This window comes from Actinosynnema pretiosum (assembly GCF_024171695.1).
Lineage (GTDB): Bacteria > Actinomycetota > Actinomycetes > Mycobacteriales > Pseudonocardiaceae > Actinosynnema > Actinosynnema pretiosum.
Genome location: NZ_JAMTCF010000014.1, coordinates 115,344 through 171,052, shown reverse-complemented (window position 1 = coordinate 171,052; position 55,709 = coordinate 115,344). Strand labels below are relative to the sequence as shown.

60 protein-coding genes and 1 pseudogene (2 of these 61 cut by a window edge) are annotated in these 55,709 nt (G+C 72.8%); 41 read left to right on the top strand and 20 right to left on the bottom strand.

Annotated features, from left to right (window positions below):
• The 3 genes from LV78_RS27340 to LV78_RS27330 form a co-directional block, all read left to right on the top strand.
• Nucleotides 1-433, top strand: partial view of an ROK family transcriptional regulator gene (locus LV78_RS27340; protein ID WP_253848514.1) — the 3' portion only. Its footprint begins 743 nt before the window's first position; only the last 433 of its 1,176 coding nucleotides appear in the window; its start codon lies off the left edge, out of view; its stop codon occupies nt 431-433.
• Between the two features lie 77 nt (nt 434-510).
• Nucleotides 511-1,551: an HNH endonuclease gene (locus LV78_RS27335; protein WP_253848513.1), complete on the top strand. Its 1,041-nt coding sequence runs from the start codon at nt 511-513 to the stop codon at nt 1,549-1,551.
• Between the two features lie 372 nt (nt 1,552-1,923).
• Nucleotides 1,924-3,192 (top strand): UDP-N-acetylglucosamine--N-acetylmuramyl-(pentapeptide) pyrophosphoryl-undecaprenol N-acetylglucosamine transferase, encoded by a 1,269-nt coding sequence (locus LV78_RS27330; RefSeq protein ID WP_253848512.1) that lies wholly within the window; start codon nt 1,924-1,926, stop codon nt 3,190-3,192.
• A 9-nt stretch (nt 3,193-3,201) separates the two neighbouring features.
• Here LV78_RS27330 and LV78_RS27325 read toward each other — a convergent pair whose 3' ends face one another.
• From LV78_RS27325 to LV78_RS27305, 5 genes are read right to left on the bottom strand one after another with little or no spacing between them, the layout of a single operon-like run.
• Entirely contained in the window at nt 3,202-3,642 is a 441-nt protein-coding gene (locus LV78_RS27325) for an arsenate reductase/protein-tyrosine-phosphatase family protein (RefSeq protein ID WP_253848511.1), read from the bottom strand.
• A 29-nt stretch (nt 3,643-3,671) separates the two neighbouring features.
• Entirely contained in the window at nt 3,672-4,847 is a 1,176-nt protein-coding gene (locus LV78_RS27320; RefSeq protein ID WP_253848510.1) for a DegT/DnrJ/EryC1/StrS family aminotransferase, read from the bottom strand.
• A gap of 2 nt (nt 4,848-4,849) precedes the next feature.
• Complete coding sequence (locus tag LV78_RS27315; RefSeq protein ID WP_253848509.1) at nt 4,850-5,830, bottom strand: ATP-grasp domain-containing protein; 981 nt, start codon at nt 5,828-5,830, stop codon at nt 4,850-4,852.
• Nucleotides 5,827-6,843 (bottom strand): dTDP-glucose 4,6-dehydratase, encoded by a 1,017-nt coding sequence (gene rfbB, locus LV78_RS27310; protein ID WP_253848508.1) that lies wholly within the window; start codon nt 6,841-6,843, stop codon nt 5,827-5,829. The genes LV78_RS27315 and rfbB overlap by 4 nt, the downstream gene beginning before the upstream one ends.
• Before the next feature lie 26 nt (nt 6,844-6,869).
• Complete coding sequence (locus LV78_RS27305; RefSeq protein WP_253848507.1) at nt 6,870-7,484, bottom strand: dTDP-4-dehydrorhamnose 3,5-epimerase family protein; 615 nt, start codon at nt 7,482-7,484, stop codon at nt 6,870-6,872.
• A gap of 256 nt (nt 7,485-7,740) precedes the next feature.
• Here LV78_RS27305 and LV78_RS27300 point away from each other — a divergent pair, with 256 nt between their 5' ends.
• The 3 genes from LV78_RS27300 to LV78_RS27290 all read left to right on the top strand — a co-directional run bounded on the left by LV78_RS27300 (nt 7,741) and on the right by LV78_RS27290 (nt 11,497).
• Nucleotides 7,741-9,108 carry a tetratricopeptide repeat protein gene (locus tag LV78_RS27300; RefSeq protein WP_253848506.1) on the top strand — a complete coding sequence of 456 codons (1,368 nt, stop codon included), beginning with the start codon at nt 7,741-7,743 and terminating at the stop codon, nt 9,106-9,108.
• A gap of 642 nt (nt 9,109-9,750) precedes the next feature.
• Nucleotides 9,751-10,200, top strand: a complete 450-nt coding sequence (locus LV78_RS27295) for a hypothetical protein (protein WP_253848505.1) — start codon at nt 9,751-9,753, stop codon at nt 10,198-10,200.
• A 94-nt stretch (nt 10,201-10,294) separates the two neighbouring features.
• Nucleotides 10,295-11,497, top strand: a complete 1,203-nt coding sequence (locus LV78_RS27290; RefSeq protein WP_253848504.1) for a hypothetical protein — start codon at nt 10,295-10,297, stop codon at nt 11,495-11,497.
• 71 nt (nt 11,498-11,568) lie between these two features.
• On the opposite strand, the gene LV78_RS27285 is transcribed toward LV78_RS27290, so the two are convergent.
• Both LV78_RS27285 and LV78_RS27280 read right to left on the bottom strand, forming a co-directional pair.
• The gene (locus LV78_RS27285) at nt 11,569-12,498 is read right to left on the bottom strand and encodes an aminoglycoside phosphotransferase family protein (protein WP_253848626.1); all 930 of its coding nucleotides are present in this window, start codon (nt 12,496-12,498) and stop codon (nt 11,569-11,571) included.
• 20 nt (nt 12,499-12,518) lie between these two features.
• The gene (locus tag LV78_RS27280) at nt 12,519-13,823 is read right to left on the bottom strand and encodes a hypothetical protein (protein WP_253848503.1); all 1,305 of its coding nucleotides are present in this window, start codon (nt 13,821-13,823) and stop codon (nt 12,519-12,521) included.
• 582 nt (nt 13,824-14,405) lie between these two features.
• On the opposite strand from LV78_RS27280, the gene LV78_RS27275 reads away from it, so the two are divergent.
• The 8 genes from LV78_RS27275 (at nt 14,406) to LV78_RS27240 (ending at nt 22,084) form a co-directional block, all read left to right on the top strand.
• Nucleotides 14,406-14,675 carry a hypothetical protein gene (locus LV78_RS27275; RefSeq protein WP_253848502.1) on the top strand — a complete coding sequence of 90 codons (270 nt, stop codon included), beginning with the start codon at nt 14,406-14,408 and terminating at the stop codon, nt 14,673-14,675.
• A gap of 168 nt (nt 14,676-14,843) precedes the next feature.
• Nucleotides 14,844-15,506 carry a hypothetical protein gene (locus tag LV78_RS27270; RefSeq protein ID WP_253848501.1) on the top strand — a complete coding sequence of 221 codons (663 nt, stop codon included), beginning with the start codon at nt 14,844-14,846 and terminating at the stop codon, nt 15,504-15,506.
• 105 nt (nt 15,507-15,611) lie between these two features.
• Entirely contained in the window at nt 15,612-16,559 is a 948-nt protein-coding gene (locus LV78_RS27265) for a S1 family peptidase (protein ID WP_253848500.1), read from the top strand.
• Between the two features lie 118 nt (nt 16,560-16,677).
• Nucleotides 16,678-17,733 (top strand): alpha/beta fold hydrolase, encoded by a 1,056-nt coding sequence (locus LV78_RS27260; protein WP_301307433.1) that lies wholly within the window; start codon nt 16,678-16,680, stop codon nt 17,731-17,733.
• A gap of 150 nt (nt 17,734-17,883) precedes the next feature.
• Nucleotides 17,884-18,924: a hypothetical protein gene (locus tag LV78_RS27255; protein WP_253848499.1), complete on the top strand. Its 1,041-nt coding sequence runs from the start codon at nt 17,884-17,886 to the stop codon at nt 18,922-18,924.
• A complete protein-coding gene (locus LV78_RS27250) occupies nt 18,921-20,198 on the top strand; it encodes a hypothetical protein (protein ID WP_253848498.1) in 1,278 nt (425 codons plus the stop codon). The genes LV78_RS27255 and LV78_RS27250 overlap by 4 nt, the downstream gene beginning before the upstream one ends.
• Nucleotides 20,195-20,974, top strand: a complete 780-nt coding sequence (locus LV78_RS27245) for an AAA family ATPase (RefSeq protein WP_253848497.1) — start codon at nt 20,195-20,197, stop codon at nt 20,972-20,974. Before LV78_RS27250 ends, LV78_RS27245 begins: the two co-directional genes overlap by 4 nt.
• A 480-nt stretch (nt 20,975-21,454) precedes the next feature.
• Nucleotides 21,455-22,084 (top strand): helix-turn-helix domain-containing protein, encoded by a 630-nt coding sequence (locus LV78_RS27240; protein ID WP_253848496.1) that lies wholly within the window; start codon nt 21,455-21,457, stop codon nt 22,082-22,084.
• A 259-nt stretch (nt 22,085-22,343) separates the two neighbouring features.
• Here LV78_RS27240 and LV78_RS27235 read toward each other — a convergent pair whose 3' ends face one another.
• Nucleotides 22,344-22,988 carry a 2'-5' RNA ligase family protein gene (locus LV78_RS27235; protein ID WP_253848495.1) on the bottom strand — a complete coding sequence of 215 codons (645 nt, stop codon included), beginning with the start codon at nt 22,986-22,988 and terminating at the stop codon, nt 22,344-22,346.
• 17 nt (nt 22,989-23,005) lie between these two features.
• Nucleotides 23,006-24,655 (bottom strand): NsdA family TPR-like regulatory protein, encoded by a 1,650-nt coding sequence (locus tag LV78_RS27230; protein WP_253848494.1) that lies wholly within the window; start codon nt 24,653-24,655, stop codon nt 23,006-23,008.
• 669 nt (nt 24,656-25,324) lie between these two features.
• Here LV78_RS27230 and LV78_RS27225 point away from each other — a divergent pair.
• The 10 genes from LV78_RS27225 to LV78_RS41055 all read left to right on the top strand — a co-directional run bounded on the left by LV78_RS27225 (nt 25,325) and on the right by LV78_RS41055 (nt 36,277).
• A complete protein-coding gene (locus tag LV78_RS27225; RefSeq protein WP_253848493.1) occupies nt 25,325-25,978 on the top strand; it encodes a GPP34 family phosphoprotein in 654 nt (217 codons plus the stop codon).
• 141 nt (nt 25,979-26,119) lie between these two features.
• On the top strand, nt 26,120-28,237 hold the full coding sequence (locus LV78_RS41785) for a GNAT family N-acetyltransferase (protein WP_253848492.1): 2,118 nt from the start codon (nt 26,120-26,122) through the stop codon (nt 28,235-28,237).
• A gap of 160 nt (nt 28,238-28,397) precedes the next feature.
• On the top strand, nt 28,398-29,534 hold the full coding sequence (locus tag LV78_RS27215) for a DUF2332 family protein (RefSeq protein WP_253848491.1): 1,137 nt from the start codon (nt 28,398-28,400) through the stop codon (nt 29,532-29,534).
• Nucleotides 29,535-29,902: 368 nt separating this feature from the next.
• Nucleotides 29,903-30,511: a DUF3558 family protein gene (locus LV78_RS27210; protein ID WP_253848490.1), complete on the top strand. Its 609-nt coding sequence runs from the start codon at nt 29,903-29,905 to the stop codon at nt 30,509-30,511.
• A gap of 123 nt (nt 30,512-30,634) precedes the next feature.
• Nucleotides 30,635-31,231, top strand: coding sequence for a DUF3558 domain-containing protein (locus LV78_RS27205; protein ID WP_253848489.1), 597 nt, complete (start codon nt 30,635-30,637; stop codon nt 31,229-31,231).
• A gap of 42 nt (nt 31,232-31,273) precedes the next feature.
• Nucleotides 31,274-32,581, top strand: coding sequence for a hypothetical protein (locus tag LV78_RS41780; RefSeq protein ID WP_253848488.1), 1,308 nt, complete (start codon nt 31,274-31,276; stop codon nt 32,579-32,581).
• The gene (locus LV78_RS41775) at nt 32,578-33,438 is read left to right on the top strand and encodes a DUF5753 domain-containing protein (protein WP_253848487.1); all 861 of its coding nucleotides are present in this window, start codon (nt 32,578-32,580) and stop codon (nt 33,436-33,438) included. Before LV78_RS41780 ends, LV78_RS41775 begins: the two co-directional genes overlap by 4 nt.
• 165 nt (nt 33,439-33,603) lie before the next feature.
• Nucleotides 33,604-34,203 (top strand): DUF3558 domain-containing protein, encoded by a 600-nt coding sequence (locus tag LV78_RS27190; protein ID WP_253848486.1) that lies wholly within the window; start codon nt 33,604-33,606, stop codon nt 34,201-34,203.
• Nucleotides 34,204-34,392: 189 nt separating this feature from the next.
• Nucleotides 34,393-34,803: an NUDIX hydrolase gene (locus LV78_RS27185; protein ID WP_253848485.1), complete on the top strand. Its 411-nt coding sequence runs from the start codon at nt 34,393-34,395 to the stop codon at nt 34,801-34,803.
• A 235-nt stretch (nt 34,804-35,038) separates the two neighbouring features.
• Nucleotides 35,039-36,277 carry a pentapeptide repeat-containing protein gene (locus tag LV78_RS41055; protein WP_301307430.1) on the top strand — a complete coding sequence of 413 codons (1,239 nt, stop codon included), beginning with the start codon at nt 35,039-35,041 and terminating at the stop codon, nt 36,275-36,277.
• Nucleotides 36,278-36,647: 370 nt separating this feature from the next.
• Here the strand turns inward: LV78_RS41055 and LV78_RS27170 are convergent, their stop codons facing one another.
• Together LV78_RS27170 and LV78_RS27165 are read right to left on the bottom strand one after the other, a co-directional pair.
• A complete protein-coding gene (locus LV78_RS27170) occupies nt 36,648-36,875 on the bottom strand; it encodes a DUF397 domain-containing protein (RefSeq protein ID WP_253848484.1) in 228 nt (75 codons plus the stop codon).
• The gene (locus tag LV78_RS27165; protein ID WP_253848483.1) at nt 36,872-37,174 is read right to left on the bottom strand and encodes a Scr1 family TA system antitoxin-like transcriptional regulator; all 303 of its coding nucleotides are present in this window, start codon (nt 37,172-37,174) and stop codon (nt 36,872-36,874) included. The genes LV78_RS27170 and LV78_RS27165 overlap by 4 nt, the downstream gene beginning before the upstream one ends.
• Between LV78_RS27165 and LV78_RS27160 the strand changes: the two genes are divergently transcribed.
• Nucleotides 37,160-37,555: a hypothetical protein gene (locus LV78_RS27160; RefSeq protein ID WP_253848482.1), complete on the top strand. Its 396-nt coding sequence runs from the start codon at nt 37,160-37,162 to the stop codon at nt 37,553-37,555. The genes LV78_RS27165 and LV78_RS27160 overlap by 15 nt on opposite strands.
• A 271-nt stretch (nt 37,556-37,826) precedes the next feature.
• Here the strand turns inward: LV78_RS27160 and LV78_RS41050 are convergent, their stop codons facing one another.
• From LV78_RS41050 to LV78_RS27140, 5 genes are all read right to left on the bottom strand, one after another.
• A complete protein-coding gene (locus tag LV78_RS41050) occupies nt 37,827-37,952 on the bottom strand; it encodes a hypothetical protein (protein WP_301307429.1) in 126 nt (41 codons plus the stop codon).
• A 257-nt stretch (nt 37,953-38,209) separates the two neighbouring features.
• Complete coding sequence (locus LV78_RS27155; protein WP_253848481.1) at nt 38,210-40,297, bottom strand: M3 family metallopeptidase; 2,088 nt, start codon at nt 40,295-40,297, stop codon at nt 38,210-38,212.
• A complete protein-coding gene (locus tag LV78_RS27150; protein ID WP_253848480.1) occupies nt 40,294-41,613 on the bottom strand; it encodes a hypothetical protein in 1,320 nt (439 codons plus the stop codon). Before LV78_RS27150 ends, LV78_RS27155 begins: the two co-directional genes overlap by 4 nt.
• A gap of 213 nt (nt 41,614-41,826) precedes the next feature.
• A complete protein-coding gene (locus LV78_RS27145) occupies nt 41,827-42,219 on the bottom strand; it encodes a hypothetical protein (RefSeq protein WP_253848479.1) in 393 nt (130 codons plus the stop codon).
• Entirely contained in the window at nt 42,216-42,479 is a 264-nt protein-coding gene (locus tag LV78_RS27140) for a hypothetical protein (protein ID WP_253848478.1), read from the bottom strand. The genes LV78_RS27145 and LV78_RS27140 overlap by 4 nt, the downstream gene beginning before the upstream one ends.
• A gap of 440 nt (nt 42,480-42,919) precedes the next feature.
• Between LV78_RS27140 and LV78_RS27135 the strand changes: the two genes are divergently transcribed.
• The 9 genes from LV78_RS27135 to LV78_RS27090 all read left to right on the top strand — a co-directional run bounded on the left by LV78_RS27135 (nt 42,920) and on the right by LV78_RS27090 (nt 48,220).
• Nucleotides 42,920-43,780 carry a helix-turn-helix domain-containing protein gene (locus tag LV78_RS27135; RefSeq protein WP_253848477.1) on the top strand — a complete coding sequence of 287 codons (861 nt, stop codon included), beginning with the start codon at nt 42,920-42,922 and terminating at the stop codon, nt 43,778-43,780.
• Nucleotides 43,780-44,019 (top strand): DUF397 domain-containing protein, encoded by a 240-nt coding sequence (locus LV78_RS27130; RefSeq protein ID WP_253848476.1) that lies wholly within the window; start codon nt 43,780-43,782, stop codon nt 44,017-44,019. The genes LV78_RS27135 and LV78_RS27130 overlap by 1 nt, the downstream gene beginning before the upstream one ends.
• A 166-nt stretch (nt 44,020-44,185) precedes the next feature.
• Nucleotides 44,186-44,479 (top strand): hypothetical protein, encoded by a 294-nt coding sequence (locus LV78_RS27125; RefSeq protein WP_253848475.1) that lies wholly within the window; start codon nt 44,186-44,188, stop codon nt 44,477-44,479.
• Nucleotides 44,480-44,681: 202 nt separating this feature from the next.
• Nucleotides 44,682-44,903, top strand: coding sequence for a hypothetical protein (locus LV78_RS27120; protein WP_253848474.1), 222 nt, complete (start codon nt 44,682-44,684; stop codon nt 44,901-44,903).
• A 12-nt stretch (nt 44,904-44,915) separates the two neighbouring features.
• Entirely contained in the window at nt 44,916-45,056 is a 141-nt protein-coding gene (locus LV78_RS27115; protein ID WP_253848473.1) for a hypothetical protein, read from the top strand.
• Nucleotides 45,053-46,141, top strand: a complete 1,089-nt coding sequence (gene kilB / locus LV78_RS27110; RefSeq protein WP_253848472.1) for a plasmid transfer protein KilB — start codon at nt 45,053-45,055, stop codon at nt 46,139-46,141. The genes LV78_RS27115 and kilB overlap by 4 nt, the downstream gene beginning before the upstream one ends.
• Nucleotides 46,138-47,013 (top strand): hypothetical protein, encoded by an 876-nt coding sequence (locus LV78_RS41045; RefSeq protein WP_301307427.1) that lies wholly within the window; start codon nt 46,138-46,140, stop codon nt 47,011-47,013. Before kilB ends, LV78_RS41045 begins: the two co-directional genes overlap by 4 nt.
• Nucleotides 47,014-47,095: 82 nt before the next feature.
• Nucleotides 47,096-47,380 (top strand): hypothetical protein, encoded by a 285-nt coding sequence (locus LV78_RS27095; RefSeq protein ID WP_253848470.1) that lies wholly within the window; start codon nt 47,096-47,098, stop codon nt 47,378-47,380.
• Between the two features lie 648 nt (nt 47,381-48,028).
• Nucleotides 48,029-48,220: a hypothetical protein gene (locus LV78_RS27090; protein ID WP_253848469.1), complete on the top strand. Its 192-nt coding sequence runs from the start codon at nt 48,029-48,031 to the stop codon at nt 48,218-48,220.
• A gap of 246 nt (nt 48,221-48,466) precedes the next feature.
• Here the strand turns inward: LV78_RS27090 and LV78_RS27085 are convergent, their stop codons facing one another.
• The 3 genes from LV78_RS27085 to LV78_RS27075 all read right to left on the bottom strand — a co-directional run bounded on the left by LV78_RS27085 (nt 48,467) and on the right by LV78_RS27075 (nt 50,908).
• A complete protein-coding gene (locus tag LV78_RS27085) occupies nt 48,467-49,951 on the bottom strand; it encodes a hypothetical protein (RefSeq protein WP_253848468.1) in 1,485 nt (494 codons plus the stop codon).
• 177 nt (nt 49,952-50,128) lie between these two features.
• Nucleotides 50,129-50,350: a hypothetical protein gene (locus tag LV78_RS27080; RefSeq protein WP_253848467.1), complete on the bottom strand. Its 222-nt coding sequence runs from the start codon at nt 50,348-50,350 to the stop codon at nt 50,129-50,131.
• 135 nt (nt 50,351-50,485) lie between these two features.
• Complete coding sequence (locus LV78_RS27075; protein ID WP_253848466.1) at nt 50,486-50,908, bottom strand: hypothetical protein; 423 nt, start codon at nt 50,906-50,908, stop codon at nt 50,486-50,488.
• A 334-nt stretch (nt 50,909-51,242) separates the two neighbouring features.
• Between LV78_RS27075 and LV78_RS27070 the strand changes: the two genes are divergently transcribed.
• From LV78_RS27070 to LV78_RS27060, 3 genes are all read left to right on the top strand, one after another.
• A complete protein-coding gene (locus LV78_RS27070) occupies nt 51,243-51,872 on the top strand; it encodes a hypothetical protein (protein ID WP_253848465.1) in 630 nt (209 codons plus the stop codon).
• Nucleotides 51,865-52,737, top strand: a complete 873-nt coding sequence (locus LV78_RS27065; RefSeq protein WP_253848464.1) for a hypothetical protein — start codon at nt 51,865-51,867, stop codon at nt 52,735-52,737. The genes LV78_RS27070 and LV78_RS27065 overlap by 8 nt, the downstream gene beginning before the upstream one ends.
• A gap of 110 nt (nt 52,738-52,847) precedes the next feature.
• Nucleotides 52,848-53,123 (top strand): hypothetical protein, encoded by a 276-nt coding sequence (locus LV78_RS27060; protein WP_253848463.1) that lies wholly within the window; start codon nt 52,848-52,850, stop codon nt 53,121-53,123.
• Nucleotides 53,124-53,271: 148 nt separating this feature from the next.
• On the opposite strand, the gene LV78_RS27055 is transcribed toward LV78_RS27060, so the two are convergent.
• Nucleotides 53,272-53,859, bottom strand: coding sequence for a hypothetical protein (locus LV78_RS27055; RefSeq protein WP_253848462.1), 588 nt, complete (start codon nt 53,857-53,859; stop codon nt 53,272-53,274).
• Nucleotides 53,860-54,193: 334 nt separating this feature from the next.
• Here LV78_RS27055 and LV78_RS27050 point away from each other — a divergent pair.
• The 4 genes and pseudogenes from LV78_RS27050 to LV78_RS27035 form a co-directional block, all read left to right on the top strand.
• A pseudogene (locus LV78_RS27050) lies at nt 54,194-54,478 on the top strand (helix-turn-helix domain-containing protein); the annotation flags it as partial.
• A 76-nt stretch (nt 54,479-54,554) separates the two neighbouring features.
• Entirely contained in the window at nt 54,555-54,794 is a 240-nt protein-coding gene (locus tag LV78_RS27045) for a hypothetical protein (protein ID WP_253848631.1), read from the top strand.
• The gene (locus tag LV78_RS27040) at nt 54,791-55,156 is read left to right on the top strand and encodes a hypothetical protein (protein WP_253848630.1); all 366 of its coding nucleotides are present in this window, start codon (nt 54,791-54,793) and stop codon (nt 55,154-55,156) included. Before LV78_RS27045 ends, LV78_RS27040 begins: the two co-directional genes overlap by 4 nt.
• A 243-nt stretch (nt 55,157-55,399) precedes the next feature.
• Nucleotides 55,400-55,709, top strand: the 5' portion of a protein-coding gene (locus LV78_RS27035; protein WP_253848461.1) for a hypothetical protein. 35 nt of this gene lie beyond the right edge of the window; only the first 310 of its 345 coding nucleotides appear in the window; its start codon is at nt 55,400-55,402; the stop codon falls past the right edge of the window.

Below are 55,709 nucleotides of genomic sequence, written 5' to 3'. Positions count from 1 at the left end.
CCGCTGCGGCAACCGGGGATGCCTGGAGACCCTGATCTCAGGACCACATCTGATCGACCAGGTGCGCCAGGCCCACCTGGGGCGGCGTAGCGATCTTCCGACGATCCTCGATGACCTGGTGACGCGGGTACACGCGGGCGAGCGGGTGTACGCGCGCGTGATCCAGGACGCCGGGCACGCCCTGGGAAGGGTATTGGGCGAGGTGTTCCTCGTCGTCAACGTGGACACGGTCGTCCTAGGCGGAGACCTGGGCAGAGCAGGCGACGTGCTGGCCGAGGCCGTCAGACGAGGGTGGACATGCACTGTGCCCGCCAGCATGGAGACAGTCGACCCGCCCGTGAGGCTCCGCACTTCCCGCCTCGGCCGGGCGGCGGCCGCCAGTGGTGCGCTGGCGTTCGCCCTGGCCGATGCTCCCAGCGGGTGGTCTGCCTGAGGTAGACACTGCCGGACCGGAGCATCCTGTTGCCGCTCTCGGCCGCCGCGTCTGACGGCACGGGTAATGTGAAGAAAGTGGACGACGACGTTCGTTACCTCCCCGGCCAGGCAGACGAAAACTCCGTTCTGCGACTCGCACTGCTGGAATCATGGGGGAATCGATGCTACATGTGTTCGCGACCTACGGACTTCTCGAATATCCAAATCGACCACATCATCCCGCAGGACACAAAAAAGGATAAACTTGCCGAATTGCTGAGTCTCCACCTCTCGCCCGAAAGGCGGGAAGGCTTCGACATTCACGCCCTGGGAAACCTTGCCCCGGCATGTGCAGAATGCAACCGCAAGAAAAGTAATCGCGATCTACTGGGGGTCGGAATCACGGCCGTCAACCTGGACAAGGCGCACAAACTGGAGGCGAGTGTAGTAAAAAAGGTAAAAAGATTCAAAACCGCCCAGACGGTAGAGAAGGAACTGTTCCTGGCTTCGACGGCGGACATGAACGAGCCGGCATCCCGTCAGGCTTTCATGGATTTCGCTCCGCTCGTGATAAGTCGAATTAGCGTTCTGGACGTCGACATGCTGGAGGGCTATTCGACCACTAGGGAGGTGTCGATCGCGCAAGGGGATTCCGGCTCCTATGAGGAAGGAGGGTGCAGTGCCGTATTCATTCTGAACAACTCCGTGCGTCGCGCTCGCGTGATCGTGGAGGATTTTTACGGGATGGACTTCGACGACATGGCATCTCACGTCATGTCCGCCGTCCACGACGCAGTGGTGGAACGCGTCCGTGATGCCATTGCCTCGAACCTCGGAGAGCGCGGGCATCATTATCCGGACGTGGGCGATCCGTCCGGTCGGCTCTTCGTCGAGGCGGACAGTCTGACGTTCGACCCGTCCGGCGAATTCACGGCGGGCGGGACGTTCGCTGTCGACATGAGTGCGCACGCCGCCGTGGTCAACGACGACGGCTCCGGGACGGACTGGCTTCAGGAGGATGTTGCCGCCCACGGGCGCTTCTCGATCTCGTTCTTCCCGGTGGACGGCGATCCGACACGCGTGGACGTCGACAGTGCGGAGATCATCGAATGGAAAGCGGGAGTGGCACCGTGGTGAACCGAGGGAAGAATGTCGGGTGAATTTCGGGTAGACATTCCCGCGCCGATGCTCCTGGGCGCGCGTCCCGTGGGACCTGTGCGCCTTCGGTGAGCACCTCGTCGCCCCCGGCCCACCCCTCGACGGGCAGACCCGATACCTCGCCTCCGCTGCGGAGGCTGCGCGGATCACGCCACCGTGTCGGCCGGTGCGCGAGAGGGAGCATGAAGGCCCAGGGCGTTCTGGCGACCATAGAGGTGCTGCGTCATGCGGTCGTGTGAGGCAGACAGGACCTGGGGACTGGGTGCATCGGCCTCATCGGTAACGTCTCGCCATCCCGAGTCGTGGTGCGCCTACCGCACACCCGCTGTCGACAGCGGGAACCGGTCGGTCGTGTTCGCGGCAGCGGGCGGATTCTTGATCATTCCGGTGAAAATCCTCGAAGGTGTGGTCGCAGTGAAGCACGAGAGCGATACCGAGATCATCGCGGGCGTCTCCCCAAGGAGGGATTCCTTGCGCGTGGTGGTCACCGGCGGCGGTACCGGCGGGCACATCTCGCCGGGGTTGGCCGTGGTCCGTGCGCTGGGGGAACGCAGTGCCGCGATGTCCGCTCCAGCGCCGCAGGTGTTGTGGGTGGGGGAGCGGGAGGGCATGGAGCAGCGCTCGGCGCAGGCGGCGGGGATCGAGTTCAGGTCCGTGGCGGTGGGAAAGATCAGACGTTCGGCCAATCCGATCAAAATGCTCTCGCCCGCCAATATCGCGGACATGGCCCGCGTGCCCGTCGGCATGGCGCAGGCGCGGGCTGTGATCAAGCAGTTCCGGCCGCACGTGGTCCTGGCCACCGGCGGCTACGTGGCCGTGCCGGTGGGGATGGCCGCCAGTTCCTGCTCGGTGCCGCTGGTGGTCCACGAGCAGACCACGCGCCTGGGGTTGACCAACAGGGTCCTCGCCTCGCGCGCGACCCGTGTGGCCGTCTCGACGCAGTCCACGCTCGACTTCCTGCCTCAGCAGGCGCGCGAGCGGGCGGTGGTCACCGGCAACCCGGTGCGGCCTGAACTGCTGACCGGCCAAGCCGCGCGGGCCTGGACACTGCCCGCTACCTGCGGCTTCGACCGCAGGCTTCCCACGCTCTACGTCACCGGCGGATCCCAGGGGGCCCGGCAGATCAACACCCTGGTGCGGCAGATCCTGCCCTGGCTGTTGGAGCGGGCCAATGTGGTGCACCAGTGCGGACAGGCCAACCAGGACGAGGCTGTCCGGAACGCGGCGACGTTGCCGCCGGTGCTGGCCGGGAGGTACTGGCCTACCGGTTACCTGGGGCCGGAGCTGCCGGATGTGTTCGCGCTCGCCGACGTCGTGCTTTCCCGCAGCGGTGCGGGCACTATCGCCGAGTTGACTGCGCTGGGCAAGGCATCGGTGCTCGTTCCCCTGGCCAGCTCCGCCGGTGGTGAGCAGGCGTCCAACGCCGACTATCTGCACCGCTCGGGGGCCGCGATCGCTCTGCGGGATGAGGTGGACGGGCATGGCTTGGCACAGGCGGTGGGCGCGTTGCTGGGCGATGCGGACGCGCGGGGGCGGATGGCGCGGGCGGCGGGCGCGTTGGGCCGTCGTGACGCCGCGGCCAGCCTGGTGCAGGTGCTGCTGGCCGCGGCGTCACAGTGATCCGAGCGCTCAGGGCAGATGGTGGCTGGCGGCAGCGGCGATGATGGCCGCGCACTCGTCGAAGGCGGCCTGGTCGCGGCCGAAGGGGTCGGGGACGTCCTGGCCGTCGGGCAGGTAGAGGGTCATCTTGTTTCGCTGCTCGTCGGTGGCACTCTTCTGCAGGGTGGTGAGGATGGAGTGGTCCATCGCCAGGACCACGTCGGCCCAGTCCAGCATCTCGTCGGTGACCTGGGCGCCGCGGTGCGCGGTCAGGTCGTGGCCGCGGCGGGCCGCGGCCACGACCATGAGCCGGTGGGCGGGCTGGTCCTGCCAGCGGTCGCGGGTGCCAGCCGAACGCACCTGTACCGCCTGGCCGCCGAGGTCGGCGAGCACGACGGCGGCCAGGGGGGAGCGGCAGTGGTTGCCCAGGCAGACGGTGAGCAGGCGACGCGGCCTGTCCGTCGTCGGCATGCCGGTCACGGTCTGGGCCGGTTGCGGGCTCATCGCCGCGTCCTTTCGGTGTCCGTGCCGGTTGCCGCCAGGGCCGAGGCCAGGGCGTCGACGACGCTGTCCACGTCGTGCCGGTCCATCCGGGGGTGCAGCGGCAGGGTCAGCATCCGCTCGGCCAGTTCCTCGGTGACCGGTAACGGGCGGCGCCACCGGGCGAAGGCGGGCTGCAGGTGGTTGGGCGGGTAGTGCACCCCCACCCCGATGCCCGCGGCGCGCAGGTGGGCGAAGACGGTCTCGCGTGCCGGGGCGGGCAGCAGCACCACGGTGTTGAACGGCACGGTGCGTTCGATGTCCACATCGACCAGCCCGACCTGCTCCAGGTCGGTGAGCCGGTCGCGGTAGGCCTTCCACAGCAGCACTCGCCGGTGGGCGTGCTCGGCGAAGTGGGCGAGCTGGACCTGGCCGATCGCGGCGTTGATCGCCGGCAGGTGGGCGCGCAGGCCCGCCCCGTCGACCTGGTAGGTGGTGGTGGCGGCGCGGCGGGCGTGGTCCTGGACGATGCCCAGCGCGCGCAGCCGTCGGGCCCGGTGTGCCTGTTCCGGAGTGGCGGGCACCACGGCGCCGCCTTCGCCGCAGGTGAGGTTCTTGATCGGGTCGAAGCTGAAGCAGGTCAGCGCCTCGCCCGCGCCGACCGGGCGCCCGTCGCGGTGCCGGGAGCCGAAGGCGTGCGCGGCGTCCTCCACCACGACCACGTCTCGCCGGTGCAGCAGTTCCCGGATCGGTGACAGGTCCACCGCGCGGCCGCCGTAGAGCACCGGCATCACCGCGCGGGTGGTCTCGGTGAGCCCGTCCAGGACGTCTTCGGCGCGCACGCACAGGGTCCGCGGGTCGACCTCGACGAAGCGGGGGTGCGCGCCGGTGGCCAGGATGGCCTGCACGCTGGCGCAGAAGGTCAGCGAGGGCACGAGCACCTCGTCGCCCGCGTCGATCCCGGCGGACTGCAGGGCGATCTGCAGGGCCACGGTGCCGGAGGCCACCGTGACCACCTCGGGCACCTGCAGGTGGTCGGCCAGGGCGCGCTCGAATGCCTCGGTGGTCGGGCCGTGCCCGTAGTGGCCGCTGGCGAGCACCTCGGCGACAGCGGCGTACTCGGGTCCGTGCAGGACCGGGCGCGCGTTGCGCGCCACCTCGTCGTTCCCGATGGGGGTGGGGAGCAGGGTGGTCATCGTCAGCCTCCTGCGACGGTGAGGGTCTCGATGTACTTGGTCAAGGTCACGCCGACCCGGTAGGTCAGGCGCCGGTGGTCGACCTGGAGCCCGAACAGGCCGTTGAGCATCTGGCCCACAAGGTCGGCCCCGGCGGCCTCGGCCAGCGGGAAACCACCGGCCACCCTGGCGTTGACCTCGGTGAGCAGCAGCCCGCCCCGCGCGGTGCGGAACCCTTGCACGCAACAGGCCCCGGTCATGCCCAGCGCGGTCAGCGCGCGCACGACCAACCGGGTGGCCTCCGGGTCCTGCACGGTGCGCGAGACCATCGACAACCCGCCTTTGACCAGCAGCCGCTGGCGCAGTACCACGCTGGTGGTGCCGCCGCGGTCGGTCAGGCAGTCGGCGGTGAATTCCTCGCCGTGGACACGGCGCTGCACGATCGGGTCGGCCACCAGGTCGCACAACACCCGTGCCTGGAGGCGGGTGGAGCAGAACAGCACGTCACGGGCGCCTTGGCCGCAGCGTGGTTTGACCACCAGTTCGGCGTTCTCGGGTGCCAGGTGCAGCTGGTCGGGCAGCCACGTCTCGGGTACCGGCACGCTGCAGGCGCTCATCCTGTCGTGGAACAGGGCCTTGTCCAGGCTCGCTGCCACCGCGTCCTGCGGTGGCAGCCAGGTGCGCACCCCCAGCTCCCGCAACCGCGGGGCCAGTGCGCGCAGTCGGGGCAGTTCGGCCTCCACCGTGGACAGCAGGGCCTGCGGCCTGAGCCGGGCGCACAGCCGCAGCAGCTCCCGCTCGTAGTCCTGCGCCGTCGCGATGGGCAGCACCTGTGCCTGGACGTCGTCCAGGAACAGGCCGTTGGCCTGCGGGTCGGCGTCGGCGGCGATCACCGTGTGCCCCAGCTTGAGCGCCGCACGGGCCAGGTCGAAGCCGGGAGCGCCGCCGACGCCGGTGACCAGCAGCCGCCACGGCGGCGTAGGCGGGGACAGGTAGGCGGTCACCGCAGCCCCGCCGGGACGGTCAGGCTCACGCTCGGCACCGGGGCACCGGGGGTGCGCAGCATCGGTGCCCACCGGCTGGGGTTGGCCCGGTACCAGGCCACGGTCTCGGCCAACCCCGCCTCCAGGTCCTGCTCGGGCCGGTACCCCAACTCCTCGGTGATCTTGGTGAAGTCCATCGCGTAGCGGATGTCGTTGGCCTGCCGGTCGGGCACGCACCTCACCAGGGCGGGGTCGGCCCGGCACAGCCGCACCAGCATGTCGGCCAGGGTCCGGTTGTCCAGGTCGGTTCCGCCGCCGATGTTGTAGACCTCGCCCGGCTTGCCGGAGTGCAGCGCCAGGGCGATGCCGCGGCAGTTGTCGGCCACGTGCAGCCAGTTGCGCACGTGCTCGCCGTTGCCGTGCAGCCCGACCGGTTGGCCCGAGAGCAGCCGGGTGGCGAACAACGGGATGATCTTCTCCGGGTGCTGGCAGGGCCCGTAGTTGTTCGACGAGCGCGTCACGCACACCGGCAGCCCGTAGGTGCGGTGGTAGGACAGGGCGATCAGGTCGCTGGCCGCCTTGGAGGCGGCGTAGGGCACCGTGGGCAGCAGCGGCGACCCCTCGTGGGCGCACCCGGTCTCCAGCGGCCCGTACACCTCGTCCGTGGACACGTGCACGAACTTGGCCACCTGCCGGCGGCGGGCGGCCTCCAGCAGGGTCTGGGTTCCCAGCACGTTGGTGGTGACGAAGTTCCCGGCTTGCAGGAACGAGCGGTCCACGTGCGATTCGGCGGCCAGGTGCACGATCGCCTCGTGCTCGCCGACCAGTTCCCCGACCAGGTCGGCGTCCAGGATGTTGCCGTGTCGGAAGGCAAGCTTGGGGGACAGGAACGCCTCCCCCATGTTCTCCACGCTGCCGGCGTAGGTCAGCGCGTCGAGCACGGTGACGCGACTGACCCGCTCGTCCTGCAGCAGGTGTTTGACCAGGTGCGAGCCGATGAATCCGGCGCCGCCGGTGACCAGGACTGCGGTCATGTCCCTGCTCCTTGTCCGTGTGGGGTTCACTGGTGGTCGGTGCCCGTGCCCTGGGGCGCGGGCTGGAATCGGGGCAACAGGCCGAGCTCGCGCGCCGCGGCCAGGGACGGCGCGGCGGCGTCCCCGTCGGAGAGCACCGGCGACAGCTCCTGGGGCCAGGGGATTCCCAGGGCGGGGTCCAGGGGGTGGACGCTCGCCTCGGGGGGCGTCCCGGCGGGGCTCTCGTGCAGGTAGGCCACGACCGTCCCGTCGGTCAGTGCCAGGCAGGCGTGCCCCACCCCTGCGGGCAGGTGCAACGCCGTGCCCTCGCCTCCGCGCATCTGCAGCACGTGCGGGCGGCCGAAACCGGGCGAGCCTTCCCGCAGGTCCAGCACCACCTCCAGGACCCGCCCGGCCAGACAGGACACGTACTTCGCGCCATCGCAGTACTTGATCCCGCGCAGCGCGCCGCGCCGCGAGACGGTGACCGCGGCCCTGAGCGGGGTCAGGGCCGGGCGGAGCCGGTCGGTCTGCGACGACTGGAACCACGACCACACCTGTCCCCGCAGGTCCTCGTGCACGGGCATCGACAGCGACCAGGCGCCGGGGACACCGGGGATCGGCGACACCACGGGAGGGCCGGGGGAGTGTGCGGATGTCACAGGAACGGACATGTCACCCCTTTCGGGAGCAGCGCTTGAGGAGGAGGCCGGCTCGCTTGCGGTGCCGGGGCACCACAGTGGCGCTCCACGGCGTGCCCAGGCGAGAGAGACGACCTATCGGCCTTTGTGTTCCGGGGTTGATCGGAACGCCTGATAGGCCGTACCGATCAGGGTGCTGCCGCAACACCGCAGGGATGGCTACGGTGAACGGGAAAGTGTCGGGAAAGAGCTGAAAGGCGCCACGGAAGGCGGTCCGATGAACGATGAAATCCGGGACTTGTCGCCCCATTGGGAAATTCCCGAGGTGCGACGGCGACTGGCCACCCGTGACATCGGTTTCGTCTACCGCCACCTGGGCAGACACGGCGTGACGCAACGTGTGATCGCGGAGCTGACCCAACAGAACCAGTCCGAGGTGTGCGGCATCTCCACGGGGAAACACCCGGTCCGTTCCTACGAAGTGCTCGAACGCATCGCCGAGGGCCTGGGGATCCCGCGCGGCCTCATGGGACTCGCCTACTCCGACACCGACCATCAGCCCGCCGTCAGGCGGGCTCCGGAAACACAGGACGAGGAAACGATGCGACGACGTGCGATGTTGGGAATAGCGGGAAAGATGATGCTGGGGGCCCCGCTGCTCGGCTCGGAGAAAGCGTTGTTCGACCAGGCGTCCCGCGCCGTCCCGGCCCCGAACCTCGTGGGCGGCACCGACGTGGCCCAACTGCGGGCGGTGACGGCGAGCCTGCGCGCGCACGACCTCGTCCACGGCGGAGTGGCGATCCGCTCGGTGATCCTGGCCCACGCCGAGTGGGCGACCTCCCTGCTGTCGGCCCGCTGCTCCGAGGAGACCAGGCCGGAACTGCTCTCCGCGATCGCGGAGATCAAGACCCTGGCCGGATGGACAGCCCACGACCACGGCCTGTCCATGTCGGACGAGGCCCGACGGCTGCTGTTGCAGGCAGTGGGATTCACGCAGAGCGCGGACAATCCCGCGCACACCGCCATCGTCATGCACCACCTCGGCCGCGTCCCCTTGGACAACGGCCAACCCGACGAGGCCCTGAAATACTTCAAGCTCGGCCGGATCGCCGCGGAGAACGCCGAATCAGGGCTCGCCGTAGCGTTCCTGGCCGCCGACGAGGCCATCGCCCACGCCGACATGGGGAAACCACGCCTGGCCACGGACACACTGGCACGTGCGCTGGACGACTTCGCCGCCGCCGAAGCCGGGGAGCGGACCACCCCGTACACACGCTTCTTCGACCAGGTCGCCATGCGGACAGCGGCGGCCCGCGTCCACACCCGCCTGGGGATGACCGACCCTGGGCAACGCGCCATCGCCATCGATGGGCTCACCCGCACCCTGACCGGCATCCCGCCGGAACACGCCCGCCAACAGGCGTTCAACCAGGCACTGCTGGCCTCTTGTCATCTTGCCGACGGCGAGACCGCCACGGCGGTCGAGATGGGGCACACGGTGCTGCACCAGGTCCGCAGGGTCAAGTCGCAGCGTCTGCGCGGCCAACTGGGGCTGTTGAGGAGGCAGGCGCTCGCCCTCACCGGACATTCCGGCGCGCAGGACCTGGCACGTGAGATCGCGGACTTCTGCGCTACGCCAGCCTGAGTCCTCCCCGGCGGGACCGGCGTCTCCTCGAAGCAGACGTGCGCCTTCGGTTTTCCTGCGCCTGCAGCACCGGCATGGCCAGCTGGCTGGCGTCGACCGGATGGCCGGGGAACCGCGTGGCTTCCTCGCTGTCCTGCGAAGTGGTGCCCTGCAGCGCGGCCGGGCACCGCGGGCAGGCGCCGTCCTGGTCGAACTGCCAGGGCCGGTCGCAGTGGGCGCAGCGTCCCAGAGGCAGCAGGGCCGACTCGTCCTCGGACAGCGGCGGGATGCCGTGGGCCCAGCGCGTCCTGGCGGCCAGCGTGGCGTACGAGCGTGCCCCTTGGTCGGCGGCCGCGCGCCACAGAGGGGCGTCGGTGTGGCGCGTCAGCGCGGTGAGCAGGGGGAGCCTGGCGACTCGAAGTGCGGCGCGACGTACAGCAGCCGTGAGGCTGACGCCACCACGCCTGCGGGTCACCACTCCGTAAGACGTTCGGGTGGCCTGCGGTAGCGTCGCGCGGCCGCTGTCCCGGACCCACGCGGGCTGGGCGATCGTCAGCTGCCCTGGCCATCCCTCAGGGGGCGACGGGTTTGGCAACAGGAAACCTTTGACGGGCAACAGGAAACCCCTGCCGCACGCGCCTGCCGGACGGCAGATTCCAAGCCATGCGAGGACTGCGCGGGGCGACCGATCGACGCGGGTGGCGGCACTGCTACCTGGTGCTGCTGGAGCAGGCCGCCGACGCCCTCGTGCCCGACCGGCTCGACCTGCGGTGGGGGCTGACCGCGCTGGTGCTCCTGCTGGCCGAGAGCGCGCACGCCACCTCCTGCCGGGAGGTCCTGCTGCGGACCGGAGCAGCCGCCGCTGATGCGGCGTTGCTGTGCTCCGCGCCCAGGCTGCACGAACTGGTCGACACCATCGACCTCGCGTGGCGCACGGCCGGGTGCGCCCGCCGGGCGGCGCAGGCGGATCAGAAATCGACGTCCGCCCGGCTGTCCGAGGCCGTCAGGCAGTGCAGCGTCGCCCTGCGCAGATCGGTGACCGGCTGCCGCGCGGCGCTGCGGGTGCACACCTCATCGGAGGAGATGCGTTCATCTGCGGGCAGCATGGTGTAGACGAGGTCCGGTCTGCCCGAGTGGTAATGGACCACCACGACGACCGCCATCCGAGCCCCCGCTCGGCGCTGGGGAACAGCGGCAGGCTGCTGGAATGGGCGCCCGCCAGCAACGCCGTCACAGTCAGGCGGAGTCCGGCCGCCCGGCGGGGTTCTCGCGCTGGGCGCTGGACCGGATCGAGCAGGGCGGACCGGTGGACCTGGACACGCTGCGACACCTGGCCGCCTGCCACCGCATCCCACCCGAGACGCTCGGACTGGCTACCGTCCCCCCAAGGCAGCCGACGAGCGAGAGCGGGGACGACGTGGACCGCAGGGGTTTCCTGACCTTGATTGGGGGCGCGGTCTCCGCCGGGCTGCTCGACCGGGTGGGCGACGCGCTCATCGCCCTGCCGCCGCCGCCCGCGCGCAACTCCCCGGCGGCCGTGGCCGCCCTGCTCGACCGGGGCCGCGCCCTGTTCGACCGCGGCAGACACGGCCAGCTCGTCCAGGCCCTGCCCACCCTGCTCGCCGCCGCCCACGAACTGGCCGGAGGGGATCGGCGCGGCCATCGCGCGCTGGCCTCCTGCTACGAGCTGGCCACCCACACCCTGGACAAGGTCGGCGCCCTGGCCGACGCCGGGCGCGCGGCCGACCGGGCGGTGACCCACGCCCGCCTGTCGGGCTCGCCCGCGGCGCTGGCGCTGGCGGTGCGGGCGCAGAGCGTGGTGCTGCGCCACGACGGCCGCACCGCCCTGGCCGAGACGATCACCCTGACCGCCCTGGAGGGCCTGCAGGCGTGCGGGCCGGGCGACCGGACCGGGTGGACGGTCTACGTGCAGATGCTGTGCAGCAGCGCCTACACCGCCGCCCAGGCCGCGGACCGCGCCACCGCGATGGAACTGCTCGCCGAGGCCGACCGCGCCCACCGCGCCCTCCCCACAGGGGGCCCGCCGGTGGTGATCCTCGGGGGTGCCACGCCCACCGAGGCGCAGCTGCGCCTGTACCGGGTGGGCACGCACTGGGCACTGGGCGAGTCCGGCCAGGCGCTGCACGCCGCCCACGGCCTGCGCCCTGGCCAGTTCCCCACCCCCGAGCGCCGTGCCCGGCTGCACATCGACCTGGCCCGCGCCTGGGCGCAGCACGACCGGCCCGACCGCGCGGTCGACGCGCTCTCGGCCGCGCTCCGGCACTCCCCGGCCGAGGTGCTCGACCGCCCCAGGATCCGCCGACTCGCCCACACGGCGGTGGAGCGCCACGCGCGGGGCGAGCACTCCCGCCGCCTGCGCGCCGCCCTGCAGGCGCGCGGTCCGCTCTGAACTCGCGTGCCCACCGCGGGAGTGGACAGCGTCCGGCCTGGTTTCCCACACCGTCACGGACGCCTGCTTGGTCAGAACTGGTGCCAGCGTCGGCTGTCGCGTGCGCGGGTGCCGTCCAGGCGTTGTCGCAGCGCTCGGGCGTGGACGGGTGAGTGGGCGGCGTGCCTGAGGGGGCCGCTGATCTGGACGAGGTCGCGCATCTGCATCAGCAGCTCGAAGTCCGGGGTGCTCGCGGCCAGGTCGTGGCCGTAGGCGGCGGCGAAGCGGGTGGTCCAGTCGGGTTCGTCGCGGTAGCGGCGGGCGGCGTGCCAGGTGGGGACGAGGTCGACCTCGCGCGGCCCCCACGCCACGTCGTCCCAGTCGCCCAGCAGGACCCGCCCGCGCGCGCCGTGGAGCAGGTTGCCCGCCCAGGCGTCGCCGTGGATCAGCCCCCGGCCCAGGGGGAGGTGGGCGTGGTCGAGTCCGGCGCGCACGGCGGCGATGCGCCGCAGCACCCAGTCGCGGTCGTCGTCGGGTAGGGCCTCGTGCGACCAGGGTTCGGTCAGCGCCTGCTCCAGGCCGGTCAGGGGACGCCACGACGGCAGGTCGACCGGCGGGTCGGGCAGGTCGTGCAGGCGTCGCAACAGCGCGCCCAGCGCGGCGGAGTCCAGCCGGGACGTCGCCGCGCCGTGCTGGGGGTGGTGGTGCCAGAAGGTCACCGTGGAGCTGGCGACGTGCACGGCGCGCAGGCCGCCCAGCGGGGCCGGGACGGGGAAGCCCTCGTCGATCAGCCAGCGCACCAACGCCAGGCAGCGGTCCGCCGCCGCGGTCCGGTCCCCAGGGCCGATCCTGGCCACCGCGCCCGCGCGCGGCAGGTGCACGACCGCGCTGGCGTAGTGGTGCACGAGCTGCGCGTCGCGCGCGTCCAACCCCGCGGCCGCGCAGGCCGCGGCGGCCACCGCGAGCGGGGCCGGGGTGTGGTCGGTGGCGGGCGCGGCTGCCGGTCTCGAGTCGGAGGGCACACCGGGATTGTTCCCCTTTTCTAGGGGGTTCGACCCCCGTGGAGCGTGGCGATCTCCTGCCGCAGCTCGCGTGCGGTGCGCCCTTCCCCGGTGGGCGTGCCGAGGTGGTGGGCCAGCCGGTGCAGGGCCGGCAGCAGGGGGGCGAGCAGGTCCTGCTCGTCCAGGTCGAGCACCGGGCGCGCGGCGTGGGCGGCCGCGTCGTGGTCCCCGCGCGCGGCGTGGGCCGCGGCCAGGTCCAGGCGGGCGATCGCCAGGTCGCCCCACGAGCGCTCGTGGGCGGGCCCGTGGTCGTAGGCGGTGATCGCCTGGCGCGCGGCGTCGGCGGCGTCGGCGTGGTTTCCGGCGGCCAGCAGCGCCGAGGCCGCCAGCGCCTCGTGCTTGGCGTGGCCCAGGGTCAGGATGCCGCCGAGCACGTCCAGCTCGCCCGGCTCGTCCGGCAGGCGGTCGCGCGCGCGTAGGGCTGCGATCCGTGAGCGCAGCGCCAGGCCGGTGTCGCCCGTGCGCGCGGCGAACGCGGCGCGGTACAGGTGCAGGCGCACCGCGCCCGTGCCGGGTCTGCCGCCGAGGACGCTCTGGGCCTGCTCGATCAGCGTCAACGCGGACGGGGCGTGGGGTGGGCGGCGCGGCAGGCGGTCGGTGACCAGCGCGCGGGTGCCCAGCGCCCACGCGGCCAGCTCGCGGTGGCCGATCGCCTCGGCCAGGCTCTGGGCCATCCGCGCCATCACCAGCGCCTGCTCCGCCCTGCCCATCACGTGGCAGCCGTGGGCCAGGACGGCGCCGGTCAGGGCGCCCAGCAGGTGCACCTGCCCGCTCTGCCGGGGGTGGGCGCCCTCGTCCAGGTGCGCGCGGATCAGCTCCCACAGCTCCAGCAGGCGCGGGAACCACGCCGCGGGCCGCAGGTGCACGAACTCGGTGCACAGCAGGGACAGCCGGTCCCAGTACCACTCCAGACTCGTCTCTGGCACCTGTCGGGAGTGCAGTCGCTGCGTGAGCAGTCGCGCGCCGGTGACCAGGTCGACCGGGGGCGGGGTCGCGCCGTCCGGGGGGTGCCGTTCGGTGTGCTCGGGGGTCAGGTCGGCCAGTCTGTGCCTGCCCTCGACGATCCCGGCCAGCTGGGACGGGGACAGGGTCCGGCCGAGCTCGTCGCGGACGAGCTGCAGCAGTCGGCGGCGGTTGGCCGCGTCGGGTCGGCTGCCACCGCGCGCCCAGCGGCCCACGGACTCGGGGGAGACCTCCAGTCGCCGTCCGAGTTCCCGGCGGGTGCCGAGCTGGTCCAGCAGTTCGGCGAACGGGGTTGTGCCCTCGTCCCTGACAGGGGGCGTCATCGTGCTCTCCTCAGCCCCGCCGGGTGGTCCCGGCGCAGGCGCGCGTCCATCGAATGGGGTACCGATCTACGCCGGATCGATCGCACTGTCTCCGCCGATGTGCGGACTCGCGGCGGTTGTCGTGGATTGTCGTGGTCGTGCCGTCGGCGTGCGGGATTGTCGTTGATCGTCGCGGCCGTAGGGATGGCCACCGTCCACAAGATCGAGTTTGCTGTGGCGTGTCGACGACACCGCCCCCGTGGGGAGTCAGCCAGGCTCGGACGGGTCGGCGTCGACGACGGGTGGCCGCATCCGGGCCTGCCGCCTTCACAGGGGGCCTGGCCGCAGTCGCGGCAGCGGCGCACGTACCGCACGAGGGGCGGTGCTGCCGATCCGTTGCCAACGCGCTGTGGCCCGCAGCCCGCGGCACCCCCGTTCGGCCCCAGGCACTCGATCGGCATAAGCCTGGGGCCGAACGCGTTCCCCGCCCACGATCCCAAAGCCCCGCATTTGCGCTCTCCTGTTCCGGCACGGACGGGGGCGCCGAAACGCCCCGACCACCCGCCCACGAGATGCAGTCCGCACAGGACGAACAGGAAGATCGTGCGCAGAGTCAGACGATCACTGCACCCGGACACCCGCACCGTGCCGCCGCTGCTCGGGCCCGCCACCGCTTCGCCCGCGCGGCGGATCACCGACCCGCCGCGATCACACCACGACGGCACGGACGGGCCACCGCGCGCCGCCGTCGACCCGGCAGGCGAGCACGACCTCGATCCCACCCGCTGCCTGGACCCCGACTCCGGTGGGAAGCGTCTGGCCGCGCAGCGGGCGGCCATGCCCATGGACGCCGCGACGCGGCCGCCGGGGTAGCGGTCGACCGCCGCGCCCGTCGCCCTGCCCGCGTTCCGTCTCCCCACCTCTCACCCTCTCCCCGCCCCTGAGGCTTTCGTGTCCCCTGGCTCCCCCCTGTCCCCGATCCGCCGATCCGCCGCCGTCGCGGTCCCCGACCGCGAGCAGCACCGTCACCGGTGGCCGCCGATGGCCCTGCCGTTGTGCTGCGCGGCGACGCTGCTGGTGTGCCGCCGGCACGCCCAGCGGGCGCACGACGCCCGCGAACGCGGCGAACCGCTTGCCTGGTCCTGGGACGTCGGCGGCGCGCTGGCGTCCCTGACGCTGGTCACGCTCACCCTGGCCGTGGCGCTGGCGCTGCTGCGCGGGCAGGACCGCGCGCTGCGCCCGCCCTGGTGCCCCACCAGCCTGTGGAGCGCGGGATGGGCGGTGCTGGCCGTCTGGCCGGTCACCGCGATCACCACGCTCCTGACACCCCCCGTCCCGGCGGCGGCCCCGCCACCGTTGTGGCAGGCGGTGCCGGACGCGCTGGGCGCAGGATGGACGCAGATCGCGCCGCTCGCGCTCACCCTGCTGCTCACGCGCGGCCTGCGCACCGCCCTGGGCCTGCCCTGGACCGGTGACGTGCTCGCCGCCGAGACGGCCCTGGCGGTGGCGGTGCACCTGCTGGCCACCGGCCAGGACCCCACGACCGGCGCTCTGCCGGTGGTGGTGCCGATCGCCCTGACGGTCCTGGGCTGGTGGCGGTGGACCAGCCTGACCGGCCTCGTCCTGGGCCACCTGGGCGCCTGCGTCCTGCAGACCCTGCTGCACCAGCTCACCCCCCTCGGCACCACCGGCTCCCTCTGGTGACCGGCCGCGCCGCGTGGGCGACGGCACGAGCCTCGCCCGCGCGACGGCGGCGCCCTCGCACCCGTCTGACCGTCCCCTCTTCGCAGACGACCGGGAGAAACAGCTTTGCGATCGACCCGCAACACCCCCACCGGGCGCGCCGCGGCCCTCGTGCTGGCCATGGCGACGCTGGTCGCCTCCGGCGCGCCCGCGGCACTGGCCGAACCGGTGCGGCCTTTCATCGTCGGCGGCCACGACGCGCCCGCCGCCCACCCGTGGATGGTCTCCCTGCAGGCCACGCCGGGCGAGCACACCTGCGGCGGAACCCTGATCGACTCCGGGGTGGACCGGGCGGTCACCGGCGGCGAAGCCTCGCCCGCGGTGGTGCTCACCGCCGGGCACTGCGCCCCGCTGCTGACCCCCGGCGCCTCGATCGCCCGCGTGGGCTCGCTGCACCGCACCGCGGGCGGCACCGCGGCCACGATCGCCGCCGTGCGCGCCCACCCCGCCTACGACCCGGACCGGCCCGGCGACGACCTCGCGGTGGTGGTGCTGGAGCGGGCCGTGCCGCAGCGGGCCGCGCTGCTGTCCCCGACCACCCCGACCACCGGCACCGCCACCCTGATCGCCGGGTGGGGTCGGTGGTGCGAGGACGCCGACGGCGCCGCCCCGCACTGCCGCACCCAGCTGCCCGAGCGCCTGCAGCAGCTGGAGACCGTGGTGCAGGACACCGGGCTGTGCGACTGGATCGCCCCCACCGGCGAGCTGTGCACCCGCGCGGCCGCCGACCTGCCCGCGATGGCCTGCAACAAGGACTCCGGCGGCCCCCAGGTGCTGCCGCTGCGACTGGGCTGGCGACGGGTGGACGTGCTGGTCGGCGTCACCTCCCGCGACGGCGACCCGAACTACGCCGGCCCCCGCCCCTGCTCCACCCGCGACGAACAGGGCCGGCCCGGCTACGGCGTCTGGACCGACGTCGCCACCCACAGGCGGTGGCTGCTCGAGACCGCCGGGCGGATGGCGCCCGGCAGCGCCGCCAGGCTCAACGCCGGAACGGACCCCGGCGGGAACTGACCACCGTCACCGCCGGTGGGTGGCGACGACGGATCTCGCCCCCGCCGGCGGCGGTGCCCGACCCCACCACCGGCGGCGTGAGCGCCGCAGACCGACACCAGAAGGAGTTGGCCAGGGCATGGCCGGAAACAAGGACGCCGGGACGACCTCGACGTCGACCTCGACGTCGACGTCGACGTCGAGGAAGTGGGCGACGCTGCGACGCGGCATCGCCGGGGGCAAGGCACCGGGCCGGATGGTCCCGGTGGGGCGCGGGCGGCGGCTGCACGTGATCGACGCCCGCCCGCCGCAGGCGCGAGCGGGGGTGCGCGTGGTGGCGGTGGCCTCGGCGGGCACGGTGGCCCTGGATTGGGCGGGGGTACTGAGCGCGCTGGCCGCGCTGTCCGACGAGGACGGGCGGGCCGGGCGGGTGCACGCGCTGGCCTACGACCGCGCCGGCCTGGGCTGGAGCCCGGCCGCGCCCGGCTGGCTGCGACCGCGCACCCCGCAGGAGCTGGCCCGGGAGCTGGTGGAGCTGGTGGAGGCGCTGGACCGGGAAGACGGCGAGCTGCCGGTGGTGCTGGTGGGGCACTCGCTGGGCGGGCTGATCGCGCGGGCGGCGGCGGGCCTGCGTCCGGTGGCCGGGCTGGTGCTCCTCGAGCCCACCCACGCACAACGCCTGTACCGGCCGGGAACGCGGGAACCCGACCGGTGGGTGCGCGCGGCGATCCGTACCCGCATGGCGGGCGCGGTGGGCGTGCGACGACTCCAGGCCATCACCGGCGGCCTGCCGGTGCACGAGGCGCCCGCGGCCTGGCTGCCGCCGGACCTGCAGGCCGCGACCGCGTGGCGGTTGTGCGGCCCCACGCATCAAGCAGCGGGGTTGCGGGAGCTGGCCGGACTGGTCACCGGCGGCCAATCGGTGCGCGCGCTCCCCCTGGGGGACCTGCCGCTGCGCGTCTTCGCCGCCGAACCGCAGACACGCGCGGAACTGGAAGGAGCCGAGCTGGACAGACAACTCCTGGCACTGTCCACGGACTCCGCGCTGATCCCGCTGCCGAAAGCGGTGGGCACCCGCCCGCACTACAACCCGCATGGCGCCAAGCTCCTGGCGCAGCGCCTCGACCGCCTCGCGGGCCTGATCCTGGACGCGGCGGGAACCTCCGACCCGAAGGACACGGCAGGACCGGCATAGCGCGCGCCGGTTCCCGGCGCCCGCGTACCCGCCACGTCGTCGGGGTGGCAGCAGCACCTCCCACCACGACGCCCGCGATCGCGACCACGTGACCTGCACGCACATCACCGCCCCGGGCAGGGGAGAGCCCGCCTGCCCGGTCCAGGAGCCGTGAGCGAACCGATGCCCGACCGGCACACCCCGGTGCCCCGCACCCCCGCCGCGCTGCTGACGCTGCTCGATTCCCAGGTGCGCGCCACCGTCGCCCTCGACGGCGAGCACGCTCCCAGCCCCACCGCCGTGTTCCAGGCCCTGGTCCACGGGACCGACCCGGACCAGGTCACGCTGCGCCCCAGGGTCGCCGCCACGCGCCGATGGCTGCACCGCCACCAGGAGACACTGCTGGAGCTGGTCGAACGCGCCCCGCGCACCGACCGGGTCGGCGTGCGCGCGGCCGCACGGATGCTGCTGCTGGCCGCCCCCGAGCCGGGACCGTGGACCCGCCGGCTGGAGGCCGCCGCCAGGGCGCACCCGCGCACCGGGTGCGACGACGCGCTGGTGCTGGCGGAACTGGCCGCCCGCCGCACCGCCCGGGACCCGAGCCCGGATCTGCAGCCGTGGCGGCGCGCCGCCCGGGTGTCGGCTCTGCACGCCGTGGTGCTGCAGGCGGCGCAGCGCGCCGACCAGGCCAGACCTCGCAGCACCACCGCCCGCACCTGGGCGGCGCTGTGCAGGCACCTGCGCTTCGCCTGCTGGCACGCCCCAGAGCAGGTCCCGACGACGCTGGAGCTGCTGCGCGCGCACCTGACCCCGACCGCCGTGAAGCGCCAGGCGCTGCTGGCCACCGCCGAGGGGGAGATCGCGCTGGCCGCAGGCGGTGCCGCCGAGGCGGTGGCGGCCCTGCGGCGGGCGCTGGAGCACACCCGCGCGCCGCTCTCCCCCGTCGGACTCGACCGCATGATCATGCTCGGCCACGCCCACCGGGCCGACGGCGCGCCCGAGCGCGCGCTCGGGGTCTGGACCGACGCCCGCACGCAGGCCGTGGCCCCGCCGGCCTGCGACGTGTGGTTGCGCGATGCGCTGCGTCGACGGGCCGACCACCTGGCCGAGCTGCTGGCCGCGGGCCCGGACGCCACCGCGGACCCGCGACTGTCGCTGCTGCGGCTGCCCGCCCCACGCCCTCTCGCCCCGACCGCCAGGGAGACCCGATGAGCACCGACCTGCGGACCCGCCGAGCGCTGTTGGAACTGCTGCCGGGAACGGACGCGGACACGGGCGGGGTGGGCGTGCCCGCCCTGGCCGCGCTCTGGGACTGCCCGCCGCACGACGCGGCCGCCACGGCGCGCACCCTGGCCCTGGAAGGCAGGCTGCGCAGGCTCGCGCCCTACCGGGCGCATCCGGAACAGCAGCGCTTCAAGCCCGCCCGGTCGCGCGGCGTCGAGCAGATCGCGGCGCAGGTCAAGCGCGCCGCCGCCGGCCGGGAGGACCGGGTGGCGCTGCAGCGGCTGCTGACCTACTACCGGCAGCACTCGCTGGCCGCCGAGCAGGCGCTGTCCGGCCTGCCCGCCCCCGAGCCCACCCCGGTCCTTTGGGACGCGGACACCGCCCACGCCTGGACGAGCGTCGAGATCGACCGGGTGATCCAGGCGCAGGAGCTGGCGTGGGCGGCGCGGATGCCGATCGCCGCGCTGATGCTCGGCTCGGGTCTGTGGAGCACGCTGTGGGCGAGCGAGGACCACGTGCGGGCCCGGCGGGTACAGCGCACCGCCGCGGCCGCGGCCCGGTGCCACGCGCTGCCCGCCGCGCAGCGCGCCCTGATCCACGCCCGCCTCGCCTGGGCGCTGTGGGCCGCGCCCGTGTGCCGCCTGGCCGAGCTGCAGGAGGCCGCCGGCGAGGCCGTGCGCTCGCTGCGATCACCCGCCCCGCCCGGTGATCGGCGGGCGGAGCGGGTCGTGGCCGACACGGCGGTGGCCATGCTGCACCACGCATGGGGCGAGCACTCGCGGGCAGCACAGGTGCTGCGCACGGCGCTCGACGGGGACCTGGCGGACGAGCAGGAGCGGTGCGTGGCCCGCACCCTGCTCTCCCGCGTGCTCGAGGAGCAGGCCCGGCGCACCGGCGACCAGGACCTGCTGCGCGAGGCCCAGGACCAGGCCCGCCTGGCCGTGCTCGCGATTGACCCCGGCCCGTCCGCCCCGCCGGTGCGGGTGCTGGCCTGGGCGCGGGCGGTCGGGCAGCACGCGGGACTGCTGGCCGCCGCCGACGCCCGCCGGGAGGCGGCGCAACTGCTGGACCGGGCCCTGGAAGTCCTGCGGGGGCGCGGGGTGTACCAGCACGACCGGCGGGCGCTGCGGGCGCAACGCGCGGAGATCGACCGCGTCCACGCCCCGACGCCGGTCGACACTCCTGCCGTCGGCCCGCCCACGCGCCGGACGGGGCGACGCCCACTGGCCACGACGGCCCCGGCCACGCGGGAGCGATCGTGAGCGGGCCGACCACGGGGCGGCCCGCGCCAGGCGAAGCGCCCGACTCCCGTCACGCGCCCTGGCGGCGCTCCCCGCGCCAGGTCCCCGCGCCCCCGGCGGGGTTCGTCGGCCGCCACCGGGAACTGGCCGCCCTCGACGACGCGCTCTCGTCCCCGCCCGACGGCCAGCGGCCGCGGTTGGTGGTGGTGACCGGCCCGCTCGGGGTCGGGAGAACGAGCCTGGTGCGCCGGTGGGTGGCCGACCGGGGGCACCGCTTCCCCGACGGCCAGCTGTACGTCGACCTCGCGTCCCTGCGCAGCGGCGGCCCTGGGACGCCGGTGAGCGACGCGCTGGGGGAGTGCCTGCTCGTTCTGGGCGTGGGCCTCGACTACATCCCCGCGAGCCTGTCCGGCCGGGTGGGCCTCTTCCGCTCCGTCACGGCGGGCACGGCCGTGCTGGTGGTGCTCGACGAGGCGACCGAACCGGCCCAGGCGGGCTACTTCATGCCGGGCTCCCGCACGAGCGCCCTGCTGGTCACCAGCCAGGACCACCTGACGGAGTTGACCCTGGACGGCGCCCGGCACCTGGCCGTGGACCCGATGGACCACGACGAGGGCGTCGCGCTGCTGCGGGCGCTCTGCGGCCCGGGAAGGCTGGAGCAGGAGCCGCAGGCCGTGGACCGGCTGGTGCAGCTCGGCCAGGGCCTGCCGCTGGACCTGCGGATCATCGCCGCACGGCTCGCGAAGGACCCCGGTCTGTCCGCATCCGAACTGGCAGACTCCCTCCCCCTTCCCTGACAAGCCCAGGGGACGAGCCCGACAGCACGATGTGAGCAGATCACGGGCCGTGGCGCTGACCCACGCCCGTCACAGCACCCCGCCCCCGTTGTCGGTCCGCCGCTGACGGGCCCTGGACGAGGCAGGGTTTCCCGGTGTCCCTGGGAGATCGCGGCGCTCCCGCCGGAACCGGGCCCGCAGCAGACCCGACCGGCCTCGCCGCTGCGGCCCGGTGAAGCTCCCCGCACGACCAGGCCCCGCACCCGGACCAGGCCGTGCCCGCATCGACCGGCGCCCCCACCCGGCGGCCACTCGGTCGCGCGCGTCAACCTGCAGCGCGAAAGCGCGACTCATCCCCACGGGAGGACCCGGTTAATTGACTGCGAGCGGTTTCGATATTTTCCGCAGACGTGGTGCGCGAGCGCCACCCTCCACGCGCTAAACGCAAACCGGCAAAACACATCAGTCCGCGAAATGAAATCCCCCGAACAGGTAAACACCATGACAGTCAACCGGGAACACACGACACCACTCACCACAGAACGGCTCGCGCCGATCGAAAAGCTAATCACTTATCGCAAAACCTTCGGCGAACATCTGGCCGGATTGCGTGAGAGGTGCGGGTATTCACTCGAGGAGGCCGCTCGGAGACTCAGCCTCCCGGCGAATACTCTGCAGTTTTACGAAAATTCCACGTGGCAACCCACGCTGCAGAGGTTGCTGCGCATCACCGCACTGTACGAGGTCGAACTTCTGGAGTTCCTGAAAGACGTCGCCCGCGTGGTGCAGCCCACCGAGGACCCGTCGCGCATCTACGAGGTCGATGCGCTCCTACTCTTCAACGGAGTTCTTCCAGAACAACTTTCCCCCGATTTCGACCGCGACGGGATCAATGTCGAAGTCGACCCCATTGACAAATCTTCACTGGCTGAAACATCTTTCTACCGCCGAGAAAGCGACCCCGAAAGAATCAAAGCAGCTCAACAACTCCGGGGTGATTACGAGAAAGGGGCGAGCATTCGCGATCTTGCCAAAAAATACAAACTCCCGTACGGGACGGTACGGGCCATGCTCGTCACAGCGGGCACCGCATTGCGCAAGTGCGGAGGATCCAAGCCGAGAAAAACGTAGCCCTCGTCGGGTTGTCGAAAGTTTTCGCGGAACCCGACGAGAATTTGTTCGACGACTTTCGTGCTCGTTTCCCCCGTGTCCGTTCGGTACTGCCGAGCAGTGCGCGCACCAGGGGCGACCGGATCGCGTGAGTTGGACCTAAGGAGGACCGGTTCTGCGATCGCAGGCCGCGGGTGGCCGTCATCTGCGGGCACGGCAGGGTCCCCAGCCGGCGGGGTGCCCGAGCCAGGCGGTCGGGCACCCCGCCGGCGTCGCCGGGTCAGGACTGTTCCGCGCCCGCGCCCAGCGCGATGTCGGCAACCGGGCTCCACCGGTAGAGGCGGTTGTCGCCGTCGCGGACCAGCTCGATCAGGGACACGGTCGACAGGGTGAGCGCGCGGCGGTGGCGATGCGCGGCCAACGCGGCGTCCACCCCGTCCGCGGGCATCGTGGTGTTGCAGTAGGCGAGGCTGACGTGGGGGCGGTACTGCTCGCTCTCGGGCACGTCCACCTGCGGGCGGGCCTGCGCCAGCGCGGTCCGCAGCGCGCCGCGGACCGCCATCAGCGGCTCGACCGGGGTGACCGGCAGCATCACGCCCTCGTCGCCGACCACCGCCGGACCCACCTCGACCCGCACCGGGGCCAGACGTCGGCAGTGCTCGCGGGCGGCGTCGACGACGACGGCAATCTCGTCGAGGGTGATCTCGTCGGTGAACCCCACGCCCTGGGTCGTCAGGTGCAGCCACTGCGGCGGCACCGGGTCCAGGCGCGGCTCCGCCTCCAGCAGCGGCGCGTAGGAGCGGGCCAGGTCGACGGCGCCCTCGTGCTCGCCCATCGTGTAGTGCCAGGTGTACATCGTGCGGCCGGGCCGTTCCCAGCCCGGCCGGGGCCACCAGTGCGCACGGATCTGCCGTTGATCACTCACGACATCGAGTCTGGCCCTCAGGCGGGTGCGCCGCCACCGACGAAGTGCTCCAGATCGCGGTGCAGCTCGATGGCGGCGGCCGACGGGCTCCCGGTGTTCGTGATCAGGGTCGTGAGCTCGCCGAGCACGAGCTGGGACCGCTTGCGCAGCGGCAGCGGCCGTTGCTCGGGTTCGGTGCCCAGCACCGGGTCCAGGGCCTGGCGGGCGGCGGGGATGTCCCCGTGCTGGACGTGGGCCAGCCCCTGCAGCAGGTGGGCCATCCTCAGCGTGCCGACGTTGCGTCGCTGCTGCGGCAGCACCGCATATGTCGCGATGGCCGCCTCGGCGGCGCTGAGCGCCGCGTCGGTGTCGCCGAGCGCGGTGTGCACGTCGGCCAGCAGCGTGTCCGCCCGCGCGGGCGTGCACAGCAGCGGCCCCTCCAGCTCCCCCGGAGCGGGGGTGAACAAGTCCAGCGCCCGTCGGGCGTCGTGCAACTGCGCGACCGCGCCGTCACGGTCCCCGGCGCGCGCCAGGTCCAACGCCAGCGCCCCGGACAGGAAGACCCGCGCGCTGCCGGTGCGGCCCAGAGCCAGTCCGGTGCGCGCGTGCTCGGCGGCCGCGACGTAGTCCCCGCGCCAGTACTCCAGCGTGTGCAGGGTCGAGTACACCCAGGCCAGCAGGACGGAATCCCCCGAGTGCCTGCCGTACTCCAACGCGGTCCCGGCGTGCGTGCGGGCGTCGTCGACGCGTCCCTGGTCGATGCTCATCCAGGCCAGCAGCACCGTGGACCACCCGACGACCGAGAGCGCGTCGGCGACGGTTCCGGGGGTTCCGGGGCGGGCGAGCAGATCCTTGGCCCGCTGCCGCACCACGGTCAACTCCGCGACCAGCTCGGGCAACGGGAACAGCAGGTAGTTTCGGGTCAGGGTGGTCAGGTCCGCGAGCAGTTGCGCAACGTCCGCTGTGGCTTCGAGGTTGGTCGAGCGGAGCAGGTCGCGCAGTTCCCGCGATTCCTCGGCAGCGGCCATGAGCACCTCCGGCATGGTGGTTGTGGTGACCAGTGTGCTCCGCGACCTGCGCACCGCGGGAAGGACGGACGACGGCGCGCCCACGACACCTCCCCTTGTACTCGGTGAGCGCGGCGGCGCGATGGCGGAGGTCGGGCGCTTGGTCGACCAGGTCTTGTGGAACCCCATGTCCTCGTCGCGCAGCGGCCGCCCTCGCCCCAGGACCGCGCGCAGCGCGTCGCGCACGGGGCGGCGCGGCCAGCGGTACTCGCCGCGTTCGTAATCCTCGATGGCGCGGGCGGTGACCTGTTCCGTCCTGTGCCCGTGCTCGTACAGCCAGGCGGTGGCGAGGTCGGCGAGCGCGGCCTGGGATAGCGACCGTGTCGGATCATCGGGTGCGGGATAGGAGCAGCGCAGCTCCCACAGCAGGAGGTTGGCCCTCCTGGTGGACAGGCCCAACTCGACGTCGGTCACCGTCCGTCCCAAGGCGGAGCCCAGCACCTCGCGCAACGCACGCGTGACACGCGGATCGCCGGGAGTGCGCCCGGACTCGTAGTGGCGGATGACCGCCGCGTCCACCGTCGGCAGCGGCTCGCCGCGGTGGCGCCCGCGAAGCCGTGCGATCACCGCCTCGGCGAGCTCTTCGGTGGACAACACCGCGCCGGGCACGCGCGTGGACATGGCCGATTCGCGGATCCGTCGTAACGGAGAACTCGCCGACGGACCTTTCCGTCGATTACCCACGGTCACCCCCGTGTTGCGTGGATGGGCACCGTAACCCGCGACCGACACGGATTCCAGTTCGTTGGGCTCAATGGGTGACGCGGGGGGCGAATTCCCGGGAATCCGTGCGCGAATTCCGTCTTTCCGCCCTCCCTGGATTCCGCAAAGATCGGATCACGACATCGGCGCAGCGCCGGGGGTGGCCGATGTTTCCGCTGCTCAACGACCGAGCGCGGTGGTCGGTCGGTGTCGTCGCCGTGACGCGTCCGCTGCTGCGGGCGCGGCCCCAGGGAACACCCCTGCGGTGACGGCACCGACACGGCCTTCGGGCATCGCCCACCACCGGCGAGGGTGGTCGCCCCGACCGGGGCCTGCCCACTTCCCCGCACGTCGACTACGAGGAGTGTTCCCCGATGAGTGCGCGATTGTCCGGCCTTCCTCGTCCCAGCACGGTGGACCGGTCCCTCGCACCTGTGCGGGGCGAGGACTTCCCCACCGCCGCCCGCAGCGCGCTCACGACGGCGGGACCGCACGAGGGTCCGCGCGGCCGTTCGCCGTTCCTGCGCCCGGCCAACGGCGACGACCTGGCCCTGTTCCGGCTCCCTGTGGTGACAGGCGGGACCTGTCGTGGTTGAGCGCCAGCAGGGAAATCTGCCGTTACCGGCGCAGGCGCTGTTCCTGCTCATGGCCGAGGACGGCACCGGCAGGCTGCGGCTGTCCCCGCAGTTGGCCGGTATCGCGCTGGCGGTGGCCCGGGTGGGCGAGCTGATGCTGGACACGACGGTGCTCTCACGGCGGACCGCCGAGCAGACGGTGTTGACGACCTCGACGCGGCCCGACGGTGATCTCCTGCGCGAGCGCACCCGCCGGGCGCTGTCGGCGGTGCGACCGCATCCGACGCCCCGGCAGGCGTTGGAGGTGCTCGCCGCCGACGCCTACACCCTGGTCGGCGACTACCTGGTCGCGGCCGGGCACGTGCAGCCGAAAAGGACGCTGTTCGGACTCGGGGCCACGGTCTACCGGCCGGTGGACGCCAACGCGGACGGGGTCGCGATGGCCGCTCTGCGCCGGGCCTTGGCCGCCCCGGAGGTGTCCGGACAGACGCTGGTGCTGGTGGCCGCGCTGGACGCGACCGGCAGGCCGCCCGACGGGCCCTTGGAGCCCGTCGCCCGACAGTTCCGCCTCCAGGCGCAGCGGCTCGGCTCCGTGCCCGGCCTGCCGGACCTGCACCAGGCCGGGCGCGACCTGGTCGCCCGGCTGGCCACGGCCCCGCCCCTGTGAGCTGCGCCCCCGCAAGCACGGGCGGCGATTCCCCTCCCGCGATCGCCGCTCGTCGCCAGGGGTGCCGGACCGCAGACCGCCGGTCCGGCACCCCGCCCTTTCCCACGCAGTCCCCTACCCCACTTTGAGGAGTCCCTTCCCGTGGCTCGGTCCCCTTCGCACGACGGATACGGCGCCGGTCTGCTCGCCATGCTGGCCATCTCGTCGGCCACACCGCTGACGGTGAGCACCGCCGTGGTGATCATCGGCATCGCCGTCACCGGCCTGATCTCCCTTCCCGTCGCCTTCCTGCTCATCGCGGCGGTCCTGGCGCTGTTCTCGCCGGGGTACATGCAGATGGCGCGCAGGCTGCCCAACGCCGGGGCGTTCTACGCCTACATCGCCACGATGTCCCGCCCGCTCGGACTGGGCGCCGCCCTGCTGGCGCAGGTCTCCTATTTCGCGCTGTACGTGGGCCTGTACGCCACGATGGGCGTGATGGGCTCGACGCTGCTGCCCGGCGAGCTGCCCTGGTGGCTGGTGGCCTTCCTGGCCTGGATCGTGGTGCTGCTGATGGGCAGGTCGCGATTGCAGGTCAGCGGCGTGGTGCTGCGGGTGCTGGTGTTCGCCGAGATCACGCTGATGCTCGTCTACGGCGTCGCCAACCTCGTGGCCGCCCCGCAGATCGAGTTCTCCGCGTTCAACCCCCTGCCGTTGGTCGCCGACTTCTCCGCGGCCGGTCCCGCGCTGGCCCTGGCCACCCTGGGTTTCGTCGGGTTCGAGCAGCCCGCGATCTACTCGGAGACCGTCAGGTCCCCCCGCACGCTGTCCACCGCCACGGTCGTCACGCTCGCCGCGCTGGCCGGGGTCTACTCCTTCTCCTCGTGGAGCACCGTCCAGGCCGTCGGGGCCGAGCAGGTCGTCGAGCGCTCGGCGGCCCTGGGGCCGGAGTTGCTGTTCACCCTGGCGGAGGCCAACCTCGGCGGCCCGGCCGCCGATTTGGGTCGGTTCCTGCTGTTCACCAGCGTGCTCGCGGCGCTGATCTCGTTCAACAACGCCAGCGCCCGCTACCTCTACGCGCTGGGCCGCGAGTTCGGCGCGGCCCGCCCCGACGGGATCTGGTCCCGGCTGGGCACCCAGAACGACAACGGGCAGCCGCAGGTCGCGGTCTACACGCTCGGCGCGCTGGCCCTGCTGGTGATCGCGGTGGTCGCCGTGCTGGGGGTCGACCCGCTGCAGTGGCTGTTCTACCTGGGCGGCACCACCGGCGGGGTCGGGGTCACGATGCTGATCGCGCTGTCCGCGCTGGCCATCCCCGCGTACCTGCGGCGCGAGGCGCCCGACCTGTCCCCGGCGGCGCGCACCGTCCTGCCGTGGGCCGCCGTGGTGGCCACCTGGGGTGTGCTGGCGTTGTCGGTGGTCTACTTCGACGTGCTGCTCGGGGTCGCGCCCGACTCGCCGCTGCGGCTCGCGCCGCTGGCGCTGGTGCTGGTGCTGCTGGCCGGTGTCTGCTGGGGGCTGTGCCTGCGCCGGGCGGGCTCCCCGGCCTACGAGCTCATCGGCACCGGGGAGAAGGCGCGGCAGCTGGCCGTCCTGCGGGAGCGGGCCGGTGTCCGCTCGGCCGAGGCCGACGAGGTCGACGAGGTCGGGGCCGTGATCGCCCAGGCGTTCCACGACCTGCCCCCCTCGGCGCGCCTGGTCCCCGACCCGTCCCGCAGGGACAGGGTCCTGGGGGCGTTCTTCGCCCACCAGGCGGGATTGGCCCTGGAGGGCGGGGCCGTGGACGTCGTCGCCGACGAGCGCGGTCGCATCGTGGCGGCGGCGGTGTGGCACCGGTTCCACCACGGGCAGGACATGGTCCCGACCGATGGGGAGGAACAGCAGTTGCGCACCGTGCTGGCCGCTGCCGGCGCGACCGAGGCCGACCAGGACCGGATCGTGGCACTCGGGCGGTTCTTCGGCAGGAATCACCCCACCCATGCGGAGCACGACTACCTGGAGTTCCTGGCGGTCGTCCCCGACCGGCAACGCCAGGGGCTCGGGCCGATGGTGCTCAAGGCCCACCACGACCGGCTGGACGGGGAAAATAGGGCCGCCTACCTGGAGGCCACCACGCCCGCGAACGAGCGCTACTACCGGCGGCTGGGCTACCTCACCCGGTCCGGCCGGAACCTGCCGTCCGCGCTCGGCGGCACCCAGGTGGCGCTGATGTGGCGCAAGGCCCGACAGCCCACCGAGCCCGAGGCGGCCCGAGCGCGCCGCAGCCCCGCCGGCCGCTAACCCCGTGCCCGACCGGACGAGCAGGCCCGTCACCGCAGGCGACCGGGTCGCCCGTCCGGTCGGGCGCCGTGCCGGGAGCCTGCCGCGCGGACCGGCACGCCACCTGTCCCCGGCGCCGGCACGGCGCCTGTTCGCATCCTCTGATCCAGGAGTCGTCGACGTGCACCACCCGCCCGCCCCCGCCGCACACCCCGCCGACCGCGACCCGGATGCCCTGGCCTGGGACTTCAGGCATCTGTCCGTCAGGGCCGAGGTCGAAGGCTCACCGCTGCACGCCGTGCTGGCCCGCACCGTCGCCGCAAGCCCGTCCCTGCTCCGGTTGGCCGCCACCGCCCCCGCGGGCCAGTGGGCGCCGCAGATGCTGTTGGCCGCGGTGCACCTGCTGCTGCGCGGCCCCTACCGCGACGACCCGCTCGCGCGCGTGCACGACGGCCGCACGCGCCCCGCCGACCGGCTGGGCGACGCGGCCGGGCACTTCGCCCGGTTCTGCGGCGAGCACGGCGAGGAGATCACCGCGACGATGACCGGCCGCAGGGCCCAGACCAACGACCCGCTGCGCGCGGCGGCGCTGCTGCCCGCGCTGGCCGAGATCGCCGCGCGCACCACCGGGCGCCTGCACCTGATCGATGTGGGCTCCGGGGCCGGACTGCACCTGCTGTGGCCGCACTACCACTACCGCTACCGGCGCGAGGGCCTCGTGCTCGGCGAGCACCTGCCCAGCGGGGCCGCCGACGGGCCGCTGCTGGTGTGCGACCTGCGGGGCGAGTTGCCGCCGCTGGAGGTCGACCTCGACCGGTTCGCCGCCCCGATCGGGATCGACCGGGACCCGGTGGACCTGACCGACCCCGACACCCTGGCCTGGACCCAGGCGTTGAGCTGGCCCGAACACGGGCGTCAGCGGGAACTGCTGGAGCAGGTGGTGCCGCTGGCGCGTCGACACCGATGCCTGCCCGACCGTGCCGACGCCGTCGCGGTGTTGCCCGACCTGATCGCGGACGTGCCCGAGGACGGGGTGCCGGTGCTGCTGATGTCCTGGTCGCTGCTGCAGGTGTACGGCGACCCCCGGGACACCAGCCCCGGCAGCTACGCGGCCGCGCGCACCCGTTTCGCCGAGGTGCTCCGGCACGCCGGGCGCCGGGTGCTGGTGATCGGGATCGACCACGTGCACGAGCCGGACGTGAGGATCCACGTCCACCACGGCGGCCTCGTCCGCGGTCGGAAAGCCGCTCTCACCAGCCTGCGCACCTCCCCGCTGCGCTGGGTCCCGGGCAGGGAGGGGCAGTCGCCGTGGAACTGACGCCGCGGGCCCCTGTGACGGCCGGGCGGCCCGCCCTTCGCCGAACTGTTCGGCAGGTGTCTCGCCTCGACGCTGCGCCCGAAGGCGCGGGAGGCGTACGAGTCCGCAGCCCCTGCTGCCTGGGATTGGCCCGACCTCGTCATCCGAGACCCTCCGGTCACGGATCGTCGACCACCGGCCAGCCGCGCGGAACGCGCCCAGGGCGAGGCGTCCCGAGCGCGTCGTCCCCGGTCCTGCCCCGCCCGGTCGGGGCCACGCCCGACTCCGGTGGCCGACCGGAGCTCTCCCGGAGGGCGACCGTGTCCGCCGCGAACCTCCCGCCCCCGCACGCCCTGCTCCCGTTTCCCAACCACACCACAGGAATCGCGATGACCTCCCGACGCTTCCCACTCGCCGTCCTGGCCTGCGCGGCGGTGCTCGCCACGGCGGCCTGCACCCCCGCCCCCACCTCCGCCGTGCCCACCACCGGTCCCGCCGGCAGCACGGCACCGTCGACGTCCTCCTCCGGCCCCGCCTCGGCGGCGAGCGCGTCGTCCGCTTCGCCCCGTGCCAGCGAGCCGCTCCTGCACGAGGGCCTCGACGCCTGCGCGCTGCTCACCCCGCAGCAGCGCGCCACGCTGAACCTCCCCGACGCGGGGAAGCCGATGCCGGTCGCCGTGTTCGCCTCCACGGGGTGCCGGTGGCGCAACGTCGCCGCGAGCACGGAGTCCTCCGTGCTCCCGATCCTGGGCCAGGACATCGGGAGCTGGCAGGACGGCAGCCGACCCGCCACGGCCACCGAAGGCGAGGACATCCGGGGTCTGCCCACGCTCACCCTCACCGTGGACACCGATCCCGGCCAGTGCAACGTCGCGGTCCGCACCGGCGAAGGGCAGCACCTGCTCACCACGTCCTCTGCGGCCGACCGCGTCCGGGAGGACGCGTGCGCCAGGGCCCGCGCCCTGGCCGAGGCCGCAGTGCGCACCCTGCTCGCCTGACACCGAAGCCCTCTGACCGGCATCGGTCGACGACCAGCGCCGGCCCGTCCCTTCCGAGACGAAAGCCCCCGGCACCGGGGGCGGCCGGCACGTCCCGCCGCCTCTCGCCCAGGCAGGAGCACCATGCTTTCCCGACGTGCACTGATCACCTCGCTCGCCTGCGCGGCGGCGCTCACCGCGGCAGCCTGCGATCCCGCTCCGACACCCCCCACGCCCCCGCCCTCCATGTCGACCTCGGCGGCGGCGTCGTCCTCGGGCACGCCCGGCCCCTCCCGCCCGCGGGAGCTGTCCCTGGACGGCGCCGACCCCTGTGAGCTGCTCACCCCCCGACAACGCGCCGAGCTGCACGTCACGGGCACCGGACGCCCACTGGAGATCAAGGCTTTCACCGCCACCGGCTGCACCTGGAACGACATCGGCGTGTCGCACCTGGTCATGCCGGTCCTGATCGAGGGGATCGAGACCTGGACAGGCGGGACGCGCCCAGGCAGACCCGCCCGGATCGAGGACGTCGAGGGGTTCCCCGCCTTCACCGTCACCCTGCCCGACGACCCCGATCGCTGCGACGTCGTGGTCGACACCGCCGACGGCCAGTACCTGAGCACCGGGTTCTCGGTGGTCAGCGACACCCCGCAGCGGCACCCGCAGCCGTGCCCGCGCGCCATCGAGCTGGCGCGCGCGGTGCTGCGGACCCTGCTCGCCCAGACCGGGCCCGCCTGACGCAGCGGAACCGCCCCCACACCCACCCGACAGGAGGAGATCGTGTCCGTCCCCGCCCTCGACCGCGTCCCCGAGCCGGCGGGCGCGCTGTCCCTGCTGCCCCACCCCCACCTGACCCTGCCGGGCCTCGCCGCGCTGCTGGGCACCGACAACGCGCACGCGGGCCCGCAGGTGCGCTCCTGGGTGCGGCAGGGCGTGCTGGCCGTCGACCAGACCGGGACCAGGCACCTGCCCGAGCGGTGGCTGCGCCACCCCCTGCCCCTGCTGGACGGGGAACCACCGCTGGTGCGCTACCGGCTGGCCACCCGCAGCCCCGACGACCGCGACGCACGCCGGGCGCACGGGCTGCTGGCGCGCCACGGCGACCGGCACGAGCGGGCGCTGCGCCGCCTGGTGCTGCTCCTGCACGATCAGGCCCTGCACGTCGCGCCCATGCTGGAGCGACCCGACCGGCTGTTCCTGCCCCGCCCGACACCGCCCGCCCCGGTGGAGCGGCGGATCGCGCACCTGTGGATGTGCCTGCACTGGCGGGAGCTGCTCTCGGCCCAGCAGATCGCCGCCGCGCTGGGGCTGCACGAGCAGGTGTGGCGACTGGGGGCGCTGCTGTCGGCGACGCTGACCAGGCTGGGCCTGCACGCGCAGCAGGCCCGCGCACAACAGCTGGCCGAACAGGCCGCCATTCGCCTGGGCGCGCCGTACGCGCCGGTGGCCGCCGCGCGCACGGTCATCGCCCTGGCCCACCAGGCCCGCCATGGCCCCACCGTGTGGGCGCAGATCCTGCCCGCCGTGCTGCGCCGGGCGCGTTGCGCCGTGGAACGCGCCAGCGAGGACGATGTGCGGGCGCTGGCCCACGAGGCGGCGGCCCGCGCGCACCTGGCCGCCGGGAACCCATCGGAGCACGCCGTCCCGGCCCGCGCGCACTACCACCAGGCGCTGGAGCTGCTCCACGATCGACCGGTGCCCGCGTCGGCGTCCTGCCGCACCGGGCTGGCGCGCACCCACCTGGCCGACCGGACCCGCACCGCCGCCGCCCGCTGGGCGCGCGGCGCGTTCGAGCTGGCCGAGCCCGCGTGGGGCTACGAGGAGGACGCCGGGCGCGCGGCCCGCACCCTGGCCGCCGCCGGGCTGGGGCCGGGCTCGGCGGGGCCGCCGTACGTGGAGCTGGTCGCCGCAGCGATACGCCTGGACCCCTACGTCCACGACCGGGAGCTGAACGCGGTCCTGGCGCACCTGGCCGCGCCCGCCGAGATCCCCGCCCCGCGCGCCCCCCGACGCCTCCTCGACGACGGCGGCGCCCGTCCAACCAGGCTCCCGGCGGGTGCCGCCCTGCCGGGGCGGGGGAGGGCGTGAGCGCGTGCACCGGGGCGGGCTGCCCGGTCTGGGGCCGCCGCGAGATCGCCCACGATCTCGTCGAGCTGCGCCAGGCCGCAGGGCTGAACCAGAAGCAGGTCAGCGCGGCGCTGGAGGTCTCCCTGTCCAAGATCATCCGCATGGAGGGCGGGTGGCAGCGCGTCAAGGCCGCCGACCTGACCGCGCTGCTGGCGCTCTACGGGGTGCAGGACCCTGCCGCCGTCGAGGCGATGAGGGCCAAGGCACGCGCCGGGCGCGGGCGGTGCCTGCTCGACGCGCACACCGCCCTGAAGTCGGCGGACACGGACTTCGCCGCCTACGAGCACGCCGCCGCCCACACCATGACGCTGGCCGGAGGCATCATCCCGGTCCTGCTGCGCACCACCGACTACGCCCGCGCCCTGGCCACCGCGATCCGGATACCCCCGCGCGTCGCCGAGCAGACGATCACCCTGCAGCACGCCCGCCAGCACTGGGCCACGGCCGAGGGCTTCACCGGCCTGCGGCGGGAGTTCCTGATCGAGGAGGCGACGCTGCTCAGGCTGCGCCCGCCCTACGGTCCCGGACAGCTCCAGCACCTGGCCCAGGTCGCCCGGCAGGGCCGTTGGCAGGTGCGCGTGCTGCCGCTGGGCGCGGTCAACCCCGGCCTGCTGACCCCGTTCAGCGTGCTGCGCTCCCCGGACCGCGCCCGCGCCCTGCTGGTCCTGGGCGAGGAGCACGCGAGCTGGAAGTTCGAGCAGGACCGGGGCGAGTGCGAATACCACCAGCAGCGGTACGCGGACCTGCGCGAGCACGCCCTGACCGGCGAGGACAGCGCACGGCTGATCGAGCGACTGGACCAAGAACCGCTCGCCTGATCCACATCGACTTGGAAGGACCCGACAGCGATGCACGGCAACGACACCGCTCCTGCGTCGAGCAGGGAAAACGCCCGGAATCCACCCCCTGCTCCAGGGGGGCGCCCAGCGGGCACGCGACGTCGGCACGGGCGGGCGAGAGGCCACGGGCTGCCCGTCGGACGCATGGCGCCTCGGCGGGCCCTACCGCTCGTGCTCGCGCTGCTGGCCAGCGTGCTGGCCGCCTGCGCCACCGAACAGGGGACGCCGCGCCCCGTCGACAAGGGCGCGGGAGCAAGCGATGCCGGCACGAGCACCGGGACGTCGACCACCTCCGCGCCCACACGGCCCCGCGAGCTCCGGTTCAACGGCGCGGACCCGTGCACGATGCTCACCCAGCAACAACTCCAGGCGCTCGGCTTCACCCGCCCCGGCAGTGCCGGGACCGACGACCTCACCGGCGCGCCCACCTGCACCTGGGTCGTCAACGGCAGCGCCATCCAGGTGATCCCGGTGGCCACCGAGGGCATCGCCTTCTGGGCGGACGGCAAGCGACTGGGCCGCCCCACGCCCATCGACCCCATCCTCGGATTCCCCGCGATCACGGTGACCCTGCCCGCACGTCCCCTCAACTGCGACGTCATGGTGGACACCGCCGACGGCCAGCACCTGACGGCCACCTCCACCGTCGTGCCGGGCTTCGAGGAGCGCTTCCCGGAGCCGTGCGAGGGCGCGCGAATGCTCGCGCAGGATCTGGTGGAGAACCTGCTACGACCGGGACGGTAACCCGCAGGGGCCCTGTCGCGGGGGAGCCGCGCGCGTTCCATCCCCGCCTTCAGGCAGCGCGGGGGCGCCAGGACGGACAGCGTGCGACCGGCACACCTTCAGGAAGACGGGATCTGGACAGGGCGGCGGGCTGCGTTGTTGCGGGACCACCGACACGAGCCGATACACAGGACGAAGGGGAGAATCCGGGTGGGAGAGATCGCCGTGGCCGGGTGCGTCATCCGCGACGAGCAGGGCCGGGTCATGCTGCTACGCCGCGTGCTGCCCGACGGGGCAGGACGCTGGGAGATCCCCGGCGGCAAGCAGGAAGAGGGGGAGAGCGCCGCGGCCGCCGCAGTGCGCGAGGCCCGCGAGGAACTCGGCGTCGAGATCGCCCTCGGCACCGGACTGGGAGTCGGCCGCTTCCCCGACGGGACCAGGACCGTGGAGTACACCGGGTTCACGGCGACGATCACCTCCGGGACCCCGGCCCCGCAGGAAGACGCGCACGACGAGATCGGCTACTTCCCCCTGCCCGCCCTGACGGCCGGGCGGATCGCGGTCTCCGGCGGGGTGCGATGCCTGTGCCGGGCGCTGGCCGACGGGCAGATCGCGCTCTGACGTTCCGGTAAGACCCGGCGCAGTACAACGAGGCCCCTCGCACGCGCGCGCTCTGATGGCCTTGTCGCAGTCGCCAGAGCCCCAACAGCCTGCCAAGAGCCTGCCCGGGCCCCCAACGCACATGGTGCGCTGGGGGCGCCACCGAGAACCACAGATCGGTACTGGTCGCGGGGCGGACACCGCTGTGCGGGGATGCGGTGCTGGGCGCTGGGCGAGGTAGCCCGACACTGTGCGCATGGGTTTATCTGCGCGTGGCCGCGCCGCCACGACCACGTGGGTTGCCACGATCGCACGGGTCGCCACGGTCGGGGCGCTGGGCGTCGCGATGGTGGCGCTATACGTGTTCGCGATCCAGGAGGCGCCGAAGTTCCTGATCGACGAGGACGTGTTCGGGGAGGTGGCTGCGGAACACAAGCTCACCGCCGTGCACAACGCCCGGCTGGCCGTGATCTCCATCGGCGGCGCGCTGGTGGTGGCCGTGGGTCTGCTCTACACCGCCAGGAACTACCGGCTCGCCCACCGCGGCCAGGTCACCGACCGGTTCACCAAAGCACTCGAACGCCTGGGCTCCGACGAGCTGTACGTGCGCATCGGCGGCATCCACGCCCTCGAACACGTCATGCGCGACTCACCACAACACCACGGCCACGTGGTCAAGGTGCTGGTGGCCTTCATCCGCGAGCGGACACCCCGCCGAGCAGACGAGACACCGACGAACGAGAGGTGGATGCACCCGCCCATCGGCACCGAGCCGCCCGAACTCCCCGACGAACCTCCAGCGGACGTACAGGCAGCCCTCACCGCCCTGGGCCAACGCCCCACCAGGCCACGACGCGAACGCAACCAGATCGACCTGAGCCGACTGCACCTGACAAAAGTCAACCTGGCAAACACTAATTTCGGAAACGTAAATCTGGATGGGGCGGATCTCCGGAAGGCACGCCTATGGGACGCGGATCTCCGAAGGGTGGACCTGTTGAAGGCGGATCTCCGGAACGCGTACCTAGATGGGGCGGACCTTCGGAACGCGTACCTGTGGGAGGTGGATCTCCGGGAGGCGAGCCTGCAGAGTACGGATCTTCGGGGGGCGGTCCTGACGGGGGCGGATCTTCGGAACGCGCTCCTGTCGGGGGCGGATCTTCGGGAGGTGAGCCTGTGGGACGCGGATCTCCGGGACGCGCGACTGGCGGGGGCGGATCTCCGGGACGCGCAACTGGCGGGGGCGGATCTCCGAAAGGCGGACCTGCGGTGGGCGGATCTCCGGGACGCGCATCTGTCTGGGGACGGTCCCCTGGAGGTGCACCGGCAGGGGGCGGATCTTCGAGGTGCTTTTTTACAGGATGCGAAACTTGATCAGGGTTTTTCCTTGCCGGGAAGTGACTCGTCAGAAGACAGTCTTGGATCCGGCAGTAAGCCGCCGGGGGAGCCCTTCGTTGAGGGGCGCGAGGCCTCAGAAGGCGTTTCCGGGGAATGAGGCGCAGCCGGGTTCTTCTGGTCATTGACAGCTTGCCAATGGGACCTATGCCCATGACTACCCGTTGCTCTCGCACCGTGCTCGACTCCGCAACGGACCTGGTGGCGGAGACGAGCGCCCTGAAAAAACACTGTGCGAGGCGAATACGACGGGCTCGCCGCAGCCCCACGCACCCCAGCCGATGCGCCGGAAGCGAGAGTTGCGGCGGTGTCGGGCACCCCGCCGCAGCCCCTGTCCGGCTCGTCGACGCTGTTGGACGTCCATGCGGTGCACGCCCCTGGACGCGGTGATGGCCGCGCTATTCGAGCAGAAGGGCGCGGCCATCACCGGTCGCCTCGGGGCCGTCCACACAGGGCGGCGGCGGACCGGGTCAGGTCAGGGTGCGCACCAGGGCGCGGAAGGCGGCGGTGGGGACCACGAGGGTGGGGCGGGTCCCGTCGGCGTCGACGAGGAGCTTGGTGTCCTGCAGGCCCACCCAGGGCAGGCCGGGGACGGCGGCCACGGCCACGCAGGCGCTGTTGCCGCCCGTGCTGCGGGTGGACTTGCGGCCGGGCGTCGCGCTGAGCAGGACGCGGGCGGCGTCGCGGTCGCGGTTCATGCGGGGATCTCCTCGGCGATGGCGTGGATTTTCTGGCTGGAGTCTGCCCGGTTCAGCGACCGGGCGCGCAGGTGGTCGAGCACGTGGTCGTACTCGGCGACCTCGGCCGCGTCCTGGTAGTAGCGCCCGCCGAGCCGATCCTCCAGGTAGACCAGGCCGGGGTCGTCCTCGATCGGCAGGCGCAGCAGCACGAACGAGCCGTGCAGCGCGGGGTGCGCGCCTGCGGCGGCGGGCAGCACCTGCAGGCCCTGTTGGCTGAGCCCGACAAGGAAAGGCGCCTGGCGGTGCTGCTCGAGCACCGCCAGGACCTGCTGCAGGACTGCGAGGCGGTTCTGCAGGAGACTGGGCGGGGTGAGTATGCCGAGCTGGCCGGGTTCCTGGGCGCTGCGGTGGCCGCGTTCCGGGCGGGGCACCGTGCCGCCGCTCAGGTGCTGGCGGTGAACACGCTGGACACCCTGCTGTGCAAAGCCAACCCGGACCTGTTGGTCAACAAGACGCAGTTCTACAAGAAGCTGATCGAGCAGGTCGAGGAGGAGCCGGATGGGCGGTTGGTGGTGTGGGCGATCACCCATCGGCCGGTGGTCTCGGCCTTGAACACGTTCTGGCCCGGCGACAAGGTGCCGACCGAGATCAACCGGCACGCCAGCGCGCACGGAGTGGGCGCGGTGCAGTACACCTAGGTCAACGCGTTGCACGCCTTGGTGCTCACTGCCTCGGTGCTGCGACAGAGCCACAGCGCCACGCTGGGCGACCTGGTCGACACCTGCTAGGAGCCTGCTGTTGCGGACCGGTGGTGTGCAGCGACGCGCAGACCAGTCCGCACGCCGGGGTGTCAACGGCTCTTCGGGTGTAGTCGGCTCACAACGAGCCGGGGACCGACTGCACCTGAAGAGGGCATAAGGCCGGACCAGCGCGGTGATGGGCACGTGGCGGTCGTCGGCTTGGCCGTGCTCAGCGTCCCAGGAGCACGTTCAGGGCCAGGATCAGCACCACGACGCGGAGCGTCAGGTCCGGGTCCGCGGCGGGCGTCAGCACCGTCTCGACCAGGTGCCGGACCTGTTGGGCCAGGGTGTTCATCTGCGCGACCTCCTCGGCTCGGGCATGACCGTCCCGCCGTGCCCATCTGGTGGTCCTGGGCGGTGGCCAAGGACCGGTGGAGGCCGGCGACATCCGGGCACCGCCCTCGGGGAAGGTGGTGCAGTCCGATCGCGGTCTCCGCCGGTGACCATGCCGCGCGAACTGGTACGCCGACTGGTACGCGAACTGGTACACCGACCCCGCCCCCGGATGCCGCCGACGTACCAGTTCACACCTCCTGACCAGGGCTTATGACTTCAGGGGGAACAGTCGCCCCCGGTCGTGGAACCGGTGTGGTCGAGCAGGCCGAGCCGCTCCAGCAGGGCGGCGGGGTCGGGGGCGGGGTAGCGCTCCGGGTGGGCGGCGCCGCCGGTGAACAGCTTTCTCAGCCGCGTGCGGGCCTGGGGTGCGTCGGGGCCGTGGCCCAGGGCGGTGACCAGCGCCTCGAGCAGGCCCGCCGCGACCGCGTCCGCCCAGAGGTAGCCGTAGAACCGGCTCTCGTAGCCGCCCGTCCACAGGTGTCTGGCCATCGGCCAGTGGTAGCGGGGTGCGACGCCGGTGTCGGCCAGGCCCGCCTCGGCCAGCGCTTGGTGCTGGAGCAGGTCGAGGTCCAGGGGGTCGGTGTCGGTGCTGGTCCGGGTGTGCGCGGCCAGGTCGAGCAGGACGGTGCCCAGCATCGCGGCGGTGGCCTCGGCGGCGCCCGCGCGCAGCGCGGCGGCCAGGTGGTCGGCGGTGGCGGCCGGTAGCGGGGTTCCGGCGTTGTGGTCGCGGGCCCAGCCGGTGATCACGCGCGGGTCCAGGCAGGCCATCTCCAGCAGCACGCCGGGGACCTCGACCAGGTCGCGGGGCAGGTGCACGTAGCTGGCCTGGGCGTAGCCGGTGTCGGTGAGCAGGGCGTGCAGGGCGTGGCCGATCTCGTGCCAGGTGGTGGCGGCCTGCTGGGGGGTGAGCAGCAGCGGGCCGCCGTCGTCGGGGGTGGGCAGGGACAGGCACACCGCCGCCAGGGCGGGGGCGGTGGGCACGTGGGAGCGGGCCTGCACCTCCACCGTCCAGCCGCCGGGTCGTTTGCCGGTGCGGGCGGCGGGGTCGAGCAGCAGGATCCCGAGCGGCCGGTCGCCCTGGTTCAGGTCGTGCGCCCGCCAGGTCCGCACGCCCGGCGCGTAGGCCAGGTCGGGGTCGTGGACCTCGACCAGCCCGACCCCGAAGACCTTCTCCGCGAGCTCGAACGCGCCGGTCAGGACGACGCCGAGTTCCAGGTGGCGGGCCAGTTCCTCTCCGTCCAGGCCCGCGTCCTGGCGGGTGTGGTCGGCCAGCCACGGCCGGTCCCAGGCGCGTGCCCGCCCGTGCTCGTCCAGGGGCAGGCCGTGCCGGCGGGCGAGCGCGGCGAGCGTGGCGTCGTCCCGGTGGGCGGCGGCCACGGTCGGGGGCAGCAGCGCGGCCACGAACCGCTCGACCCGCTCCAGGCTGCCCGCGCCCTGCTCCTGCAGGGTCCAGGCGGCGTGGTGGGGGTGTCTGTGGGCGTGGGCCAGGCGGGCGCGGGTGTCGACCAGCGCCGTCACCGCCTCCCGCAACCGGGGGTCCTGGCCGCGTTCCAGCGAGGCGCGGTGCAGCACCTCGCGCACGGCGGGGTCGTCCAGGCGGGCCAGCAGCGGCTGGAGCAGGGGCGCGTCCAGGGGCAGCAGCCAGCCCTCGCGGCCGGCGGCGAGGGCGGCGGCGCGGGCCGCGCGGCGCTGCCCGGCGCCCAGCCCGGTCAGCTCGGTCAGCTCGTGCTCGACGAGCACCTGGCAGCGGTGGGTGGCCCGGTCGATCAGCTCGCTCGCACGCCGTTCGAGCCGGCCCTCCCGCTCCTGCAGGTCCCGCACCGCCCGGCGGGCGTGCTCGGGCAGGTCGCCGTCCTGCTGTTCGCGGGAGGCGGTGAGCATCCGCTCGATGAGCCAGCGCTGCGCGGTGGTCAGGTCCGTGCGGGCGGCCAGGGCCCGCAGCCGCAGCCGCAGGGCGGGGTCGGACCGCGCCCGCAGGTCCTGGGCGGCGACCAGGTCGTCGTAGGCCTCCTGGGCCTGGCGCACCTGCGGGGTGCTGGCCGCCTGGAGCAGGATCGAGAGCACCCGGCCCACCCGCAGCAGCAGCGCGTCTCCGGTGGCGAGCGCGTCCAGGGTGTTGCCTGCGGTCGGCTCGTCGGTGTCGGCGGCGACCAGGGCGATCGCCTGCTCGCGCCGCTGCAGCGCGAGGTGCAGGGCGGGCACCAGGTGCTCCGCGCGCACCCGCGCCAGTGGCGGCACCGAGTCGAAGTCGGGGTCGAGCAGCGGGTTGGGCCGCGGGGGAGAGGTGGGGTGTGTGCTGGTCACGCGGTCCTCCCGGACAGGGTCGGCGAAGCGGCGGACGAAGCCGAACACGAGGGTGAGGACGGTGTGGCGGTCCGGTCGACGTGGGCCTGGGCGCGCAGCGCTGCCCGGTCCTCGCGCGCGAGCACCCAGTGGTGGGCGGCCTGCGCCCAGTGCGCGGCCGCAGCCTCCCGCTCGCCCAGCCCGTCCAGTGCGGCGGCGAGCAGTTCGTGCAGTCCGGCCTGGTCGGCGGTGGCGGCGCGGTCGGTGAGCGTGCGCGCGGCCTCGTGCAGCAGCGGCAGCGCCGCCTGCGGGCCGTGCGCGTGGTGGGTGTGGCGGGCCTGGACGAGCAGCAGCCTGCCGGACCACAGCAGGTCTCCGCCGTCGCGGGCCTGGTCGACGGCGGCGCGCAGGTGCTCCTCGGCGCTCTGGTGTTCGCCCTGTGCGGTGAGCACGTCGGCGAGCACGCGGTGCGCGTGCGCGCGGTCGAGTCGGTGCCGGTCGGGGTCGAGCAGCCCGAGGGCCTGGCCCAGGGCTGTCACTGCCGGCTCCAGCGCGGCCGGGTCCCGTTCGTGCCGGGCCAGCAGCGCGGCGCGGGTGGTCAGTGCCAACGCGAGCACTCTGCCCCCTGCCCCTGCCCCTGCCTGGTCCAGCGCGTGGTCGGCGGCGCGCTCGGCCGCTCGCCGCTGCTCGGGGGTGAGGGCGATCGCGCCGAGCGCGGCGGCCCGGCGCGCGGCGAACACCACGCACCAGGATGCCGGGACCGTGATGGTGGGCAGGGCCAGGGCGCGCTCGGCGGCCTCGGCCGCCAACTGTGGGCGCACCTGGGCAGCCAGCGCCCACAGCGTCTCTGCCAGCACGGGCGCGTCCTCGTGCCGACGGGCGATCGCGACGTCGAGGGCGACGTGCAGGGCGGACAGGTGCCCGCACGCCCAGGCGCGGGCGCGGTCCACCCGCCACGGTCCGCCCACCCCTTGGTCCTGGTGGGTGCCGGTGGCCAGGCGCCAAGGGTTCGGGTTCAGGGCGCGGTCGGCGGTCACGGCGGTGCCGGCGTACCAGCCCAACAGGAGGTCCACCCGCTCCGCCACCGCCGCGGGCACCGACTCGGCGGGACGATACCGCTGGGCGTGCGGCTGGTGGGGGCGGTGCGGGAGCAGCAACCACCGGCCGGGTGCGATCGCGGTGAGCTGCCTGTGCACGGTCAACTCGGCGAGCACCCGTTCCACCTGCAACGCGGTGCCGCCGTGCAGACGCGTGACCAGATCGAGGTCCAGCTCGCGCGGGGCCAGGCCGGGGACGGTGTGCAGGGCCCACAGCAGCCGCCGCGCGCGGGCGGTCAACGGCGATTGTTCCTCGGGATGGCGGGCTTGGGCAGCAGCGGGCACGACGACGCCTTCCTGTCGAGGATCGGGGACGCCCCCGCCACGCGCGGGGAAAGAAGAAAAGGAGGGCCCCGCGCGTCGCCAACCGCGCCGGGCCCTGGGGTGGAGGGGGCGCGCGAGGATCGGTGCCGGGGGGAGGAGACACCCGACTTGCGCTGCCGCGCCCTGCGGTCAGTCCGCCGGACGCCGCCGGGCCGGGACGGCCGTGGGTGCGGGCGTGGTGCGGCGGATGTGGTCGAGCAGGCGCAGGGCGGCCTGCAGCGCGGGCAGGCTCTCCTCGGTCAGCACCTCGCGCAGCAGCCAGGCCGGGGCGGTGGGGTCGTGGGCCACCCGCACGATCAGGATCGTGGCGTCGCCGTAGGGCGGGAGTACGAGCATCTCCTGCAGGTCCCCGCGCAGCCGCAGTAGCGCGGGGTCCGGGACGCCGCCGGGCGCGGGCAGGCCCACCGGGGCGAATCCGGCCAGGCGCAACGCGTGCAGCGCGGCGTCGAGTTTGTGCCGGGCTCCCAGGTGGGGGCCGCCGTCCACGGCCGGTCCGCCGCTCACGGCCGGTCCGCCGCTCACGGCCGACACCCGGCCCGGTGGTCCCCGGCCGGGCGGGGCGGGGTGGTCTCCGAGGCCAGGATCTCCTCGGCCAGCCGGGCACGCAGCCTGCCGACCTCGAGGGGGGTGAGCAGCAGCGTGCCCAGGCAGGTGTCCAAGCGGACCCCGGCGCCGTCGGGGCGGGCGGACGGGGTGATCCAGCTGCGCAGCCCGTGGCCGTCCCGGCAGGCCACCCGCCGCCTCCGCCGGTCCCGCAGCACTCGCAGTGTCGTCGTGGTCATGGCCTGTCCTTCCTGCCGGAGCGGTGGGTGGACCTGGCCAGGTCCCTGACGACCCAGCTCGCGGCCGCTGCGGCGGCCGCGAGCGCGGGCCAGAGGTCGGTCAGCAGGCGTCCCATCGGTGCCTCCCGGGAATTGGCGCGGGTCCCGCCCCGGTCGGGGCACAGGGCGGGACCTGCGGCTCAGGTGCCCCTGATGGGCCGAGTGCAGCGCTCGAGGAGCGCTCACCAGGGACGAAGGCCGACCTGACGCTGCCGCGTGAGGAAGCGGGCGTGCCCGTTCCCCGACGCGTTCCGCGCCAGGGGCTACCGTGTAGCCCAACAGCTTGGCAGCCAGACTCGAATGTAGCGCGCTACAGCTGTAGCGCGCTACGGTTTGGCATGGCCTATCCGGGTGATCCGCTGTACCCCCAGGTGCTGCACAGAGACGGAGGCAGGAACCCCGTGGTCGGCAGGCAGTCCCCCACCGCGCTACGCCGGTGGATCTCGCAGGAGCTCAAGCGGCTCCGGACCGCAGCCGGCAAGGAGCCCGCGGAGGTCGCCGAGCGCCTGGGCAAGACCCCAGGCGCGTACCGGCACTTCGAGAACAACGTGCGCACGCCCTCGCCCAGCGACATCGAGGTCCTGCTCAACTGGTACGGCCGCCCTGAGAGGGTCCCCTTCTTCCGCAACCTGCTGGTCGCCGCGGGGAAGGGCAAGGACTGGTGGATCAACTTCCCCGCCGTGCCCGACTGGTTCGAGCTCTACCTCGGGCTGGAGAGCAACGCCGCCGTCATCAGCTCCTACGACCAGGTGGTGGTCCCCGGCCTGTTCCAGACCCCGGACTACGCCCGCGCCCTCTACCGTGCCGGGCAGCGGAACCTGGACGAAGGGCAGGTCCTGGCCGCGGTCGAACTGCGCATGGCGCGCCAGGAGATCCTCACCCGCCCCGACAACCCGCCCCAGGTGCGCTCCGTGCTGGACGAGAGCGCGCTGCGGCGCCTGGTCGGCGGTCCGGAGACCACCCGCGGGCAGTTGGGGCACCTGGTCGAGCTCGCGCGGTTGCCCAACCTGGACCTGCGGGTGCTGCCCTACAGTGCCGGGGGCCATCCGGGGATCGAGGGCACCTTCACGATCCTGGACTACGACGACGAGTTCGGGGACGACCCCGGCACCGCCTACGTCGAGACCCGCGCGCAGGGCCTGTACTACGAGGAACGCGCGCAGGTCGCCGACTACCGCGCGGTGTTCGACCGGCTGCTCGAGCTGGCCGAACCCCGCGAGAAGACCATCGACCTGATCAGGAAGGCAGCGACACTCCTCTGATGACCACGCACGATGCGGCACGCGCCGCTCTCCGCGCCACCGGCACCGGCTGGGTCAAGGCCCACCGCAGCGCCGGGCAGAACGGCTGCGTCGAGATCAACCTCCGCGTGTCCGGCCACGCGGGCATCCGCGACTCCAAGCTCGGCGACGCCAGCCCGGTCATCGTGCTGACCCGAACCGGGATGGACGCCCTGCTCGGCGCGATCGCGGACGGCCACTTCGACGGACCCGCGAGCTAGCCGCACCGCCCGGACCTCGACGGCCGCGCCCGGTCCTCCGGGCGCGGCCGTTCCCGTCCGGCCGTGACCGCGCCGCCGAGCGGGTGCGTCGCGGCTGCTGGACCCGGTAGAACATGCTGTACACCCTCGTTTTTCGAGGGTCTGTGTCAACCGGGAGGTAATCGACATGGTGACCACGCGCGGCCGTGCCCAGCAGGCCGACGACGGCTCGTGGGGCTACCCCCTGCGCCTGGAGGCCGTGTTCACCCTGGACCAGGTCGCCGAGGCGCTCGCCGCCCACGAGGGCAGGCCCCGCGCCCGGATCAGCACGGCGGCCCTGTCCCAGGCCCTCCAGGCCTGGGCGCGCGCGACCCTCGCCGGTGCTCCCCCCACGCCGTCCCGCGATCACGTCCAAGGGTGGCGCGCCGCGCTACTGGCGTACGGCACCTTCCCGTCCGAAGCCGGTACCTCATCCGAGTGAAACGCGCTCACACCCTAGAAAAACTAGGGTTAGACCCTAGTTTTTCTAGGGTGTGAGCCTCTAGCTTGGTGATGTGAGCACACAGACCTCCCACCGCGCCCGTCACCTGCGTTCGGCTCCCGCGTCCCGCAACACCTCCAGCGCCCCCTGCCGCGCCGCAGGGACCGCACCTCGCCGCCCGCACATCGCGGGGCACCCGCCCGTGCGCGTCCACCGGTGCGCGTCCACCACCCCGCCACAGCCCGCCGCTCCCGAGCAGGTCCAGGCCCGGTCCTGGGTGCAGCGCATCGGCGCCTCCGTCGACCACGCCCTGGGCCGCGCCGACGGGCTGGCGATCGCGCTGCTCGCGGCCCTGGCCGTGCCCGCCGGGCTGGTCTCCCAGATCGGCGGCGCCCTGGGCACCTGCCTGGCCCAGCAGGTCTAGCGCGAGGCGGCCATGCCCGGCCTGCGCCGGGGGCGACAGGCCCCCGACCGGGTCGTGCGCGCCCAGCACGCCGCTACCGCCGCCCTGACCACCGCCCACCTGGCCGCCGAGGGCTACCAGGACGTCCACCACATCCACGGGGGTGCCTCGTGAACGCCGTCCTCATCGTCGTCGTGCCCGCGACCGCGACCCTGCTCACCGCCGCCCTGACCTCCTCGATCGCCGTGCGCGGCACGCTGCGCGGGGCCCAGGTCACCGCCGAGTCCGCCCGGCGCCGCGACGCGCACGCCCGCGCCGCCCAGGACCACCGCGCCGCCCTGACCCACGCCTACGCCCGCCTGGACGCCGCCGAGCAGTCCGTGATCGACACCGTGGCGGCCCTGGACGGACACCGCTCGGCCATGCGCCGCCGCGAGGACCTGGCCCTGAACCCGGACGCGCTGGACCGGGAGCTGCGCCTGGCCGCGGCCGACGCCCAAGCCCACGCCGCCCGCGAGCACCTGGACCGCTGCCTGATGGGCCTGCGGCTGCGCGGACGCGAACTGGAGATGCCCGAGCTGCACCGGGTCGGGACCGAGGCCGCCGAGGCCACCTACCGCATGTGGCGCAGCCCCGACCCGGACGAACTCACCCTCCGGCAGGACGCGGCCCGCGCCGCCTGCCACGCGCTGACCGCGCTCGCCGCGGACCTGCTCACCGGCTGGCGCACCGGCCTGGACCGGGACGCCGCCCGCCCCCACGACCAGCACGACGAACACCACGACCCCGACCGGGAGACCGCCCAGGTCCGTGCCCACCGCGTCCGGGTCCGCCTGGACACCGCCGAGCGCCTGGTAGGCACCCTCGTCATCGGGCTCGACGCGCACCTGGCCACCATGCGCGCCGACGAGCTGGAGCGCCTGGCCGGGCACGGCGACGAGCTGCGGGCGGCCGACACCACCGCCGCCACCCACGCCACCCGCCGTGCCCTGGCCGCGCCGGTGACCGCGCTGCGCCTGGTCGCCGCCGAACTCGACCTGCCGCAGCTGCACACCGCGGCACAGACGGCCACCCAGGCCGCCTACGCGCTGTGGCACAGCCCCGACGCCGACCGGCTCCATCTACGCGACCAGGCCGCGCGCCAGGCGGTGCGCGAGCTGCTCGCACTGGCCGCACGGCTGCTCGCCCACCGCCGCAAGACTCTCGACCACGAGCAGGCCGCCGCCCAGGCCGGACGCGAGAAGGAGGAGACACGGTGAACGCCCCCGCGCCCGTCGTGGGGACGCGCATCGGCCGCTACGAGGTGGTCGCGCTCGCACCCCGGGCCTGGAGCGCCCGGCTGGCTCTGCCGCCCACCGACCCGGTCGAGATCCGGGCCGCCCTGCACCGCACCGCGCTCGCCCTGCACTGGCCGGTCACCGTCCTGCTCGCCCTCGACCCGGCCGGGCGGGTGCGGGAGGTGCTGTTCACCCGCGACCCCTCGCTGCGCCACGGCACCCCCGCGGTGGGGCTGTGCGAGCAGGCCGCGACCCACCTGCGCGCGGCCACCGGCTGGAACACCACCGGGCGGCCTGGGCACGGGCTGCTGGTCCCGCTCGGTCTGCGCTGCGGCTACCAGGCCACCGCCACCGTCCACCCCACAGCCCTCGCCCCCTCCCAGATCCACCCGACCCGCTGGGGCAAGCTGCGCGACCTGCTCGGCACGGACCCGCGCCGCGCCGAGACCGCCACCCGGGCCGTCTCCCCGCCCGAGCCGAACTGGAAGTTGCTCCAGCGCCCGACCGGGCAGCAGCCGAGCCTGCACCCCTGCCACGTCGCCGCCGAAGTCGCCGACCCCCACCGACCCGCCCGCCGCCAGGTCTGGCGAGCTGCTCACCGACGCCCTCGACAGCCTCGACACCCGCCACTGACCAGCCGCGATAACCCGAGGAAGGACCCCGTCATGGTCACTGCGGCCGAACTGCGCGCCGCGCTCACCGCGCTGCGCAACGCCGACGCCACCAACAGGACCGCCGCCCGGAGCCGGGCACTCACCCTGGGCGCGCAGACCGCCCTGACCATCGCGGACAAGAAGGACCGCGAGGACTTCGTCGCCTCCTACGAGGCCGACATCGACGACGCCGCAGGCTGACCGGCGCGAACGCACACCACGGGCGGGCGTCCCCCAGGATGGGGGGCGCCCGCATCGTCGTCCCCGCACCGGGAGCATCCCCATGAACCAGGACCAGCCCGACCGGCACACCGCCGTCGGGACCATCGGCCCCGACGACCGCCCGGTCACCCTGGACGAGGTCCGCGACGCCGTCGCCGACCTGATCCGCACGTACGTCCCCGACGACACCCACGACCCCGCCGAGGTGGGCGAGACTGCGGCGGCGCTCGGCGTCGTCGCCGCCCTGCTCGAGCACGTCCACTGCACCTGCCAACCTGCCAGCACGAACCGCCGCGCCGTGGTGAGGCCCTTGCGGGAGGCGTCCCGCGCACCACGGCAACGATAGTGGCGGAAGTCACAGTCGAGGGGGTGGGGTGCGCTCTTGTCATCCCAATCGTCACGCCCCGACCGGGGACGGCGCGTGAAGTACCGCTTCGCCCGCAGGGATGATGCCGTCATGACCTGAAAGTATATTTTTTCCCCAAAATTCTCATTTATGCAGGTCCGACGCTTGCCTCTGTCGAAAGTTTTGGGGTTAATTCAGTCGAAATTGCCCTCTCGACGCGGGTTCAACAAATCGGTTGAGATCGCGGGAGTCCATCCCAACGCGCGAAGATGCAGGTCAGAGCTTTACCCCCCCCTCAGGGGGCAAAGACGTCCTCGGCCGACGAAGCCCGCGAGAAGCGGCGGTAGTGATCGGCGGCGCGCTCCGCTACGGTTTCACTCCGAAAGCGCGAAGAGCCCCGATATGGCGGCGGTCCGGCTGCAATCCGGTCCACTGCCACGGAGCTCTTCGACGGCTGGTCGACCAGCCTGTGGGACTTCCTCCGCAGAGCCTAGCCGGGGGTGGCTGCGGCCACCACCCCGGCGACAGGTCGAGCAGCCGGTACGACATGCGCAGACATCCCGTCTGCGTACGTCCACCACCGCACCGCGTGGCACCCCGGACGTTCCGGTTCACGGGCCCGCGCTCGACCTTGAGGAGATCGCCGCAATGAACGAACCCACCCCCAGGACGCCTCATGTCAGCGTCCGCACCACCCTGGTGCTGCTGCTGTCGTTGCTGTGCTCGCTCGCCGCGGGTTGGTTGACCTTCGCCGCGACCGGCTCCCTGCCCGTGGCCGTGCTCGCCGGGGGCGGCACGTTCCCCGTGGCCTGGGGCTTCTGGGACGGCGTGATCAGCTAAGGGAGTCGGGGGCGACGCGGCCGGACCCGTCCTGCCGGGAGGTGGCGGCGTCCGGCGCCGCCCTGCAGGACCGGGCCGACGCCCCCGACCCGTACCGGCACCTCGTCCCCGGCCGGGCAGTGCGGCATCCCGCGACGCGCAGTGTCGGCGAGGTCGGCAAAGGCCTCGCCGATGCCGGAGGCCGGGCGTCGCCCGCCTGGACGGACCGCGATCACGCGGGCGAGCGCGGCCACGACCGGGGGCCGGTCAGGCAGCGTGCCAGGGGACGGTGGCGACGGCGACGATGCCCTGGCCGCGGCTGTGCAGCAGTTCCTCGCCGCGTCGTTGCGGGGTGTAGTCCTCGGGGGTGAGGCATGTGGGGACCCGGACGCCGGTGCGCACGCCGTAGATCACCCGGACGCGGCCGTGCTGCTCGGCGGCGGCGCGCCAGGCGGGATCCGGGGTGTGCGGCGCCTGGGCCCAGAGGCCCCCGTCGTCCCAGAGTTCGAGGCCGTCCCCGGTGAGGCGGACCGACCAGTGGGCCAGGTGGGGCGGCCGGAGACGGCCGGAGGCGGCGCGGGCGAATCCTGCCTGGATGATGGCGAACGCCTGCATCTCGGTGGTCAGCCCGCCCTGTCGCATCCCGATCGCCCGCAGGGGCTCGAACACGACCACGGGCTCGTCGCCGCCGCCGGTGGTGTGGTCGCCGGTGATCAGGGTGCGGGCCTCGGTGCGCACGTCCTGGGCGGCCTCGCCGACCAGGACGGGGTCGGTGTGACGGTCGATCTCGGCCGGGCCGGGGAGTTCGGCGACGTCGTACAGGCGGGGCAGGGTGGCGGGGTCGGGCAGATCCCGGGGCAGGGGGATCTCGTCCAGGCGCAGCGCGAGCTCGCCGCCGTCGGTGTGGAGCAGGAAGCGGACGTCACCGGCTTCGTCCACGGTGGCCCTGGCGTCGCCGACCGCGTCGAGCAGGGCGTGCAGGCGCGGGTAGGGGGCCTGCCGGATGCGGTCTGCGATCTCGGGCAGCCGCCAGAGCTGGAGGGCCTCGGCTGCGAGGTTGACGCCGCCGCGGCGGTAGTCCTCGCGCAGTTCGGGGTCGTGCGCGTGGTCGGCGACCACGCGGGCGTACCGGTCGTCCACGACGGTGTACATGAGGAGCAGGTCCTTGCGGTTGACCGCGATGTGGGACCCGGCGGGCAGTTCGCCCCGCTCGGCGGCGGCGCGGTGCTCCGGGGTGTCGGTGCCGTACCCGACGGAGCGGCCCACGACCGGGCCGAGCCGGTAGCGGCGGACCTCGGGGTACCGCTCGACGGTGGCGTCGCACAACCTGCCGGAGCGGGGCATCCACAGTACGGCGTGGCCGTGGAACACCCTGCCTTCCCAGTACGGGTCGGGACGGCCGTACATCGTGGTCTGGTAGGTGCGTTCGTTGCGCACCACCAGGTCCACCGCAAGGGGCTCGGCGACGATGCCCAGCTGGGCGTAGGCGTGGTGCAGGGTCATGGTCGCGCCTACGCACAGGTTGCCCGGCAGCCCGTCGGCGTGCTGTAACCACAGCAGCGGCGGCAGCAGCTCGACCCGCAGGTCCGGGGCCACCTCCGGGGCCACCAGCAGGTTCTGGACCGCCCGGCCGGCGCTTTTGAGCGTGCCGACGTGGTACCCGCCTTTTTCCCTTCGGGGGCCGCCGGTCAGCTTCGACTCCGGGATCGGCCGCCGTACCGGCGTCCGCTTCGACTTTGACTTCTTCGCCATACCGGGGATGCTAGGGCGCAGGCGCTGCTGACCTGCGAACCCGATCGCTTGGTCGGGGTGGCCGGCACGCCGCTGCGCACCGCAGACCGGTGCTCGGGGCCGACCGCGGGTGTGAGCCCTGGGACCAGGAAGGAGGACTGGGCCCGCCGGTCGCGTGGCCGTCGTGCCGCAGGTGGATCAGGCATCGGGGGCGCGGTTGCCGTGGTTGCGGATGGCGCGCAGTACGCCGGTGTGGGACAGCCCGATCGCCGTGGCCAGGGAGCGGGCGCTCACACCGGACTGATAGGCGCGATGGAGCAGCTCGTTGCGGCGGGCTTGGGCGGCGACGCGGTCCGCCTCGGCCTGCCGGGCCAGCTCGACGAACCCCTCGGCCCGGTCCTCGCGGAGCCTGTCGCGCACGGTCTCCAGGTGGTGACGGGTGTCGAGCAGGACGTGGTGCTCGGACAGGGCGACCTCGTCGAGTTCGGCGACCAGCCCGTCCAGCTCGCCGTCGGTGGTGTCGGCGGTCAGCCCTTCGGGGACGGTGGCGCCGAACTACTCGTCCGCGTCCATCTCGCCGATGACCTGCCCGTGGTCGCGGTAGTCGGCGACCAGCTCCTCGATCTCGTCGCGGGCGGCGGTGGCGTCGCGGTCCAGGACGCCGATGTCGGTGGCGCGCTGTGTGTCGAGGGTGGTGGTGAACCCGGCGAGGACGCGGCGGGCCAGCGGGAGAGCCTGGTCGATCAACCGGTTGGCGTCCCCAGGGGTCAGGCGCGGGATGCTCCACCGCAGGACAGTGCCGCTGACGACGCTCTCGGGGACGTCGCGGTCCTCGACCTCCTGGTTGGCGTGGGCGGCGAGGTCGCCGTCTCGGAGGTCGAGGACGAGGTGGCAGTGGTCGGTCTGGCCGGCGCGGCGTAGATAGAGGACGGCGAGGTCGGCGGGATCGAGATAGATCGGCTGCACGGTCGTCGACATGGCAACAATGTTTCCACATGGAGGCGTGGTCGACCGGACGGTGTGGAACAAATGTTTCCACTCCTGGCGGCGCAGTCGACTGACGGTGAGCTGTCAGGTCCTGGGGGCGTCAGGTGCCTCGCGCGCGTGCTCGATACCGACGACGAGCGGGCCACGCCGCTCTGACGTCCGCGCACATCGGTCGCGTTCGGGTTCGGCGGACAGGAACGGCCTGCGCGCGACAGGACGCCGGCTCAGGCCGCACCCTTTCCCGTTGTGCACTTTTGGCTACAGTCTTAACACACAGGGTGACCGCCAAGGGGGGCATATGGCAGGCGCGGACGAGGCGAGGACGATGAGCGCACCGAACCCGCTCGACGAGTTCACCGCCGGGCAGCGGCGCCTGGCCGAGTTGGCCGACCGACTGCAGGCCGCCGTCGAGGACGGGGAGGAGGAGCGGGCGTCGGTGTTGCTGGCCGAGCTCTCCGATGCCTGGGACGAGCTGGAAGCCCGCAGGAGGGAGCTGCCCGTGCGGCTGCGCGTCGCCGAGAACAAGCACTACCTCCCGCGCACCCGCGCGGTGGCCGCCGCCGCGGCGGGCACGTCCCTGCTGTCGGGACTGCTGGTGCCGCTGGGCGTGTTCGACGGGATCGGTGCCCTGCCGCCCCAAGTGGTGCTGCTCCCGCTGGCCTTGACCGCGCTGGCGGGCACCTGGCTGGCCGTGGTGCCCGTCCCGGACCCCCAGTCCCCGCCCACGCCGGGCACCGGCCCCGTGGAGCGGCTGCGGGCGGCGATCGTGGTCGCCACCACGCTGGTACCGCTGCTCGCCGCGCTGCTGTGGAACGGGTGGGCGTTGCCGTTGGTCGTGATGCTGCTGGCGTGCGCCATCGTGCTGACCGGTGACGCCACCGGCCTGACCACGGTGCTGCCCAGGCTCGCCGCAGTCCGGGAGGACCGGGCTGTTCGAGGGGGACGTCGTGGTTGAGCGGTGGTCCGACCTGGCCGAGGACGTGGAGGAGTTGCGCAGTCAGCTCGGTGGCTACCACCTGTCCGAGATCGTCGAGCGCCTCGACGGCGCAGCCGGGGAACGCGACGCGCTCGGTGCGCAGGTCGTCGCCTTGCGCGCCCGGTTGAACCTGCTCGAACGCCGCCTCAAGGCCACCGGCTCCGTGCCCTCCGCCGACCTGGACCACTGGCCCGCCGCTGTCACCACGCTGGCCCGCACCGTCCTGGCAGGCCAGCGGGTGCGCGAGGACCTGCTCACCGAGACGCTCACCCAGGATTTGGCGCGCCGCCGCGCGCTCCCCGAGGCCGTGCGCGCCGAACACCGCCTTCTGCTGGGACGGGTCGTCGACCTCGCCCGCGACGCCGCCAAGGCCGCCCCCGACGACGACCCGGCCTGGCAGGCACTGCACACGCGACGGGCCCGAGCGAACACCGCCTTGACCGAACAGCAGCGGCTGCTGCCCGAGGCCGAGCGGGACGCACGCGCCGCCGCCGAGCAGGGCCAGGCCGCCATCCGGCGGCACCGCCAGGCCCTGCCGGTGCACAAGAAGGCGGTCACGGCGCTGGCCGAGCTGGCGGCGCGGGTCCGCACCCGTCTCGGGCAGATCCTGGGCGAGGAGCAGGTGCTGCCGGTGTGGTTCGACCGCGCGCTCGGACCGGCCGCCCCCGAGCACGATCTGCCTGCCTGGTTGGAGCTGGCCGTGCAGGTGGTGGTCCACCGCCTGGCCCACTCGGTCACCGACCCCGTGCTGGCCCTTGGGCCCCGCCCCGATGAGCCCGGTCCACGGCAGGAGGAACACGACGAGTTGACCCGCCGCTGCGAGCAGAGACGACACCCCGGCTGACACCGCCCCACCCCGTCGCCCACATGTCCCTCGCCGCTGCGACAGCCCACGCCCGACAACGCAGGCCCACGCTGCACCGCCGCGTCCTCGTGGGGAGAGCGCCCGCGCCCTTGATCGACCACAGCTTCGAGCGGCCCGACTACGCCGAGGTCAGCGGCCTGGTCGAACTCGCCCTGGACGACGCGACCGCACTCGCGCACGGGACCGTCGACAGCGTGCCCGCGCGCTACGCCGCCCGCGACGGCCAGACGCTGGCCTACAGCAAGCCCGTCCTGGCCAGGACGGGCCCGGCCCCCAGCCACCTGAGCCTGGACCAGTTCCACCTTCCTCTGTTCGTCGTCGCCCGCAGATACTGCTCGGGAGAGCGCGTGCACCTGTTCCGATAACATCGCCCGACGTCCGCCACGCCGGATCGACAACGGCGTTTCATCTCGACCGGAACCGCTCCGGGTCACTCACCCCTCATTGGTGGGCGTGAGTACGGAAGCATTCCAGCGGAGACGCGACGCGAAATGCAGTCGCGGCCCACGAAAATCACTGCCGATGAATGCCCGCTTTTTCGCCGCGTGCAGGTCGATTCATTTTCATGCAATAATGACCCGAACTGGGCTTTTCGATTTGCCCTTTGCGCAATAGAATCGCCAAGGCTTTGCGCACTCGATTCATCGGAACATCAAGCGCCGCCATCAATTCCTGCCTCCGCCAAAGGCGTTCCGGATGTTCGCGCAGCAAGGCGAGAAGCTCGTCCCGAAAAAGTCCTTTTTCAACCGCCGTCTCAGTGTGCAAATGTGCTTCATCGGAAAATTCGGTCTTTTTTTCGACCTTCCTGGGCGGCTCGGGAGTCACTGGAGGCGGAGCTGAAGAGCCTCCTTCCCGGACAGCATCGTCAACGAGTTGGACAAATACCTTGAAAGCATCTTCAAGACTTTCGGGTGAAAGCTTGAGAATGCGCTCCTTCAGGCGTCGGTGCGACGCGGCATCATTTCGCGCACGCTCGGAAAGTTTGGCATACTCGATCGACTCAAACTCTTTCCGATCTGCCATGAGTTCCAACTTATCGTTTATGACCAGCTTCAATCGGGAAGAGAGGTCAACCGCAGTGGTATTCACACTCTCAGGCATGGTTCTTAGCCTAGCTCAAACTTCTCGACCGATTGAACGTCCAGGGGTAAGATCATCACATCGTGTCACGGGGGCGCGGTTGGACCCCAAAAATAATCACCCTCTTGCGGCTTCCGAAGGGCGCCTTTTATCTTCGGTGCGCCTGCGAGGGCGATTTGCTTTTTTGATCGAATCTGAGGAATTTTATTTGCAGTGGATTTTTTGGAATGATTGAGTCATTTCATCGTCACTGTCACAGTTCACGGCGCAGGCAGAGTGGTGGGAACGCGGCGGGCGAGGCTCCTGGTAGAACAGCAGTCGAGGAAGATCCAATGCCCCGACCGGGAGCCTCGTCGTGCTGTCCCGCCCTGCCGCGATTGCACTGTCCAACCACACCTTGTCCGCCTGGCCGATCTCATCCGCGGAGCAGGCACGGCGCCGGTCCCGGTTGCGTCGCCTGGACCCCGGTCGCCAAGCGCTGCTCGTGCTCGCCCATCTGTGCAATGGCGACACCTGTGCCCGTCTCTCTGTCGGGTTCGGCGTCTCCCGCAGCACCGCCTGGCGCTGCGTCCGTGGAGCGGTGGACCTGCTCGCCGCCCTGGCCGGGGATCTCCGCCCTTCAGAGGTCACGGCCTTGCGAGGAACGCCTGCTCTTACGGGAGCGCGCCGAGCAGGCGGAGGTCGAACGCGACGCCGCCCACGCTCACATCGCCGCCTTGAACGCCGAACTCGACGCCGTGCTGCACCGGATCGACTGCCTGACCGCGCGGGCGCACGAGTGTGGCGACACCGCCACTCCGTCGCAGGGCCCGGAGCCCGAGCCGGTGTTCACCACCTGGCGGGACCTGCTGCGCGAGGGGCGCGAGCGGCTGGCCGACCGGGTATGGCTGTCCCCCTGCTGGAGGAGGGCACCGCCACGCTGGCAGCGCCGTCACCGTGGCTCAGACGTGCCTTGACCGTGCTGGTGGCGCTGTACGACCACGCCGGGCTCAAGTCCGCCGCCGACGAGCAGGCGCCGGTGAACCTCCACACCTACCTCGACCGACCCGAACGGTGGCCGGGGCGCTGCTACCCCCGCACGATCCACGCCCCCACCGAGTCCCGCACCGTGCTCGACAACCCCACCTGGCGCACCGGGCGCCTGTTCCCAGCCCCCGGAGAGGTTGACGCGCAGAAGGTGGCGTTGACGCTGGAACACGTGCGCATCGGCGACCGGGGAGCGCATCCACGCCTTCACCTGCCCGACGACACCGCGCCCACGCGCACCAAGATCTATGTGGGTTACCTGGGAAAACATCTGACGAACTCGAAGACGTAAGACCGAGAGACCCTGCACCAGACAGGAAAGCACGCAGGCGGGATCGCCTAGACCACCCGAAACCATTCTTCTGCATGTAAACCCTCACCCGTCCGGGGCGGTCAGCTTCAGTCCCAGCGGGCGCAGGTCGACAAGGCGGATGTGAGCGACCCCTGCGACCTTCGGACTGAAGCCCTTCCCAGCGGATGGGAAATCCTGGGGTTACTGGTCATAGTCCTCCTCCTTGAGGCCATTTTCCTGGGGGTGCTGCCCCAACAGGTTCTCGCCGCGGGCGGGCCTTGGACTACCCAAGGCATGTGCGCCGCGCTGGCCGTGCCTGCCCAACTGTCCGGATTGGGGGTGCGAGCCGGCTGGTTGTGGCAATGGCACACGGAGCACGGCCGAGTCAGGATGCCTCTGCGGTTCACCGTGGTCCCAGTGCTGCCTACCTTCACGATGACCTTCCTGGCGTTCGGGTACGACGACAACATGGTGGATCAGGCGACCGCTATGCATTTCACGGTGATGTTCACCGTTCCCCACACGATTTTGGTTGGCCGCATTGTGCAGTACC

Bases quoted from the DNA above. Each gene is read 5' to 3' on its own strand.
- LV78_RS27295 (WP_253848505.1), top strand. From the start codon at position 9,751: ATGCGAGGACTGCGCGGGGCGACCGATCGACGCGGGTGGCGGCACTGC.
- LV78_RS41055 (WP_301307430.1), top strand. From the start codon at position 35,039: ATGGGTTTATCTGCGCGTGGCCGCGCCGCCACGACCACGTGGGTTGCC.
- LV78_RS27270 (WP_253848501.1), top strand. From the start codon at position 14,844: ATGGCCCTGCCGTTGTGCTGCGCGGCGACGCTGCTGGTGTGCCGCCGG.
- LV78_RS27230 (WP_253848494.1), bottom strand. From the start codon at position 24,655: ATGTCCACGCGCGTGCCCGGCGCGGTGTTGTCCACCGAAGAGCTCGCC.
- LV78_RS27260 (WP_301307433.1), top strand. From the start codon at position 16,678: ATGGCCGGAAACAAGGACGCCGGGACGACCTCGACGTCGACCTCGACG.
- LV78_RS27115 (WP_253848473.1), top strand. From the start codon at position 44,916: ATGCCCGGCCTGCGCCGGGGGCGACAGGCCCCCGACCGGGTCGTGCGC.
- LV78_RS27250 (WP_253848498.1), top strand. From the start codon at position 18,921: ATGAGCACCGACCTGCGGACCCGCCGAGCGCTGTTGGAACTGCTGCCG.
- LV78_RS27170 (WP_253848484.1), bottom strand. From the start codon at position 36,875: ATGAACCGCGACCGCGACGCCGCCCGCGTCCTGCTCAGCGCGACGCCC.
- LV78_RS27090 (WP_253848469.1), top strand. From the start codon at position 48,029: ATGAACGAACCCACCCCCAGGACGCCTCATGTCAGCGTCCGCACCACC.
- LV78_RS27130 (WP_253848476.1), top strand. From the start codon at position 43,780: ATGACCACGCACGATGCGGCACGCGCCGCTCTCCGCGCCACCGGCACC.
- LV78_RS27300 (WP_253848506.1), top strand. From the start codon at position 7,741: ATGAACGATGAAATCCGGGACTTGTCGCCCCATTGGGAAATTCCCGAG.
- LV78_RS27190 (WP_253848486.1), top strand. From the start codon at position 33,604: ATGGCGCCTCGGCGGGCCCTACCGCTCGTGCTCGCGCTGCTGGCCAGC.
- LV78_RS27210 (WP_253848490.1), top strand. From the start codon at position 29,903: ATGACCTCCCGACGCTTCCCACTCGCCGTCCTGGCCTGCGCGGCGGTG.
- LV78_RS27075 (WP_253848466.1), bottom strand. From the start codon at position 50,908: ATGTCGACGACCGTGCAGCCGATCTATCTCGATCCCGCCGACCTCGCC.
- LV78_RS41050 (WP_301307429.1), bottom strand. From the start codon at position 37,952: ATGAACACCCTGGCCCAACAGGTCCGGCACCTGGTCGAGACGGTGCTG.
- LV78_RS27085 (WP_253848468.1), bottom strand. From the start codon at position 49,951: ATGGCGAAGAAGTCAAAGTCGAAGCGGACGCCGGTACGGCGGCCGATC.
- LV78_RS27290 (WP_253848504.1), top strand. From the start codon at position 10,295: ATGGGCGCCCGCCAGCAACGCCGTCACAGTCAGGCGGAGTCCGGCCGC.
- LV78_RS27140 (WP_253848478.1), bottom strand. From the start codon at position 42,479: ATGACCACGACGACACTGCGAGTGCTGCGGGACCGGCGGAGGCGGCGG.
- LV78_RS27125 (WP_253848475.1), top strand. From the start codon at position 44,186: ATGGTGACCACGCGCGGCCGTGCCCAGCAGGCCGACGACGGCTCGTGG.
- LV78_RS27070 (WP_253848465.1), top strand. From the start codon at position 51,243: ATGAGCGCACCGAACCCGCTCGACGAGTTCACCGCCGGGCAGCGGCGC.
- LV78_RS27280 (WP_253848503.1), bottom strand. From the start codon at position 13,823: ATGACGCCCCCTGTCAGGGACGAGGGCACAACCCCGTTCGCCGAACTG.
- LV78_RS27055 (WP_253848462.1), bottom strand. From the start codon at position 53,859: ATGCCTGAGAGTGTGAATACCACTGCGGTTGACCTCTCTTCCCGATTG.
- rfbB (WP_253848508.1), bottom strand. From the start codon at position 6,843: ATGACCGCAGTCCTGGTCACCGGCGGCGCCGGATTCATCGGCTCGCAC.
- LV78_RS27325 (WP_253848511.1), bottom strand. From the start codon at position 3,642: ATGCCGACGACGGACAGGCCGCGTCGCCTGCTCACCGTCTGCCTGGGC.
- LV78_RS27095 (WP_253848470.1), top strand. From the start codon at position 47,096: ATGAACCAGGACCAGCCCGACCGGCACACCGCCGTCGGGACCATCGGC.
- LV78_RS27205 (WP_253848489.1), top strand. From the start codon at position 30,635: ATGCTTTCCCGACGTGCACTGATCACCTCGCTCGCCTGCGCGGCGGCG.
- LV78_RS27320 (WP_253848510.1), bottom strand. From the start codon at position 4,847: ATGACCACCCTGCTCCCCACCCCCATCGGGAACGACGAGGTGGCGCGC.
- LV78_RS27240 (WP_253848496.1), top strand. From the start codon at position 21,455: ATGACAGTCAACCGGGAACACACGACACCACTCACCACAGAACGGCTC.